Source organism: Solimonas variicoloris DSM 15731, from assembly GCF_000382285.1.
Lineage (GTDB): Bacteria > Pseudomonadota > Gammaproteobacteria > Nevskiales > Nevskiaceae > Solimonas > Solimonas variicoloris.
On the sequence record NZ_KB907930.1, the window covers coordinates 115343 to 170417 of the forward strand.

A 55075-nucleotide genomic window follows, 5' to 3' on the forward strand; every position below is an offset into this window, starting at 1 on the left:
GCCGATCAGCGCGAAGCCGACGACGTCGGTCATGATCGCCATCGTTCCGTAGATCGCCAGACGCCGCCAGGTTTCGAGCGAGGCGTCGAAGCTGTTGCGGCGATTCATCGTGATCTCGCCGACCCAGGCGTTGACGTACTGCACGCCGTGGCTGACCGACACCGCGAGAATCAGGAACGGCACCAGGATCGCGAACGGATCGAGGCCCTTGCCCATCAGGCGCAGCAGGCCGAACTCCCAGATCACGGCCGTGACCGAGCAGATCAGCGGCAGGATCGCCAGCTTGAAGCTGCCGACGTACAGCCACAGCAGGATCAGCGTCATCACCAGCGTCAGCAGGAAGAACAGCACGACCTGCATGGTGGCGTCGATGACGTCGCCGACGACCTTGGCAAAGCCGACGATGTGGACGTCGACATCGGGGTTGTACTGCGGGTTGTCGACGGTCTCCGTCGTCACCTCGTAGCCGTGCACGGTGATCGGCTCGGCGTTCGGATCGCGCGGATCGGCGACCGCGAAGTTCTGCAGCGCCAGCTTCCAGCCGTAGTCGACGAAGCCCTCGCCGACCTGGGTCCCCGCCTTCAGCGGGCCCTTGTCGCCCTTCAGCTTGTAAAGAATCTTCTTCGGATTGACGAAGCGGCCGCGCAGCTTCTCCTCCAGGCCCTGCGCCACCTTCTCGTAGTCGAGTTTCTCGCCGCTGACCGGATCGACTTCGAGCAGCTCGGAGTAGATCATCGCGCCGTTCTGGTCCTTGGCGACGTAGCGGCCGACGTGGCCGCCCTTGCCGACGTTGGCGCGGACGATGTCGAAATACTGCTGGGTCGGCTGGTAGTCGGCGGGGATCACGTTGCCGCCGGCGAAGCCGCCCTCGACGACCTCGATGTAGCGCACGTCCGGCGTGAAGATCGACGACACGCGCGAGCGGTCGACGCCCGGCAGGAAGAAGATCTCGTCGGTCGCCGTCTTCAGCGAGCTCAGGAACTTCTCGTTGTAGATGTCGCCCTTGTCCGGCTTCTGGACCAGCGCGATCAGCACCGTGTTGGCGCCGCCGAACTCGGCCATGTACTGCTTGAGCACCTGCATGTACGGATGCTCGAGCGGAATCGATTTGTCGAAGCCGGCGTCGCGCTTGATCTGCATCATCTGCAAGAACAGGAACACGGTGGCGATGACGAGGATCGCCATCGTCAGGCCGCGCCTGGCGTAGATCAGCGGTTCGATCGCGCGCAGGATGCGCTGCGTGCGGGTCAGTTCGTGGTTGTCGCTCATGGATATCGGGACCCGGTTACTTCAGCGGACGGGACAGCGGAATCGACTGCACGCCGGATTCGCCGACGGCGAGCAGAACGTCGCCGTACGGCAGCACGCCGGACAGCGGCGTGCCGGCCGGTGACTGCAGCGTCTCGACCTTGCCGTCCGCCGCGACCGTCACGATCACGCCGTTGAGCCCGACCAGCACCTCGCCGTCGCCCGGCACCGCGGCGCCGCCGAACATCGATGCGACGGTGCCGGCCTGCACCTGCGTCCACTTGCCCGAGCGCGCGTCGTCGCTGAGATAGACGTTGCCGCGCAGGCCGAACACGAGGGCGCCCTTTTCGCCGTGCGGCAGCACGCCGAAGTACGAGCCGTCGTACGGCGAGGCCTGCTTCTGCCAGCTGGCGCCGGCGTCGGTCGAGATCGCCATCAGGCCCTGCTCGCCGGCGATGAACAAATCGCCGTTGTTGAGCTTGGCGATCGCGTTCAGATGCAGCTCGTCTTCGTTGAAGCCGAGCGTGTCGACCTCGTTCCAGGTCGAGCCGGCGTCCGTGGTCTCCAGCATCAGGCCGTAGGCGCCGACCGCCAGAGCGCGCTGGGTGTCGAGCGCGAGCAGGCTCAGCACCGGCTTTTCGATCTCGGGCTGGAAGTTCTGCAGCTTCCAGGTGCGCCCGCCGTCCTCGGTGTGCAGGATCGCCGCGTCGTGGCCGGCGGCCCAGCCGTGCTGCGGGTCGGCGAACGCGACCGTGGTCAGCGCCGCGCGCACCGGCACCTCGACCTGCGCCCAGTCCTTGCCGTTGTTGGAAACGAGGATCGCGCCGCGGTCACCGACGGCGATCAGGTGCGCGCCGGTGTTCTTGATGTCGAGCAGCAGCGACTGCGGCGTGCGCGGCATGATCTCGGCCGGCATCGGCTTGACCGCGGCCGGCTGCGGCGACGACTCGCCCGCCGCTTCGTCCTGCGCCCATGAGGCGCTGCCGGCCAGCACGCCGAGCGCGGCCGCAGCGGCGAATCTCCAAGCTCTCTTCACGTCCATGAAACCCCCAAAACGCACGCGGCTGGCGCCGCCCGATTCTTACGATTCTTGAGACTGTCCGTTGCGGCGCTCAGCGCTGCGCATCACGGCTCAGTTTTCTGCCGCGCCGCGCGAGAGCGGACGGCCCGAAGTCGCCGGCTTCGATCGCGGGGTACGCGATCTCCGGGCCTTCGTTGTTGAGCGACTGGACAAGATAGCGGCCGCCCGGAAGATCGTACACCGTCTCCGCGACCGGCAGCTCGTACAGCCGGTCGTAGGCCATCACGCTGTGCGTCTCCTGCACCCGCCACAGCGCGTCGCGGTTGTCGTAGTTGTCGACCACGCGGATCTGCCAGCCGTCCTCGTCGAGATAGAAGCGGCGGTGGCGATAGAGGTGGCTGCTGCCGCGCTTGACCGTGGCATCGACCACCCACACGCGGCGCCGCTCGTAGCGCGCCAGATCCGGGTTCAGATGATGGCGGCCGACCAGCTCGCGGTACGGCACGGCATCGCTGTGCAGCGCATAGCTGTTGGCCGGCACCAGCAGCTCCTGCTTGCCGATCAGCTTGAAGTCGTAGCGGTCGAGCGGTCCGGAATAGGCATCGATCTGGTCGTTGGTGCGCAGATCGTCGGTGCCGATGCCGGAGGTGTCGTAGCCGAGGTTCGGCACGCGCTGCGTATGCTCGGCGCCGGTGCCGAACTGCCACAGGTGACGGCCGAAATCGGCGGCGCGGGCGACATCCTCGATCAGCAGACCGGCGCCGGCCAGCCGTTCCGGCGCCTCGAGCCATTGCAGGCGCTGCGACAGCACGCCGCGCGCGGCGCTCAGCTCGTAACCCTCCTCGCCGTAATCGAAACGCAGCTGCTCGCGCAGTTGCACCTGCGAGAAGTCGCCGCTGGCGGCGACCGCGAACTGCGCCGACACGCGCTCGGTGACCAGCGGCCGCCAGCGCAGGCGGTGATTCCACATCGCCTCGACGCCGTTCGCCGGCAGCGGGAACGGCACCGCCGTCGCCGCCTTGTCGAGCGTGCCGTCGACCAGCACCGCGCGCGTCGCGTTGGCGAGCGCGGCGGCGTAGACCGGCGGCGGATTGGCGAAGCTGCGCCGCGTCGCAAACACGCGCATGCGATAGCTGTCCGGGAACGCCGCGAACAGCGCGCGCTGCCCGGGCGTCAGCAGATCCTCGTACTGCGCCAGGTTCTCGGCGGTGACCACGTACAGCGGGCGATCATCCGGATAGGGGTCGCAGTAGCGCCCGCGCGACGTCTCGAAGCACGGCGGCGGCGCCGTCAGGCCGCCGCTCCATGCCGGGATCGTGCCGCTGGCATTGCCGGCGACTTCGGCGCCGAGCGGACTCAGGCGCGCGCCGAGCACGGCGGCGTCCTCCGGCGTGACATAGGCCCAGGCGGCCGACAGCATGCCGCCGAGCACGGCAGCGACGCAGAACCTCACTGTTAGCGGAGCCGTTCTTCTTGCTTTTGTCACGCCCCGGTCCACTTCTCGGATTCGGACCATCTGCCGAGTGTAGGGCGGCATCGGGGCAGCAGCCATAGCCCGAGCGCAGCGGACGGCCGTCAGACCGGCAAAGCGTCGGCATCGCGCGCGCCGAAGCCCAGCGCAGCCGGCCGAACGCTACCCGCCTTCAGTCGCGCCAGATCAGCGTCGCCATGCGGCCGGTCTGCGGCGCGCGGCGGAACGAATAGAAGCGCGCGGCATCGGCGTAGGTGCAGAGGCCGCCGCCGTGCACGCGCGTCAGGCCGAGCGCCGCCAGCCGCAGGCGCGCCAGCTGGTAGAGATCGGCCATCCAGCGATCGCCCGATCGGCGCCGGAACGCCACGTCGGCCTGCGCCTGGCGCTCGACGAACGCCGCCCGCACTTCCGGACCGACCTCGAAATGCGCCGGGCCGATCGCAGCGCCGAGCCAGGCCAGCAGCCGCGACGGCGGACACGGCGCGCAGGCGACGGTCGCCTCGAGCACGCCGCCGGCGAGACCGCGCCAGCCGGCGTGCGCGGCGCCGATCCACGAGCCGTCGTCGGCGCAGAACAGCACCGGCAGGCAATCGGCGGTCAGAATCGCGCAGATCACGCCGGCCCGCGTCGTGGCGCTGGCGTCGGCCTCCGGCGCGGTGCCGTCGAGCGCCGCCGCGTCGACCACGGTCGTGCCATGCACCTGCCGCAGCCAGGCCGGCTCGGCCGGCAGGTCCAGCGCCGCGCGCAGCCGCGCGCGATTGGCGGCGACCCGCTCGGGATCGTCGCCGGTGTTGCTGCCGAGATTGAGCGCCGCGCAGGGACCGCCGGAATCACCGCCGGCGCGCGTCGTCTGCAGCGCGTGCACGCCGGGCGGCGCCGGCCAGTCGGCGTGGACGAAGTCGAGCGGCGCCGGCACGGCGGCGGCTACTTCAGCTCGCCGCGTGCATGCGCGCGCAGCAGCGCCAGCAGGTCCTGCATGTCGGCCGGCGGCTCGGCGACCGCGCCGATGCGCTTGCCGCTGCTCGGATGCGTGACTTCGAGCTCGCGCGCATGCAGCGCCTGGCGCGGGAAAGCCTTGAGCGTGTCGCGCAGCAGCGGCGGCAGGCCCGCGCCGCGCATCGGCCCGCCGTAGAGGAAGTCGCCGACGATCGGTTTGCGGATATGGGCCATGTGCACACGGATCTGGTGCGTGCGCCCGGTTTCGAGGCGCACGCGCACGTGCGTGTGCTGCGCGAAACGCTCGTGCACCCGGTAGTGCGTGACCGCCGGCCGGCCGTCGTCGACGACCGCCATTTTCAAGCGGTCGCGCGGATGGCGGCCGATCGGCGCGTCGATGGTGCCGCCGGCGATCATCTCGCCCTGCACGATGGCGTCGTACTCGCGCGTGAACTCGCGCCGCGCCAGCTCGTCGACCAGCTTGTGATGCGCTTTCAGCGTCAGCGCCACGACCAGCAGGCCCGAGGTGTCCTTGTCGAGGCGATGGACGATGCCGGCACGCGGCACCGCCGCGGTCTGCGGAAAATGGTGCAGCAGCGCGTTCTGCAGGGTACTGGCGCGCTGGCCGGCGCCCGGATGCACGGTCAGGCCGGCCGGCTTGTTGATGATGGCGATCGCCTTGTCGGCGTGCACGACCTCGATCGGGATGTCCTGCGGCTCGACGCCGGTCTCCTGCTCGGGCTCGGCGTCGAGCTCGAGGTGGTCGCCGCCGGCGACCGGATGGCGCGTCTTCTGCTGGGCGACGCCGTTGACGCGCACGCGCCCGGCCTCGATCCAGCCCTGCAGACGGGCCCGCGAATAGGCGTCGAACAGCTTGGCGCAGGCGACGTCGAGCCGGCTGCCGTCAAGCGACTCGGGAACCTCGGCGCTCAGATGCAGGTCTTCTTCGTCCGCGGATGCGGGGCTCAAGCTATACTCCTGGGACATCGCTCGATGTTTGGCCATCAATGAAATTCAGATATTTTGCCGTGGCGCTGGCCGCCGTCGGCCTTGTCGCGTGCAGTTCCAATCCAGACAAGGCGCCGACGCGGAACCCGTTCAAGCCTGATGAGGTGTCGCAGCGCGAACAGCGTCTGCAGGCCGGCCAATTGTACGCGGCGGCGCGCGATGCGCTGGATTCGGCCGACTACAACACCGCGATCCAGCGCTACACGACGCTGGCGACCCGCTTTCCGTTCACCGACTACGCGGTGCAGGGACAGCTCGAGAAAGTCTACGCCGAGTACCGCTCGTACAAGTCGGACGAGGCGCTGACCGACGCCGACCGCTTCCTGCGCGACTACCCGCGCCACCCGAACGCCGACTACATCCAGTACCTCAAGGGCCTGGTCAACTTCGAGCGCGACCGCGGCTTCGAGGCCATGCTCGGCGCCGACATCTCGAAGCGCGACGTCACCAATCTGCGCCGTGCGTTCGACGACTTCCAGCTGCTGGCCCAGAAGTACCCGAGCAGCAAGTACGTCGGCGACGCGCGCCTGCGCATGATCAACCTGCGCAATCGCATCGCCGACCATGAAATGACCGTGGTGCGCTACTACATGCGCCGCGGCGCGTACATCGCCGCCGCCAAGCGTGCCGAGCAGATCGTCGCGCAGTACCCGGGCTCGCCGATCACCGTCGAGGCGCTCGCCGCGCTTGAGAAGGCGTATCGCAGCATCGGCCTCAACGATCAGGCCGACGACGCTCACAAGCTGTATCAGGCGTACATGAACCCGAACTGGGCAGCGCCGGCCGAAGCGCTGCCGCCGGCCCGCCCGGCGCCGGCCACTCCGGCGCCCGCGCCGGAGGCGCCGCAAGCACCGGCTTCGCAGAACCTGCCGTCGTCGTCCTGAAGCCGCCGACCGCCTTCAAAGCGCCAACGAAAATGCCCGCCTGATGGCGGGCATTTTCGTTGGTGGCCGGCGCCGCGGCGGTTCAGATGTCGCCGTAGACGGCCGTGATCGGATAACGGCGCTCGCGACCGAACGCGCAGCGCGTGACCTTCGGCCCCGGCGGCGCCTGACGGCGCTTGTACTCGGAGCGGCGCACGAGGCCGGCGACGCGCTTGACGGTCGCCTCGTCGAACCCGCGCGCGACGATTTCGGGGATCGACAGCTGGTTCTCGACATACAGTTCGAGGAGCGGGTCGAGCACCTCGTACGGCGGCAGCGAGTCCGAATCTTTCTGATCCGGCCGCAGCTCGGCGCTCGGCGGACGCGTGATGACGCGCTCCGGGATCACCGGCCGGCCGGCCGGCGCCAGCGTGTTGCGATACACGGCGAGCCGGTAGACCAGCGTCTTGTAGACGTCTTTGATCGGCGCAAAGCCGCCGCACATGTCGCCGTACAGCGTCGAGTAGCCAACCGCCATCTCGCTCTTGTTGCCGGTGGTCAGCACCACGTGGCCGAACTTGTTCGACAGCGCCATCAGCAGCACGCCGCGCGAGCGCGACTGGATGTTCTCCTCGGTGAGGTCGACCGGCTTGCCGGCGAAGGCTTCGGCCAGCGTGCCGGTGAAGGCCTCGAAGGCCGGCTCGATCGGCAGCAGCGAGTAGCGGATGCCGAGCGCCTCGGCCTCGAGGCGCGCGTCGTCGTTGGACATGCCGGCGGTGTAGCGTGAGGGCAGCGACACGCCCCAGACGCGGTCGGCGCCGAGGGCGTCGGCCGCGATCGTCGCGACCAGCGCCGAGTCGATGCCGCCGGACAGGCCGATCAGCGCGCCCGGAAAACCGTTGCGGTTGACGTAGTCGCGCACCGACTGCACCAGTCCGCGATAAACGATGGCCTCGAGCGGCTGTTCGTCGCGCCGCACTCCGTCCTGCCAGCGACCGTCGGCGAAGCGCAGCGCGAACACGCCCTCCTCGAACAGCGGCGCCGAGAACGCCAGCCCGCCGTCGCCGTCGACGGCCGTCGAGTCGCCGTCGAACAGCACTTCATCCTGACCGCCGACGCAGTTCACGTAGGCGATCGGCAGGCCCGATTCGGCGGCGCGCGAGTCGAACACGCGGCGCCGCGCCGCGGTCTTGCCGATGTCGAACGGCGAGGCGTTGATATTGATCAGCAGCTGGGCGCCGGCCTTGGCGGCCAGCGCCGCCGGATTCGGTCCCCACAGATCCTCGCAGATGCAGAGCCCGACGCGCAGGCCGTTCTGCTCGAACACCAGCGTGCCGCCGCGGCCGGCGCGGAAGTGGCGACGCTCATCGAACACGCCGTAGTTCGGCAGCAGCTGCTTGCGCGTGCGGGCGAGGACGCGGCCGTCGCGGATCACGTAGGCGGCGTTGTAGATGACGCGCTCGCCGGCCTCGTCGGCGTACTCCGGCAGCCCGACGATGACGGTGATGCCGCGCACCTCGTCGAGCAGGCGCTGCACACCTTCGGCGATCACGCGCGGCATCGCCGAACGCAGCAGCAGATCGTCGGGCGGATAGCCGATCAGCGACAGCTCGGGCGTCGCGACCAGATCGGCCTTGAGCACGTCGCGCGCGTGCGTCGCGGCGTCGATGATCTTCTGGACGTTGCCTTCGACGTCGCCGACCCAGAGGTTGAGCTGCGCGAGCGCGAGTTTGAGTGTGTTCGACATGGATGTGACTTTAGCGTGGAAAACGAAACGGCGGCCCGGAGGCCGCCGTTTCTCACACCTGCGATGAAGCGTCGCTTACTTGAGCAGCGACAGCATCGCCGCGCCGAGGTCGGCCGGCGAGCGCACCGTCTTGACGCCGGCCGCTTCGAGCGCCGCGAACTTCTCGTCCGCCGTGCCCTTGCCGCCGGCGATGATCGCGCCGGCATGGCCCATGCGCTTGCCCGGCGGCGCGGTGACGCCGGCGATGTAGGCGACCACCGGCTTCTTGACGTTGCCCTTGATGTAGGCCGCCGCCTCTTCCTCGGAAGAGCCGCCGATTTCGCCGACCATGATGATGCCTTCGGTCTCCGGATCCTTCTCGAACAGCGAGATCACGTCGATGAAGCCCATGCCGCGGACCGGATCGCCGCCGATGCCGACGCAGGTCGACTGGCCGAGACCGTTCTGCGTGGTCTGGTAGACGGTTTCATAGGTCAGCGTGCCCGAGCGCGAGACGACGCCGATCTTGCCCGGCTTGTGGATGTGACCCGGCATGATGCCGATCTTGCACTGTCCCGGCGTGATGACGCCCGGGCAGTTCGGGCCGACCAGCACGGCGTCCGGATACTCGGCGCGCAGCGTGGCCTTGACCTTGATCATGTCGTTGACCGGGATGCCTTCGGTGATGCAGATGATCACCTTGATGCCGGCATCGGCGGCTTCGAGGATCGCGTCCGCGGCGCCCGGCGCCGGCACGTAGATCATCGTCGCATCGGCGCCGGTGGCACTGACCGCGTCGTGCGCAGTGTTGAAGACCGGCAGGTTCAGATGCGTGCCGCCGCCCTTGCCCGGCGAGACGCCGCCGACCATCTTGGTGCCGTAGGCGATCGCCTGTTCGGAGTGGAAGGTGCCCTGCTTGCCGGTGAAGCCCTGGCAGATGACCTTGGTGTTCTTGTCGATGAGGATGGACATGTCTTACTTACCCTGCGCGAGCTTGACGACGGTCTGGGCCGCCTCGGTGAGATCGGAAACCGGCGTGATCGCGAAACCCGATTCGCGCAGCAGGGCCTGACCCTTCTCCATGTTGGTGCCCTGCAGACGGGCGACGACCGGAATCTTCAGGCCGGTCTGCTTGACCGCGGCGATGATGCCTTCGGCGATCAGGTCGCAGCGCACGATGCCGCCGAAGATGTTGATGAAGATCGCCTTCACTTCCGGCGACGAGGTGATCAGCTTGAACGCCTCGGTGACCTTCTCGGCGGTGGTGCCGCCGCCGACGTCGAGGAAGTTCGCCGGCTGGCCACCGTGCAGCTTGACGATGTCCATCGTCGCCATGGCGAGGCCGGCGCCGTTGACCATGCAGCCGATGTTGCCTTCGAGCGTGACGTAGTTGAGGTCGTACTTCGAGGCGAGGCGCTCGCGCTCGTCTTCCTGCGAAGGATCGCGCTGCGCGGCGATCTCCTTCTGGCGGAACAGCGCGTTGTCGTCGAAGTTGAGCTTGCCGTCGAGCGCCATGATGTTGCCTTCGGCGGTGACGATCAGCGGGTTGATCTCGACCAGTGAGGCATCGCACTCGGTGAAGATCTTGTACAGACCGGTCAGGGTCTTGGTGAACTGCTCGACCTGTTCCTTGTTGAGGTCCAGGAAGAAGCCCAGCTCGCGCGCCTGATACGGCTGCAGGCCGGCGGTCGGCGAGACGAACACGTGCTTGATGCGCTCCGGCGTCTCGTGCGCGACCTTTTCGATGTCCATGCCGCCGTCCGGCGAGGCCATGAACACGATCTTTTCCTGCGTGCGGTCGACCAGCGCCGACAGGTACAGCTCGCGGGCGATGTTCGACGGCTTCTCGACGTAGACCGCGTTCACCGGCAGACCCTTGGCGTCGGTCTGGATGGTGGCGAGGTTCTTGCCGAGCATGGCCTTGGCGGCTTCCTCGGCAGCGTCCGGACCGTCGACCAGCTTGACGCCGCCGGCCTTGCCGCGGGCGCCGGCGTGGATCTGCGCCTTGACGACGACTTTCTCGGTGCCGAGCTGCTTGGCTGCAGCGCGCGCCTGCTCCGGGCTGGACGCCAGCAGACCTTGCGGGACCGGGATGCCGTAACGCGCAAACAGTTCTTTTGCTTGATATTCGTGGAGATTCATTGCGTTGTTAACCGATTGGGGCGTGCGTAGCGCGCGGCATTCTCGCCCAGAGCATGGGCGGGACGCAAAAATCATTGGCCGTGCCGGCCGGTGGCTCCCGGCCGGGCGGCCGCCGGCCGCGACGCGGCGGCGATAGAATGCCGCTTCCGCCTGCCGGCTTTAGCGTCGATGAATCTCTTCCGCCTCCTGCTGCTCGGTGCAGCCCTGTACATCGTCTGGCGCCTGGTGTCGGTGGCGCGGCGCGCCGCCACGCAGCAGCGGCCGCCGGCACCGCGCCCGCCGCCGCCGTCCGCGCATTACGAACCGATGGCGCGCTGCGCCCGCTGCAGCACCTACCTGCCGGCCGGCTCGCTGTCACGCGCCGGACTCTGCGGTCGCTGCAGCGAATAAGCGGTGATCCGTACCGAGGCCGCTGCCGGGCGCAGCGAGGACTGGCGCATCCTGGCCATCCTCGGCCCGTACCGGCTGCTGCTGGTCGCGGTGCTGCTGTTCCTGTTCCGGCTCGGCTACGCGCCGGATTATTTCGAATCGGTACCGCCGAAGCTGTTCAGCTTCAGTTGCCTGGCCTACGCCGGACTGGCACTGGTGCTGCAGTTCCTGGCGCTGAACAAGCGCTTCGCGCTGGTCGCGCAGACGCTGCTGCACTTCGGCGTCGATCTGGCGGCGATCGGCCTGCTCGTCTACACCACCGGCGGTGTCGGCGGCGGCCTCGGCGTGCTGCTGGTGCCGCCGCTGGTCGGCTGCAGCCTGGTGCTGGCGCCGCGACTCGCGGCCGTGCTCGCGGCCGCCGCAACGCTGACCATCTTCGGCGAGGAAACCTTCCGCCAGCTGCGCCAGCTGTACTTCGACAGCAGCGATTTCTCGCAGGCCGGCCTGCTCGGCCTGATGTTCTTCGCATCGAGCCTGACCGCGGCGATGGTCGGCCAGCGCGCGCGGCGCAGCGAAGCCGTTGCCGCCCGCGTCGGCAGCGAGTTCGTCAACCTGACGCGGCTCAACGACAACATCATCGCGGCGATGCAGTCGGGCGTGCTGGTGGTCGACGCCGACGGCCGCGTGCGTACCGCCAACGCCGCCGCACTGCGCCTGACCGCGGGCGCGGCCCGTGCCGACGCGCGGCTCACCGAAGCGCTGCCGGCGCTGCAGGTCGCGCTCGACGACTGGCGCTACGGCTTCGACCTCGAACCGCCGAGCGCGGTCGAGGCGCCCGGCGGGCGGGCGCTGCTGCCGCGCTTCACGCGACTCGGCTGGGCGGAACAGTCGCCGGTGCTGATCATGCTCGATGACGCCGCAGCGCTGCGGGCGCAGGCGCAGCAAATGAAACTCGCGGCGCTCGGCCGCCTGTCGGCCAACATCGCGCACGAGATCCGCAATCCGCTGTCGGCGATCTCCCAGGCCGGCCAGCTGCTCGCCGAGCAGCCGGATCTCGATCCGGGCAACCGTCGCCTGCTGGAAATGATCCAGCGGCATGCCGGCCGCATCGAGCAGATCGTGCGCAACGTGCTCGAGATCAGCCGCCGCGACGGCAGCAGCCGGCAGGCCTTCAACCTGCGTGACGCGCTGCGTCGCTACGCCGCGCAGTATCACGAGAGCCACCCGCAGGAGCCGCGTCCGATCGAATTCGGCGAGATTCCGCCGGCGCTGACCGTTGCGTTCGCGCTCGAACAGCTGCAGCAGGTGCTTTGCAATCTGTGGGACAACAGCTTCGCGCACGGGCGTCACGGCGATCCCCTGCGCGTCCGTCTCGATGCCGGCATCGAGGCGTCGAGCGGCCTGCCCTATCTCGACGTTGCCGACGACGGCCCGGGCATACCGGCGGAGCTCGCCGACCGCATCTTCGAACCGTTCTTCACGACGCATCACGCCGGCACCGGCCTGGGCCTTTATCTGTCGCGCGAGCTCTGCGAATACAATCAGGCCCGCCTCAGCTATGTGCGCCGCGCCCGCGGGGCCTGCTTCCGCATCGTCTTCTCCGCACCCGAACCGCGTTCCGACTCGCGATGACCGCCAGCAAAGCCACCGTCCTGATCGTCGACGACGAGCCGGATATCCGCGAACTCGTCGAGATCACGCTGGGCCGCATGAATCTGCAGACAACGGCGGCGGCAACGCTCGCCGAGGCGCGAAGCCGCCTGGCCGAGCGGCACTTCGAGCTGTGCATCACCGACATGCGCCTGCCGGACGGCAGCGGCATCGAGCTGGTCGCGCAGATCAACCGCCAGTACCCGCAGACGCCGGTCGCCGTCATCACCGCGTACGGCAATGCCGAGGCCGCCGTCGACAGCCTGAAAGCCGGCGCCTTCGACTTCGTGTCCAAGCCGGTCGACATCGCCGTGCTGCGCAAGCTCGTCGACACGGCGCTGCGGCTGCGCGCCGAGACGGAGCCGGCCGGCGCCGGCGAGCCGCCGGTGCTGCTCGGCGAGCACGAAAGCATCCGCCAACTGCGCGCGCTGATCGAGCGCCTGGCGCGCAGCCAGGCGCCGGTGCACATCGCCGGCGAATCCGGCACCGGCAAGGAGCTGGTCGCCAAGCTGATCCACCACAAGGGGCCGCGCGCGGCGGGCCCGTTCGTGCCGGTCAACTGCGGCGCGATTCCGTCGGAGCTGATGGAAAGCGAATTCTTCGGCCACCTGAAGGGCAGCTTCACCGGCGCGCATCGCGACAAGGCCGGGCTGTTCCAGGCCGCCGAGAACGGCACCCTTTTTCTCGACGAAGTCGCCGACCTGCCGGCGCATATGCAGGTCAAGCTGCTGCGCGCCCTGCAGGAGCGCGCGGTGCGGCCAGTCGGCAGCGAAGGCGAAGTGCCGGTCAACGTGCGCGTGATCTCGGCGACGCACAAGCATCTCGCCGATCTGGTCGCCGCCGGACAATTCCGCCAGGATCTTTACTACCGACTCAACGTCATCGAGGTTCACACGCCGCCGCTGCGCGCCCGCGCCAGCGACATTCCGATGCTGGCGCACCACGTGCTCGGCAAGCTGGCGCGTGACCTCGGCCTGCGGCGCCTGCCGGCGCTCGACGCTTCGGCGCTCGCGGCACTTCAGGCCTATCCGTTCCCCGGCAACGTCCGCGAGCTCGAGAACATCCTTGAACGCGCGGCCACCCTGTCCGACGGCGAACGGATCTCCGCCGCCGATCTGCAACTGCGCGACGCGGCACCGATCGCGGCGGTCGCCGCGCCCGCCGCTGCGGCGCTCGGCGACCAGATCGAAGAAATCGAAAAACGGGCGATCCGCGAGGCGCTGCAGAAGACGCGCTACAACAAGACGCGCGCCGCCGAGTTGCTCGGCATGTCGTTCCGGGCCCTGCGCTACCGCATCAAGAAACTCGGCCTCGACGCCGAATAAGCACATCGCCCGCAATTCTTGGACGAAGGCCGCGACGGATCGCGATACTGTCGGGCCCGACGAACGGCGGAGCCGTTTACGAAGCTTCTGTTACACTCGCGCCATAACGGGGCGTAGATGACCCCGTAGGACGAAGAAGCTGCGGAAGAGGAGTCGCAAGCAGTGGCATGGAGCTTGCGAAGACGCAGGCCTCCAGGAGAGTAATCATTGTCCAACCGACATCCGAGGGTCGCGCATCTGCGCGGCGTACGTGCGTTCCCGCGGTCTGCTCTGCGCCGTCGGCGCAGCGCACCGCTCGAACAGGCCCCGGCGGGAATCGCCTGGGCCGCGACATCGGCAGATGACACGGTTCAGCAGATTCTCGACAACACGCTGCGTTCCGCCTGCGCCGTGATCGGCGCGCGAGGCGGCTTCGTCGTGCAGCTGCGCGACGATACGGTCCTCGAAATCGCCTGCGCGCATGCCCTGCCCGGTCAGGACGTGTTCGACGCCGTGCTCGGCACGGCGTCCCGCGCGCTGCATTGCGCGCTGCTCGAAGGCCGGCGCGGACTGGCCTGCCCTGGCGGCAAGCTGCTCGAGGCGCGGCAGCAGGCCGCACCGGCGGTGATCAGCCTGCCGCTCGAGCTCGGCGCGCGCCGGCAGGGCGCGTTCTGCCTGCTGCGCGAGGACAGCGACCGCGCGCTCAACGAACTCGACTTCGAAATCCTCGACGCGCTCGCCGGTCAGGCGGCGCTGGCGCTCGCTGCCGCCTGCCAGCGCAGCGCCCTGAATCGCCTCGAAGCCAGCCTGAACGCGATCGGGCCGCAGACGCACTGAAAATGGATGTGCTGCGGCCATCGGCGGCAGGCGCGGACGAACGCGCGGATGCGCGCGCCGATGATCCGGAGACCTTCCGTCTCGCGGTCCTGCGCCAGGTCCAGGAGCTGACCGCCGACAACCAGCGCCTGCTGCAGTCGGTGGTCCGCAGCGAGAAACGCTTTCGCACCCTCGCCAAGTCGGTCTGGCACGTCCAGGAAGAGGAGCGCCGCCGCCTCGCCCGCGACCTGCATGACGGCATCGGTCAGACGCTGACCGCGCTCGCCAACCAGCTGCAGCGCATCTACGACGACGCCCGCGGCGCCGGCAATCTCGGCCTCGAACACCGCCTCGCCGACGCCCTCGACATCACCCGCGGTGCGCTGCACGACACGCGCGAACTGTCGCGCCTGCTGCGACCGACGCTACTCGACGATCTCGGCCTCGACGCCGCGCTTGCCTGGCTCGCGCGCACGCTTTCCGAACGCGCCGGTCTGCACATCGGCTTCCATTCGGAACTCGACGAGCAGCGTCTGCACCCGGACGTCGAAACCCTCCTGTTCCGCATCACGCAGGAAGCCCTGACCAACGTCATCCGCCACAGCGACGCGCGTGCGGCGCGCGTGCTGATCAAGCACACGCCGATGCTGCTGATCCTGCGCGTCGAGGATGACGGCCACGGCTTCGATACGGCCCAGGTCGCACACGCCGAGCGCAACGCGTCCAGCTCCGGCCTGCGCGGCATGCGCGACCGCGCCGAGCTGTTCGGTGGCCGCGTCGAGATCCGTTCGGCGCCCGGCCAAGGTACCGTGGTACAACTGACGCTCACTCTCGACGGTCCGGATACGGACGCCACGACGACGCTATGAATCCGATTCGCCTGCTGGTCGCCGACGACCACACCATCGTTCGCGAGGGCCTGGTCTCGATGCTCGAGGAAACCGGGGAGTGCCAGGTCGTCGCGCAGGCCGCCGATGGCTACGAAGCGGTATCGCTGGCCGGCAAGACCAAGCCCGACATCGTCGTCACCGACATTTCGATGCCACGCATGTCGGGCCTCGAAGTCGTCAAGCGGGTGCGCGCCGAGTTGCCGGGCACGCGCACGCTGGTGCTGACCGTGCACGAGGAAGACGAATACATCCTGCCGATCCTGCGCGCCGGCGCCAACGGCTTTCTCAACAAGGACACCTCGGTGTCCGAGCTGATGACGGCGATCAAGTCGATCCACGCCGGCAAGCCTTACTTCGGACCGCGCGCGACCAAGGCGCTGGCCGAACGCCAGCACCGCTCGCGCGATCATGGCGACGATCCCTATGCGAGCCTGACCGCGCGCGAGCGCGAGGCCTTCCATCTCGTCATCCAGGGCAAGACGACGAAGGAGATCGCGCAGATCCTCGACATCGGCGTGAAGACGGCCGAGAACCATCGCGCGCGCATGATGGAAAAGCTGGGCCTGCGCAACACCGCCGAGGTCGTCCGTTTCGCCGCGCTGCGCGGCCTGCTGACCTGAACGCCGCGCACCGCAAGCGCGCAATCGCTGCACTCCGAATGCCCGTCGCCGCCGCACCCGGCGCCATCCAATGCTCATACGTTCGGAGCTTGCCCGGCGCCGATTTTCCGACCGCACGGAAGTCGCCCCGGATTGGGGCGCGGCCATGCTTACGTTCCGTGACAAACGACCGCTATACTGCGATGGTTTGGCGGGCGCCGTGTCTCGCGCGGGCCCGGCCAACGCCTGCGGCTATTGACTAGAACACGTAGAGAGAGGCCCTAAGGAATGAGCAATCAAGGCGTGGATCCCGGCCGGCGCCGGTTCCTGACGCTCTCCACCGCCGTCGTCGGTGGCGCAGGCGTCGTGGCAGCCGCCGTGCCGTTTCTCGCATCGTGGAAACCGAGCGAGCGAGCCAAGTCGCTGGGCGCGCCGGTCGAGGTCGACATCAGCACGCTCGAAGCCGGGCAGCGGGTCACCGTCGCCTGGCGCGGCAAGCCGGTCTGGGTCGTGCGTCGCACGCCCGAAATGCTCGACGGGCTCACCAAGGTCGACAGCAGCCTGCTCGACCCTGAATCCAAGCAGAAGCAGCAGCCCGACTACGTCAAGGGCGAAGCCCGCGCGATCAAGCCCGAAGTGCTGGTGCTGATCGGCTCGTGCACGCACCTCGGCTGCTCGCCGACCTTCCGCCCGGACCACCCGGCGCCGGAAATCGATTCTAACTGGCAGGGCGGCTTCTACTGCCCGTGCCACGGCTCCAAGTTCGATCTCTCGGGCCGCGTCTACAAGGGCGTGCCCGCGCCGCTGAACCTCGTCGTGCCGCCCTACCGCTTCGAGAGCGACACCCAGATCGTCATTGGCGAAGACCCGAAGGGAGTGGCGTAAATGGCGATTACACCGAACCCGTACAAGACGACCGGCCTGCTCGGCTGGATCGACGATCGCTTCCCGCTGACCAAGCTGTGGAAGGATCACCTCTCCGAGTACTACGCGCCGAAGAACTTCAACTTCTGGTACTTCTTCGGCTCGCTGGCGCTGCTGGTACTGGTCAACCAGCTGCTGACCGGCATCTGGCTGGCGATGCACTACAAGCCGGACGCGGCGCAGGCCTGGGACTCGGTCGAGTACATCATGCGCGACGTGCCGTGGGGCAACGTCCTGCGCTATCTGCATTCGACGGGCGCCTCGGCGTTCTTCATCGTCGTCTATATGCACATGTACCGCGGCATCCTCTACGGCTCGCACCGCAAGCCGCGTGAGCTGATCTGGATCTTCGGCAGCCTGATCTTCCTGGTGCTGATGGCCGAAGCCTTCTGCGGCTACGTGCTGCCGTGGGGCAACATGAGCTACTGGGGCGCGCAGGTCATCATCAACCTGTTCGGCACGGTGCCGTTCGTCGGCCCTGACCTCGTGATCTGGATCCAGGGCGACTACATCCCCTCGGACGCGACGCTCAACCGCCTGTTCTCGCTGCACGTCGTCGCGCTGCCGTTCGTTCTCGTCGGCCTGGTCGTCGCGCACCTGATCGCGCTGCACGAAGTCGGCTCGAACAATCCGGACGGCGTCGAGATCAAGAAGCACAAGGATCCGAACACCGGCATTCCGCTCGACGGCATTCCGTTCCATCCGTACTACACGGTGAAGGACATCGTCGGCGTCGGCGTGTTCCTGATCATCTTCCTCGGCGTCGTCTTCTTCGCGCCGGACGGCGGCGGCTATCTGCTGGAGAAGCCGAACTTCACGCCGGCCAACCCGATGTCGACGCCGGACCACATCACGCCGGCTTGGTACTTCGGCGCGTTCTACGCGATGTTGCGCGCGACGCCGTCGTTCGCCGGCACGCAGATCTGGGGCGTGCTGGTGATGTTCGGCGCGGTGGCGCTGATCTTCTTCCTGCCCTGGCTCGACCGTTCGCCAGTGAAGTCGATTCGCTACAAGGGCCCGATCTTCAAGATCGCCCTGGCGCTGTTCACGGTCAGCTTCGTCCTGCTGAACTACTTCGGCATGCAACCGCCGAGCGCGCTCGGCACGACGATCTCGCAGATCGGCACCGTCGTGTACTTCCTGTTCTTCCTGCTGATGCCGTTCTACACGAAGATCGACAAGACCAAGCCCGTCCCGGAGCGCGTGACCTATGAAGCCCACTAAGGCCATGCTGAAGAACTGCCTGCATACGCTGCTGGCCGCCGCCACGCTCGCGATCGCGAGCCCGGCCCTGGCCGCCGGCGGCCACGCCCTGCCGTACGCCTTCGAGCCCGACACCGGCAACACGGCTTCGGTGCGGCGCGGCGCCGCCAACTTCATGAACTACTGCTCCGGCTGCCACTCGATGCGGCACCTGCGCTACGGCCGCCTCGGCCAGGATCTCGGCATTCCCGAGAATCTGCTCAAGGCGAATCTGATGTTCACCTCGGACAAGGTCGGCGACCATATTCTCTCGGCGATGCCGGGCGAAGCCTCGAAGACCTGGTTCGGCCAGCAGCCACCGGACCTGACGCTCGAATCGCGCTACCGCGGCCCGGACTGGGTTTACAGCTACCTGATGACGTTCTACGTCGATCCGACGCGTCCGCTCGGCACCAACAACCTCGTGCTGCCCGGCGCCTCGATGCCGCATGTGCTCTGGGAGCTGCAGGGCCTGCAGGTGCAGTCCGAGGCGCATGCGGCCGACGGCGAGGCCGCGGCGCACGGCGAGGCCCACGGCCCGCAGTTCGAGCTCGTCAGCAAGGGCAAGCTGACGCCGAAGGAGTACGAGAAGTTCGTCGCCGACACGGTGAACTTCATGACCTATGCCGCCGAGCCCGGGCGCGAGCATCGCGTCAGCGTCGGTATCAAGGTGGTGCTGTTCCTGATCCTGTTCTCGGTGCTCGCGTATTTCATGAAACGCGAGTGGTGGAAGGACGTGCACTGAGCTGTCGCCAGCGTTGCATCGCGGCGCCGCCCGGAAGCCCCTCCGCGCGGCGCCGCTTCGTTTCATGGGCCGACATTTGGGGCGCACGGGCTTTAGCGGTTAATCTTTGTCCATGAACCCGAAGCCCCGGCGCTGATGGCCATTCCCGGCAAGAGTCGCTACGTCATGGACGCACGTCCGGCCCCACGGGCCGGGCTGACGCTGTTCTGCTCCCGCGAGCAGCTGCACAGTCGCTGGACACGCATCGTGCTGGCCGAGAAGGATGTCGACGGCGCGCGTATCGAGTGGATCGAGGCCGGCAAGCCGCACCATGATCTGCTGGTGCTCAACCCTTCCGGCCAGCTGCCGACGCTGGTCGACCGCGACGCCGTGCTGTATCCGGCCAGCATCGTCGTCGAGTACCTCGACGAGCGCTATCCGCACCCGCGCCTGCTGCCGCCCGACCCGTCGGCGCGCGCGCTCGTGCGCATGCTGCTGCTGCGTCTCGACCACGAGCTGCTGCCGCTCGCCGAGTCGATTCGCATCGCGCCGAAGGCCGCCGAGTCGAAGGCGGCGCGCAAAGAGCTGCAGGAAGCGCTGGCCGGAGCGTCGCGGCTGTTCTCGGCGCGTGGCTGGTGCCTCGGTCTCGACTACAACCTCGCCGACTGCGCCTGGGCGGCGCTGCTCGGCACCCTGCCGGCGCTGGGCCTCAAGCTGCCGGCCGACGCCGGATTCCAGCGCTACGCGGAACGACTGTTGTCGCGTCCCGCCGTACAATCCGCGTTTCGCTAAACCACGGTGCACGGTTCGCCACGATGTCCAAGTCCCGCCGCCCTTACCTGATCCGCGCCATCCATGAATGGGCGAGCGACAACGGCTACACGCCGCATCTGCTTGTCGCCGCCGATTATCCGGGTGTTGTCGTGCCGCGCGAATACGTGCAGGACGGCCGCATCACGCTGAACATCAGCCCGATCGCCGTGCAGAGTCTCGACCTCAGCAGCGAACCGCTGTGGTTCTCGGCCCGCTTCGGCGGGCGTCCGTTCGACGTGCAGGTTCCGAGCGGCGCCGTGCTCGCGATCTTCGCGCGCGAGAACGGCGAGGGCGTGATCTTCGGCGAGACGGAAGCCGGCGATACGAAGGACGCGGCCTCCGGCGCAGCGCAGAATCCGGAGCCGGAGCCGCCGAAACCGCCGAAGCCGGGACGGCCGAATCTTCGTGTCGTGAAGTAGACCGCTCCCCGTCCGCCCTGCGGCGGACAGGGACGCGGCAAGGCGACCGCTAATTCGCGCCGCGCGCGTACTCGGACTGGCTCACCCGGCCATCGCCGTCGGCATCGAACTTCGACCAGGTGCTGCGCACCCTGCCCGTCGCTTCCGCACGGCTGATGTATCCATCGCCGTCCTGGTCCATCCTGACGAACGGGTCGCTGGCGACCGTTGCGGCCGCATCGCCCGGCGATGGCGAATGGCCGGAGGCGGAGCCGGCGCGACGCCGGATGCCTCGGTCGCCGTCTGCGCGATTGCGGGCAGCGGACCGAGCGTCAGCATCGTGGCCACGAACAGCGGGCTGATCGTCTTCATCTTCGGGCTCCATCTGCGGCCCGCGCATCCGCTCGGGCCTACCGAATTTCACGACAGCATGGCGGTCGTGAATCGGCCCTTAGCGGGGCAGTCTCGGTGCCCGGCTCAGAGCGCCGGCGCAGCCCCAGGTGCACGGCTGTGTTCCAGTGCACTGCGATTGGCCTCGGCCTGCGCCTCGCGCTCTGCGCGCGTCATGCAGATGCGCTTGGTGATGTTCGATCCGGTCGCCCGTTCGATCGTGCAAATCTTCTCGTTTGGATCCTTGGCCGGCTTGGCCGGGGCTTCCGCCGCGGCGGCGGCTGGCGCTGCGGGCATGGCTTCTTCGGCAAACGCTGTGGTGCCGCTCGCCAGCGCGAGCGCTGCGGAAAGAAGGAATCGACGAATCATGGAACGCACCGGCTTGCATGAAGAGGAAAGCCAATTCTAGCGGCCCTCTTCGCGCAAACCGCCCTCATCTGCGCTTCTGGGTAAAAGTCCGGAGCCAGCAACTGTCCATACAGCGGCTCGCGGTCCACGGCCGCGCCGGTCGCTTCAAATGCCTGGCAGTGCCTTGCCCGGATTGAGAATGCCGTTCGGGTCGAGCGTGCGCTTCAGCGCCCGCATGACATCGAGCGTGTCGGCCGCGATCTCCCAGCCGACGAAGTCACGCTTCTCGATGCCGACGCCATGCTCGCCGGACAGCGTGCCTTCGAGGTCGAGCACGAGACGGAAGACGTCGTGCAGACAGGCCTGCACCGCCTGCATCTGCTGCGGATCTTCCGGATCGGCGAGCAGGTTGGTGTGCATGTTGCCGTTGCCGGCGTGGCCGAAGTTGACGATGCGGATGCCGTGCCTCGATGACAGCGCCGCGAGCCCCGTGACCAGTTCGGGAATGCGCGTCACCGGCACGACGACATCCTCGTTGACCTTCTTCGGCGCGATCTTGCGCAAGCTCGGCGACAGCGCCTTGCGGCAGGCCCACAGCGCCTCGGTCTCGGCCTCGTTCGCGGCCGTCTTCAGCTCGACGAGGCCGGGCCCTTGAGCCGCGGCGACGACGGCGCGCAGCGCCACGTCGATCGACTCCGGATTGCCGTCGACTTCCATCAGCAGCAGCGCGCCGGTGCCGGCCGGTACGCCGGTACTCTGGTAAGCCTCGGCGAGCCGCACCGCATCGCCGTCCATGAACTCCAGCGCGCTCGGCGTCTCCGGCTGGTTCATCACGCGCGCCACCGCCTCGGCGGCGGCCTTCACGTCGGCATAGCAGGCACGCAAGGTCTTGCTGTCCCGCGGCTTCGGCAGCAGCTTGAGCGTCGCCTCGGTGATGATCGCCAGCGTGCCCTCGCTGCCGACCAGCAGACGCGTGAGGTCGTAGCCGACGACGCCCTTGGTCGTCGTGCAGCCGGTCTTGATCGAGGTGCCGGCGCCGGTCACCGCGCGCAGCCCGAGCACGTTGTCGCGGGCGGTCCCGTACTTCACCGCGCGCGGTCCGCCGGCGCAGCAACCGAGATTGCCGCCGACCGTCGCGTACGCGAGGCTGGTCGGATCGGGCGCCCAGAACAGGCCATGCTCGCCGGCCGCCTTTTGCACCTCGCCGTTGAGCGCGCCGGCCTCGCATTCGAGCAGGCGATCGCCGGGCGACACGCGCAGGATGCGGTTCATGCGCTCCAGCGACAGCACGACGCCGCCGGCGATCGGCACCGTCGCGCCGGTGGTGTTGGTGCCGCGGCCGCGCACGACCAGCGGCAACGCGAACGCATTGCAGGTCTGCACGACGGCGAGAACTTCGTCATGCGTCAGCGCGAACGCCACCGCCTGCGGCAGCGCGACGCGCTTGGAGTTGTCGTAGCCGTACGCCAGGCATTCGCCCGGATCGGTCAGCAGCCGCTCGGGCGACAGCGCCGCGCGCAGGCGCTCGATCGCCGCCGCCGGCAGCGCGGGCGGCGCAACGGGAACTGCGGCGGCCGTGCTCATGGCCGCTCAGCGCTTCGGAAACAGCAGTTCGTCGATCGCATCGCACAGGCAGTGCAGCAGCACGATGTGCACCTCCTGAATGCGCGCCGTGACGTTCGCGGCTGCACGCAGCTCGACGTCGCCGGCCTTGAGCATCTGCGCCATCGCGCCGCCGTCCTTGCCGGTCATCGCCAGCACATGCAGCCCCTGCGCGTGCGCGGCCTCGATCGCGCGCACCACGTTCGGCGAATGGCCGGAGGTCGAAATCGCGAGCAGCCAGTCGCCTTCGCGGCCCAGCGCCTCGACCTGCTTGGCAAACACGCGCTCGAAACCGTAGTCGTTGCCGATCGCGGTCAGCGCCGAGGTATCGACCGTCAGCGAGATGCCGGGCAGGCCGCGGCGCTCGCGCTCGAAGCGGCCGGTCAGCTCGGCGGCGAAATGCTGGGCGTCGGCCGCCGACCCGCCGTTGCCGCAGGCCAGGATCTTGCGGTCCGCACGCAGCGCGTCGGCCAGCGCCGCGGCGGCACGCAGCAGCGCCGGCAGCTCGCGCGCCAGCGTCGCCTGCTGGGCCGCGATGCTGGCCTCGAAATGTCCGCGCAGGCGCTGCTCGATAGCCGATTCGGTCATGGTCGTTCCGATGGTGAAGGCGCGTATTGTGGCGCGCCGGCGCGCCGGCTCCAATCCGAGGCAAGCCCCCAGGGCTGCGCGGCCGGGAACATCAGGCGTCGAAGGCGCCGGCGAGCCACTGCGGCCGGCCGTCGTCGAACGTGACCACGTCGAAGCGCACCGCGCGCTCGGCATGTTCGGGGTGGGCGGCCAGAAACAGCTGGGTGGCTAGCACGATCTTCGCGCGCTTGCGCGCATCGACCGACTCGGCGGCGCTCGCGTAGCGGCTCGCCGAGCGCGCCCGGACCTCGACGATGACCAGCGTCTCGTCCTCGCGCATCACCAGATCGAGCTCGCCGCCGCGAAAGCGAGCGTTGCGCGCGATCAGCGTCAGGCCTCGCCGTTCGAGCAGCCGCAGCGCGGCATCCTCGGCGGCGGCGCCGTTCACGGCGCCAGCGGACGCAGGCCGTCGCCGCTGATCTGCACGCAGGCGAGCTCGCGACCGATCACGCTCGCGCCGCGCCATTCGAGTCGGCCACTGACGCCGTCGACGGCGTCGCCGACATGCAGGCTGCTGCGCGCCAGACCCGACGACAGCGCATAGGCGTCACGGCCGAGGGCGAACAGCCGCGTGCCGCCGGACGGCAAGGCGGCCGCTGCGGCCTTCTGTGCGGCCAGCGTCTCGCCTTCGCCGATCGACCACGGCGTGTCGCAGAAGCGCAGGCCGTTGAGATCGGCGGCCGGCTTGCCGTCGTAGACCAGCGCGGTCGCGTAGACCGGCAGGTCGCCGGCGCGGTTGAAGCGCAACTGCGGAATCAGCAGCCGCGCGTCCTGGCTGCGCGCGCCGAGGAAGATCAGGTCGACGTCGCCACGCCGCTGCGGTTCGAACTCGCTCTTCCTGCCGAGCACTGCGCTCAGCGCGCGATGGCGTTCCTCGCTGGCGCTGACGCCCATCAGCTCGGCAATTGCCTTCGACTGGTCGATGGTGCCCTGCGCATAGCGCTGCGCGCGCACGACCTGCCCGCCGCCGGCGCGCAGCGTCTCGTCGAGCGCGTCGAGCGCGCGCGCGCCCCAGTCCGCGTCCGGCACCAGCGCCAGCGCCCGGCGCTGGCCGAGCGCCAGGGCCTGCCGAGCGACGGCACGTGCCTCGTCTTCCGGCGCAAGACCAAGCTGGAAGAAATTGAACGGCGCGCTGACGCCGGCGTCGAGATAGTTGAGGCCGAGCACCGGCACCGGCGGCACGAAGCCGGCGACGGCGGCGACGTCTTCCTTGCGCAGCGGCCCGACCAGGAAGGTCGCACCGTCGGCGAGCGCTTTCTGGTAGGCGGCGCGCAGGCTGTCGGGCGTCGCGCCGATGTCGTAGATCCGCACGCGCGGATGCGCGGCGTCATCGAACGAGGCGCTCAGGAAACCGTCTCGTACCGCCTCGGCGGTCACCGAAAAATTGCCGCTGAGCGGCAGCAGCAGGGCCAGACCCGGCTCGCCACGCGATGCCAGCGGCGCCGGCGCGGCACTGGCCGCGGGCAGGCGCGGCGCGGACGGCGGTGGCACAGAGACCTGCGCGCGCGGCGCGGGGCTCGGCGGCCGCTCCGGGATCTCCGAACAGGCGAACATCAGCGCCGGCAACAGCGCCGCGAGGGTTTTGGGCAGGAGAGCTTTCAGCACCATAATGCGAAGTATGACACGCCCCTACGCTGCCACCGCATGAGCGCTCCCGCGAGGATCGCCGCCGGCCATCTCTACGTGGTCGCCACGCCGATCGGCAATCTCGACGACTTCTCGCCGCGCGCCCAGGAAGTGCTCGGCGGCGTTGCCGCGATCTGCGCCGAGGACACGCGCAACACCGCCAATCTGCTCACGCACTTCGGCATCAAGAAGCCGCTGATCGCCGTGCACGAGCACAACGAGGACGAGGTCTGTGCCCGGCTGGTCGCGCGCCTGCAGGCCGGCGACGCGCTGGCGCTGGTGTCCGACGCCGGCACCCCGCTGATTTCGGATCCCGGCTTTGCCGTCGTGCGTGCGGCGCGCAACGCGAACCTGCCGGTGCTGGCCGTGCCCGGCCCGTGCGCCGCGATCGCGGCGCTGTCGGTGTCGGGCATAGCCAGCGACCGCTTCGTGTTCGAGGGCTTTTTGCCGGCCAAGGCCGGCGCGCGCCGCGAGCGCCTCGCCGAGCTGGCCACCGAGACGCGCACGCTGATCGTCTACGAATCGAGCCACCGCATCGCCGAAGCGCTCGCCGACATCGTCGCCGTGCTCGGCGCCGAACGCCCGCTGTGCCTGGCGCGCGAACTGACCAAGCTCTACGAGGAAAGCCGTCGCGACAGTGCGGCCGGCATCGCCGCCTGGCTCGCGGCCGACGCCAACCGCACGCGCGGCGAATTCGTGCTCGTCATCGGCGGCGCCGTCGAAGCGCCCGACCGTCGCCAGAGCGAAGGCGAACGCGTGCTGAAACTGCTGCTCGGCGAGCTGCCGGCCTCGCGCGCCGCCCGCCTGGCCGCCGAGATCAGCGGCGCGCGGCGCAAGGATCTCTACGCCCTGGCGCTGCAGCTCGGCGGCGGTCAGACGCGCGACGACGACGCCTGATCGCGGCGCGCTGACGGCCGTCGCCGCCCCCGCCCCGCGTTCGCCGCGGTGCCGGCGGGAAGCACCCGTCGCGTAAGCTAGGGAATGGCACCGGTCAGGCGCGCGAACTCGGCGCGCGCCGCGTGCGCGGGCAGCAGTTCGCGCTCGACCGGCACGCGGATCTTCTCGAGCAGCGCGCGCGCCTCGGCGCCGCGGCCGGCGCCGGCGAGCGCGGACGCCAGATCGATCTTGGCGACCAGCACCGCCGGCGACTCCGGATGCTCGTCGCGCTCGTAGGCCGGCACCACCTTCTGCAGCAGCGCCACCGCCTCGGCGTAGCGATGCTGCGCGAGCCGCAGGCGCGCGCGGCTGGCGGCGAGCACGTCGAAGATCCAGTGCTCGGCCGGCAGGTAGCTGTGGAACTGCGTCTCGGCCTGCGCCAGCGCGGCTTCGGCGCGCGCAAAGTCGCGGGCCGCGACATAGGCGTCGGCGAGCTGCTTGAGGCGCCGGCCGCGCGTGAACTGCACCTGCTCGCCCTGCAGGCCGGCCGGGATCTCGCGCCGCAGCAGGGCGATCGCTTCCGCGCTCTGGCCGGCATAGCTCAGCGTGCGGGCGAGGTTGATGCGCTGCAGGTGGGTCTGCAGGTGGTCCTCGCCGTAATGCGCCAGCACCAGGCGATAGGCTTCGCGGCTGTTGGCGAGCGCGGCGGCATAGTCGCCGGACTGCTCCTGGATCTGCGCCAGATTACCGAGCGCGACCGCGAAGTCCGGGCTGTCGTCGTCGCCGCGTGCACGCACCGCGGCCACCGCCTCGCCCATCCAGCGCGCCGCTTCGCGCACGCGGCCCATCGAGTTCAGCGTCGCGCCGAGATTGTTCTTGGCGCTGATGACCGCCTGGCTGTCGTCGCCGTAGTAGCGCCGGTAGGCGCCGAGCACCTGGCGCTGCGCGGCCTCGGCCTCGGCGTTGCGCCCGGCCTGCCAGAGCAGGCTCGCGTAGCCGTCGAGCGCCTCGACGCTGCGCAGATCGTCGGCGCCGTAGGCCTGGTGCAGCAACTGCAGCTGCTGCGCGGCGAGCGCCAGCGCCTCGTCCTGAGCGCCGGCGTCGAACAGGCTCGTCGCCAGCGCGCCGAGCACCGCGGCCGATTCGACGCCGTCGCGCCCCTGGGCGTCGCGCAGCGCGTCGCGCGCGGCGCTCAGCACGGCGACGCTCTCGGTCGGCTTCTGCTGCCAGTACAGCGCCTGACCGAGCGAGCGCCGCGCGTCGGCGAGCTGCGCGTCACGCGCCGGCAGTCCGGCCGCCAGCAGCGCGACCGCCTCGCGCAGGCTGCCCTCGGCCTCGGCATAGAGTCCCTGGTCGATCTGCGCCTGTGCGAGCTGGCGCAGCAGCTGCGCCGTCACCAGCGGATCGGCGCCCGGCGTCTGCCGCTGCAGCGCCAGCGCCTGTTCGGCCTGCTGCCGGCAATCGAGCGGCAGGCCGAGCTTGCAGTAGAGGTCGCCGAGCGCCGCCTGCACGCGGGCCCGCACCAGCGGTTGCTCGGCGAAGCGCGCGCCGAGCCGGTCGCGGCCGCGGTCGACCAGCGCGCGCGGCGCGATCGGCCGGCCGCCGTTCTCGCCCGGCGTGGCGGCATCGAACAGCGAGGCGATGTAGCCGGTCACCTGCTGCGCGACCTGGGCCTCGCGCTCGGCCCGGTCGCGCGCCTGCTCGCGTGCGGCGTTGGCGCCGAGCAGCTTGAAGTAGAGGAGCAGCGTCGAGGCCAGACCGAGCACCAGCACGGCGGCCAGCGCGACCATCCAGCGGCGGTGGATCTCGACGCGCGCCAGGCGCTGCTGCAGCGCCGCTCCGCGCGCCGCGGCGGCCCGCTCGGCCTGGCGCTGCGCGCGCCGGCCGGGCAGCTGGCGCAGGCGCCGCGCCAGCTCGGCGGCGTCGGCCAGGCGCCGCGCCGGATCGCCGTCGACCGCCGCGGCGATGTCCTCGCGCAGCACCTCGTCGTCGATCTCGCGCTCCCAGCCCGGCGCCAGCGGCCGGCGCCAGTCGCCGACCGCGGCCTGATAGAGCATCACGCCGAGCGCGTAGAGGTCGCCCTGCACGGTCGCCGGCTGGCCGGCCTGCACCTCCGGCGCGAGGTACAGCGGCGTGCCGCTGGTGCTGTCGAACGCCGCCACCGTCGCGGTGAAGCCGAGACGAGTGATGCCGATCGCCGCCAGCCGCGCGGCATCGACGACCCCGCCGCTGCCGAAATCGACCAGCTTGATCTGCGGCCGGCCCTCGCCTTCGGCGATCAGCACGTTCGACGGCTTGAGGTCCTTGTGCAGCACGCCGACGCCGTGTGCGGCGGCGAGCGCGTCGGCGCATTGCGCGATCAGCGCCAGGCGCTGTGCGATCGGCACCGCCGTCAGGCCGCCGCCGGCCTCGGTCCACTGCACAAGACTGCCGGCCGGCACGTATTCGAGTTCGAGGAAGAACGGCGCCTGCTCGAGGTTCCAGTCGAGCAGGCGGGCCAGGTCCGGCCGCTCGCCGAGGCCTTCCTTCAGGACCCGGAACAGGGTGATCTCGCGCTTGATCGCGCGCAGCGCGGCGCCGTCGAGCGCGAACTTGCAGACGCGCTCCTCGCCGGTCTTGTCGTGCCGCGTCCGCCAGACCTCGCCACTGCCGCCGGCACCGAGGCGTTCGACCAGCGTCCAGTTCGGTCGCAGCGGCGGGTGGCCGCCCGGCTCGAACGCAAAGGCCGACGGCAGCTCGTCACCGACCCATTCGACCGTCACGTTCGCCGTCAGCCGGTAGCCGAAGCCGTGGACGGTCCTGACCAGCTCGCCGCCGTCGCCGAGCACGGCGCGCAGGCGGTTGATGGTGGTGGTCAGGACCGTGTCGGAGAGGATGCGGCCGGGCCAGCAGGCGGCCGCCAGTTCGTCCTTGGTGACGACTTCGCCCGCGTGCTGCAGCAGATGCATCAGGACCTGCATCGGCTTGCGGTGCAGGCGCACCGGTTCACCGCCGTGACGCAGTTCCAGGCTGCGCTCGTCGAGCAGCCAGTCAGCGAAACGCCAGCGGCGCAGCGCGCCGCGCTCGACCATCGGCTTTTCCAGCTCCGTCACCGTCTCCATCCCCCGTTCGCGGGCCGCGAGTATGGCAGCCCCCCGGCGCCGGTCCGCCCGCCGCACTGCGATCCCGATCACGCGAAATCGGCCCGATCGCCCTGAAAACCGCGACTTGTTTCGCACTGTGAGCGCCGCGTGAGGATTTTGTCAGGACTTCCGCGACCCCGCCCGTCAACCTCGCGGCCCTGTTTGGGGAGGCCTTCCGGACCCGCCGCGTTCCCCGCGAACGCGGCGCTTCGGGAGGGCTTCACGGCCTCGTTAGGAGAATGATGCAAATGTTCACGGTAGTCTTGCGCCAGTTCTGGCGATTCTGTGTTTTCGGCCTGCTGGCCTCGCTCGCGCTCGGCGCGCGCGCGGCCGCCCCGCAGGTCACGACGATCAACGGCAACCCGCTGACGATCCACGTCGGCGACGACGCCTCGTTCCAGATCATGAACGCCGAAGTTCCCGGCGTCGGGCAGTTCTATCCGAGCGACAGCGAGGAAACGAATGCCCATACCGCCGACTTCGGCTGGTTCCTGGCCACCGGCGGCGAGCTGTATGCGCCGAACTTCGGCGAGCATCCGAACGGCACGGCGACCAGCAGCCTCGCCGGCGGCCTCGGCAAGCCGTACCAGGTGCTGACGCCGGTCTCGATCAGCGGCGTCACCGGCACCGGCAGCGCCAACGATCCCTACCGCGTCACCGTCGTCAACGACGTCGGCGCCACCGGCCTGCGCGCGACCGTACAGCTCAGCTACGTCAACGGCCGCAACTACTATTCGATGACCTGGACGGTCCGCAACACCGGCACCGTCAGCCGCGACTTCAAGGTCTTCCTCGGCGGCGACATCTATCTCGCCAATGACGACAGCGGCATCCCGTACTTCGACACCAACTCGTCGAGCCCGGGCGGCAAGAACTGCCCGCCCGCGCAGACGCTTAGCGCCGCGGCGGCCGCCGCTTCGGACTATTACATCCTGCTGATCCCGCAGACGCCGGCCGACGCCTACTCGGCCAAGGCCTACGGCGAGGTCTGGCAGCTGATCGGCCGGGGCCAGCTCGACAACGTCGTCAGCAACGAGTGCATCGACAACGGCGCGGCGCTGCAGTGGAACCGCACGCTGGCGCCGGGCGCCAGCACGGTGCTGCAGACCGGCACCTCGTTCGGCGAGGTGCCCGACATCGCCCAGTTCAACGTCACCGACATCCAGCCGAACAGCGGCCGCCAGGGCGAGAGCTTCGACGTCACCCTGACCGGCATCGGCTTCGAGAACGGCTCCCGCTTCGAGATCGGCAATGGCGTGACGCTGTCGAACATCCAGGTCACCAGCGCCACCAGCGCCACCGCGCACGTGACGATCGACGCGACAGCGACGCCGGGCGCGCGCGACGTCAGCGGCGGCCAGACCGCCGAAGGTCCGTTCGCGACGCTGCAGAACGGCTTCACCGTGCTCGCGTCGGAAACCCCGCAGAGCGGCAGCCTGCAGCTCAACGCCGCCACCTACACCGTCAACGAAGGCGCCGGCACCGTGACGATCAGCGTCGCCCGCAACGGCGGCAGCAGCGGTGCGGTCAGCGTCCACTACGCGACGGCCAACGGCACGGCGCAGGCCGGCAACGACTACGCCGCCACCAGCGGCACGCTCACCTGGGCCGACGGCGACGCCGCGGTCAAGACCTTCACGGTCGCGATCACCGACGACAGCCTCGACGAGAGCAACGAGACCTTCTCGGTCCAGCTCAGCGCCGCGACCGGCGGCGCCACGCTCGGCGAGCGCACGACCGCCACGGTGACGATCGTCGACAACGACGGCCAGCCGCTGCCGGGAGAGGAAGGCAAGGTGCAGCGCGGCGGTGGCGCGCTCGGCCTGCCGCTGCTCGCCGTGCTCGGGCTGTTCGCGACGCTGCGCCGCAAGGCGCAGCGTTGCGCCGCGTGGCTGGCCGCGCTCGGCCTCACCGCCGCGATGCTGCCGGGCGCCGCCATGGCCGGCGACTGGTACTTCGGCACCCGCGTCGGTCTCAGCGACGCCGGCGTCGGCAGCGCCAGCCTGACGCGTGCGCTGCGTAACGACGGCCACGCCGTCACCGCCCATGTCGACGACCGCCGCGATCTCGGCGGCGTGCTCTACGGCGGCTATCACTGGACGCCGAACGTCGACCTCGAACTCGGCTACCTGCGCATGGGCCAGACCGAAGCGCACGTCAGCGGCGACCTCGGCAACGGCCACGCGCTCGTCGACGACCTCGCCGACGAGCTGCCGGCCGGCGGCGACGCCCTGCTCGCCGCGCTGCGCCTGCGCTTCCCGATCGCCGGACCGCTGTCGTTCACGCCACGCCTCGGCGGCTACTGGTGGACGAGCGAGACCGAGCTGCACACCGCAGAGCGCACCTATCGCTCGCGCGACAGCGGCTTCGGCGTCGACGCCGGGCTCGGCTTCGACCTGCGTTTTGCCGAGCGTTTCCGCGTCGGCCTCAACGGCGAGCTGCTGCGTTCGAGCGGCGCCGGCGTGCTGAAGCTCTACACGCTGCAGTTCGAATACGACTTCTGAAGGCCCGATCCGAGCCGGACATGAAGAGCCTGATCGCGTTCGCCCTGCTCGCCGCCGTCGGCCGCCCGGCGGCGACGCCGCCGCAGGACTGCGGCCTGGCGGCACCGTCCCACTACGTCGCCATGCCGCGTCCGCCATCGCCGTCGGCAAGCGGCGGCGCCGAGATTCGCATCGGCCAGGACGGCGGCTGGCAGGACGTCCGCGTCAGCGGCGCCGTCTGCCGCCAGACCTGGATGCCGTCGCGCGCGAACGCTTCGCGTCCGGTCACTGAAATCCACTGGTTCTACCGCCGCGGCCTGCAGGCGCTCGGCGCCGAGATGGTCTATCTCGACTGGCGTTATACCGTCGCGCGCCTGCCGGCCGGCAACAGCACGCGCTGGATCCAGGTGCATTCGCCGCCGGGCGAGATCAACGTCACCATCGTCGACGTCGGCGCCTGGCCGGCACTCGCGTACTAGGCTCCGGGTTCCGCCCCCGGATCAAGCCGCGGCGCCGCGATCCGGCCCGCGGCTTTTTGCGGCGTCGGCCTTCAGCCGCCGCCGGCCGCCAGCAGGCGGCGCACCGGCACGTTGCCGATGAACAGCTCTTCAAGCACCGCGTGACCGTCGCGCACGCGCACGGACACGTAGGCGTCGCCGCGTTCCGCGCCGGCGCGATGGGCGTCGCGATAGGCGCGCTCGGCCGCCGGCGCGGCGCGCTCCTCGAGGTAGTAACGGTCGAACGGCAGGCGCAGCGTCGCGACCTGCGCGGCATCGATCCAGGCGATGCGCGCGATCAGGTAGTCGCCCTGCGTCGGCGGCTCGCGCTGCGGCGCACCGAAGCGGACGAAGCGGTCGGGACCGGTCGTCAACAGCACGCAGACGCGATCGCCGGCCTGCAGGCCGGCGCCGGCCGGCACGGCGACGCGCAAACCTTCGAACGACAGCGCCACGTAGCGGCCGCGGAACGCGTCGACCGGATCGACCGGCGCGGTGCGCAGGTAGTAGCGCGTGCCCTCGCGCAGCGTGCGCTCGCTCTGCACGGCGAGCGAGACCGGCAACGCCCACTGCAGCACGGCGGCCAGCGCCAGCAGCGCGAACGCGAATGCCGGGCGCTTCACGGACGCACCTTGCGGCGCAGCCAGGCGTGCGCCGCCAGAAAGCCGAGGCCGGTGGCGACGAAGGCGACGCCGCGCGCCACGAACGACCACTCGCCGCCGAAGAAGCGCAGCAGCACCAGCACCGCGATCAGCGTCAGACCGCTGCTGACCAGGCGCAGCAGGCGCGCGTGCAGACCGGCCTGGATCACGGCGACGCCGATCGCCAGCACATAGGCGTTGAAGAACACCGCGAGCGGCACCGCCCGCGGCGCGTGCCCCTGGGTCAGCGCCAGCGCTGCGACCGGTATCGCCAGCGCCGCCAGCAGCCATTGCCGCCGCCACAGCGCATGCAGCGCGAGCAGGCCCGCCGCCGCGAGCACCAGGCCGAGCACGACGCCGGCCTGCATCAGCGCGCCGTCGGCGTAGCGCGCGAGCCAGTGCTCGCGCCAGAACTCCGGGAACGTCGTGGCCAGCGCCACCAATGCCCAGCCGAGTTCGCCGTAGGCGCGCAGCGGCCGGCGCACCAGCGACAGTTCGCCGCCGAGGCCGGCGTCGAGCAGGATCAGCAGCAGCGCGCAGGCGCCGATCCACAGCCAGCCGTAGTGGCGGACCCAGGGCATCGCCACCGTCAGCGCCGCGAACAATAGCGGCACCAGCCAGCCGATCAGCAGCACACTGCGCAGCGAGCCGCGGTCGCGACGCCACACCGATATCGCGTGCGGCAGCAGCGTCGCGTAGGCGAGCAGTACCAGCAGCGGCGCGCGCGCGGCGCCGTCCTGCGCACCGACCCAGCCGAGCAGCGCGGAGCCGACCAGCACCGCGAGCAGGCTGGCGTCGAGCGCGTAGACCAGCGGCAGCGCAACCAGCGCACAGCTCAGCAGGTAGCGGTCGAGATCGCCGCCGAACTGGAAGATCTGCGCCACCAGCGCCAGCGCCGCCGCGAAGGCCAGCGCCGTGAACGCGGCCGCGCCTTCGCGCCAGGCCTGCGACAGCGGCCGCCGCCACAGCGCGTGGACGCAGGCCGCCTGCCCGGCGGCGAGCGGCAGCGCGGTGACGAACAGGCGCAGGCCGCGGCTCCACTGATCCCAGTTGTGCGCGACCAGCAGGATCAGGCCGAGCCCGACCAGCAGCGCGCCGAGGATCGCCGACAGGCCCAGCGCGCCGCCGCCCTGCGCCGCGTCGGCATAGCGCGCGCGCAGGCGGGCCGCGGTCGGCGCGTCGATGACGCCGGCGCGCTCGAGCTCCGGCAGTTCGCCGAGCAGCCAGGCCGCGTGCTTCGCCATGCTGCTTTCGCGCTCCTCTTTCATGCTGGTGATTCTGAACAGCCTAACAAACGCGCGCGGGCGACCGATATGCTGTCGCATCGCAGACAAGGATAACGGGGAGTATCGATGCCGGCATCGGACCATCATGGTTCGCAGTTCGCGCTGCTCGGCAGGCGGCGCTACGCGCCGCTGTTCATCACCCAGGCGCTCGGTGCATTCAACGACAACGTCTACAAGAATGCGCTGGTGATCCTGATCGGCTTCGGCATCGCCGGCCTGTCGCCGGCGCAGATCGACTTCTACGTCAATCTCGCCGCCGGACTGTTCATCCTGCCGTTCTTCCTGTTCTCGGCGAGCGCCGGCCAGATTGCCGAGAAGTACGACAAGGCGCGCCTGATCCGCTTCACCAAGCTGTTCGAGATCGTCGTCATGCTGTTCGCCGCGGCCGGCTTCGCGCTGCAGTCCCTGCCCTTCCTGCTCACCGTGCTGTTCCTGATGGGCACGCAGTCGGCGCTGTTCGGACCGGTCAAGTACTCGATCCTGCCGCAGCATCTGCGCGACGAGGAGCTGGTCGGTGGCAACGCCATGATCGAGGCGGCGACCTTTCTCGCGATCCTGCTCGGCACCATGGCCGGCGGCTGGCTGATCGCGCGACACGGCGGCGCCTGGGTCAGCGCGACGATCCTCGCGATCGCGCTCGCCGGCTACCTCGCCGCGCGCGCGATCCCGCCGGCGCCGCCGGCCGCGCCGGGGCTGCGCCTCAACTGGAATCCGTACACCGAGACGCGCGACAACCTGCGCTTCCTGCGCGGCAACCGCGTCGTGCTGCTGTCGGTGCTCGGCATCTCGTGGTTCTGGTTCTACGGCGCGATGTTCCTGTCGCAGCTGCCGAACTACAGCAAGCAATATCTCGGTGGCGACGAATCGGTCGTCACCCTGCTGCTGACGATCTTCTCGCTCGGCGTCGGCATCGGCTCGCTGCTCTGCGAGCGCCTGTCCGGGCGCAAGGTCGAGATCGGCCTGGTGCCGCTCGGCTCGATCGGCCTGACGATCTTCGGCATCGACCTGTTCTTCGCGGCGCCGGGCCCGGCGGCGGTCGCGGGCCAGAGCGCGATGCAGTTCCTGTCGTCCGCCGCCAACCACCGCGTCGCCTGGGACCTGCTGCTGACCGGCGTGTTCGGCGGTTTCTACATCGTGCCGCTGTATGCGCTGATCCAGCTGCGCACCGAGGCCTCGCACCGCTCGCGCGTGATCGCCGGCAACAACATCCTCAACGCGCTGTTCATGGTCATCGCCGCGCTGCTCGCGATCGTCTACCTCAAGCTCGGCCTGACGATCCCGCAGCTGCTGCTGACCACGGCGCTGATGAACGCCGCCGTCGCCGTCTTCATCTACACGCTGGCGCCCGAGTTCCTGATGCGGCTGCTGGTGTGGCTGCTGATCAACACGCTCTACCGCATCCGCAAGACCGGCCTCGAGCACATCCCCGACGAAGGGCCGGCGATCGTCGTCGCCAACCACGTCAGCTACGTCGACGCGCTGATCATCGGCGGCAACGTGCGCCGGCCGATCCGCTTCGTGATGTACCACAAGATCTTCAGGATCCCGGTGCTCAGCTTCATCTTCCGCACCGCGCGCGCGATCCCGATCGCACCGGCCCGCGAAGACGAGGCGCTGATGCACCAGGCCTTCGACGAAATCGCCGCGGCGCTGCAGGCCGGCGAGGTGATCGGCATCTTTCCGGAGGGCCAGCTGACGCGCGACGGCGCGATCGGCGAATTCCGCAGCGGCATCGAAAGGATCGTCGCGCGCACGCCGGCGCCGGTCGTGCCGATGGCCTTGCGCGGGCTCTGGGGCAGCTTCTTCAGCCGCAACAATTTCCTCGCCCGCATGCGCCTGCCGAGCCGCTTCTGGTCGCGCGTCGAGCTGGTCGCCGAGGCGCCGGTCGCGCCGGAGCAGGTCAGCGCCGCCGATCTGGAGCGGCGCGTGCGCGCCTTGCGCGGCGACTGGGCTTGAGCTTCGGCTTGAAACTGGGCGTGAGACCGGGCGCGAGCGGGGCCGCGCCGAGACTTCAGCCGCGGTGATACGGGTGGTTGGCGAGCAGGCTCCAGGCCCGGAACAGCTGCTCGGCGACGAACACGCGGACCAGCGCATGCGGCAGCGTCAGCTTCGACAGGCCCCACTTGCGGTCGGCGCGCGCCAGCACCTCCGGGGCGTGGCCGTCGGGCCCGCCGATCAGCAGCGCGGTGTCGCGGCCGGACTGCATCCACTGCTGGAGCTCGCGCGACCAGTCGGTGCTGCTCAGCTGCTGGCCGTGCTCGTCGAGCGCGACCACCAGCGCGTCGCGCGGCAGGGCCTTGAGGATCTTCTCGCCTTCCTGCTGCTTGGCGCGGGCGATGTCGGCGTTCTTGCCGCGCTGCGCCGGGGCGATCTCGACCAGCTCCAGCCGGCACTCGTGCGGCAGGCGCGCCGCGTAGTCGGCGTAGGCGGTCTGCACCCAGTCCGGCATGCGCGTGCCGACCGCGATCAGCCAGATGCGCATCGGCGCGCCGGCGGCGTCCGGCCTACTTGCGCGTCGCCTTGCGGGCCGGCGCCTTCTTCGCGGCCGGCTTGGCGGCCTTCTTGACCGCCGCCTTCCTCACGGCCGGCTTCTTCGCCGCCTTCCTGGCCGGCGCCTTCTTCGTCGCCGGCTTGGCCGCCGGCTTCGACTTCCCGGCCGGCGCCTTCTTCGCAGCCGGCTTCTTCTTCGGCTTGGCCTCGACCGGGGCCTCGGCCTCGTCGGCGACCGCCCAGAGCTTTTCGAGCTGGTAGAACGCCCGCGCCTGCGCCTGCATCACGTGCACGACCACGCCGCCGAGATCGACGAGCACCCACTCGCCCTGCTCGGTGCCTTCGAGCCCGAGCGGCTGGTAGCCGGCGTGCTTGGCTTCCTCGGCGACGTTCTGCGCCAGCGATTTCACGTGCCGGTTCGAGGTGCCGGTGCAGATGATCATGGTGTCGGTGACCGTCGTCAGCTTGGTCACGTCGAGTACGGTGATGTCCTGGCCCTTGAGGTCGTCGAGCGCCTCGTAGGCGAGGCGGGCCAGCGGGTCGAGTTTCTTAATGTTGGGTCGCATCGTTGTCCTGCGTCAGCGCCTTGAGATCGGCGGCGGTCATGGCGTTCAGTATCGCATCCGGGACCAGGCCGCGCACGGAGCGGTGCTGCGCCAGCAGGCGCCGGATGCGGGTCGACGAAATATCGAGCGGCGGCATTTCGAGCGGCAGCCACAGGCCCGCCTCGCGCGCGTGCAGCGCCTCGGCGCCGTCGGCGCGTCGCGCGCCGAGCAGCGCCGCGCATTCGATGCTCGGCTGCGGCTCGCTGCCGGGGCGCGTGATGACGGCGACGTGGGCGAGCTCGACGATGCGCTGCCAGTGCCGCCACAGATGGAAGTGCTGGAAGGCATCGCCGCCCATCAGCAGGACCAGCGAGGCGCGCGGGAAATCGCGGTGCAGCTCCTCGAGCGTGTCGACCGTGTACGACGGCCCGGCGCGCATGATCTCGCGCTCGTCCGGGATCAGCCCTTTTTCGCGGCGCACGGCGGCGCGGACCCATTCGAGCCGGCGCTGCGGCGAGACGCGCGAATCCGGGCGATGCGGCGCGTGCGCGGTCGGGATCAGCCGCACCTGGCTCAGATCAAGCCGCTCGCGCGCCTCGATCGCGACGCGCAGGTGGCCGTTGTGGAACGGCGCGAAGGCACCGCCGAAGACGCCGATCGCCTTCACGCGCAACGCTCAGGCCGGAGCATGGCAGACCGCCTCGATGTTGTGCCCGTCGGGATCGAGCACGAAGGCGCCGTAGTAGTTCGGGTGATAGTGCGGGCGCAGGCCCGGCGCGCCATTGTCGCGGCCGCCGGCGGCGAGCGCCGCGCGATGGAAGGCGTCGACCTCGGCGCGCGTGCGCGCGCGCAAGGCGATGTGCACCGGCGGCGTGTTCGGTCGCGCGGCGCCGCCGCTGGCGCTGATCCAGAATTCCGGCTTCGGCGCTGCACCGAAGCCGCCGTGCGCGTGATCGACCACTGGCGGCGCCAGCTCCATCAGCAGCTCGAAGCCGAGCGGCGCCAGCGCCGCGCGGTAGAACGCCTTGCTGCGTTCGTAGTCCGCGACGACCAGGCCGACGTGATCGAGCACTAGCGGACCGAACCGTCGCCGAGCACGATCCACTTCAGCGAGGTCAGGCCTTCGAGGCCGACCGGACCGCGGGCGTGGAACTTGTCGGTGCTGATGCCGATCTCGGCGCCGAGGCCGTACTCGTAGCCGTCGGCGAAGCGCGTCGAGGCATTGACCATCACCGAGCTCGAATCGACTTCGCGCAGGAAGCGGCGCGCCTTGCTCAGGTTCTCGGTGACGATGCTGTCGGTGTGCTGCGAGCCGTAGGTGTTGATGTGCTCGATCGCGGCGTCGAGGCCGTCGACGACGCGGATCGCCAGGATCGGCGCCAGATACTCGGTGCGCCAGTCCTCCTCGGTCGCCGCCTTGGCTTCGGCCAGGATGCCGCGCGTGCGCTCGCAGCCGCGCAGCTCGACGCCGGCCTCGACGTAGATCTCGGCGAGCGTCGGCAGCACGCGCGCGGCGAGCGGCGCGTCGACCAGCAGCGTTTCCATCGTGTTGCAGGTGCCGTAGCGCTGCGTCTTGGCGTTGACGGCGACGGCGACCGCTTTCTCGAGATCGGCGTCGGCGTCGAGGTAGACGTGGCAGATGCCGTCGAGGTGCTTGATGACCGGCACGCGCGCCGACTCCGACACCGCTGCGACCAGGCCCTTGCCGCCGCGCGGAATGATGACGTCGACGTACTGCGGCATCGCCACCATCTCGCCGACCGCACGGCGGTCGGTGATGTCGAGGATCTGCACCGCGTCCTTCGGCAGGCCGGCCTCGATCATCGCGCGCTCGATGCAGCGGCCGATCGCGAGGTTCGAGCGCAGCGCTTCCGAGCCGCCGCGCAGGATCGCGGCGTTGCCCGACTTCAGGCACAGCGCCGCGGCATCGGCCGTCACGTTCGGCCGCGATTCGTAAATGATGCCGACCACACCGAGCGGCACGCGCATGTGGCCGACCTGGATGCCGGACGGGCGCAGCTTCATGTCGCTGATCTCGCCGATCGGATCGGGCAGCGCGGCGACCTGGCGCACGCCGTCGGCCATCGCCTCGATGCGCTTCGGGTTCAGTTCGAGACGGTCGAGCAGCGCCGCGTCGAGCTTGGCGTTGCGGCCTTCGCGCATGTCCTGCGCGTTGGCTTCGAGGATGCGCTCGGCGTCGTCGAGCAGGGCCTGCGCGAGCGCGAACAGCGCCGCGTTCTTGGTGCCGGTGTCGGCACGCGCCAGCAGGCGCGCGGCGGCGCGCGCCTTGGCGCCGCGCTCGTGCATGTAGTCGGCGATGTTGTCGGCCTTCGCCCGAACCGGTTTTGCAGCGGAAGTCATGAACGTTGTGGACGCGGGGCCGCCCCACTGGCGGCGAGGATCAATGTTAGCAATTCTTCCCAGGCCGCCGCCTCCTGACCGGACTTGACCATCTGGTCGACGTTGGCGGCGCGGCGCATCCAGGTCAGCGCCTCGGCCGGCCGCACGCGCGGCAGCGCGCGCAGGTACTTGGCCTGCTGCGCGCGGAAGATGCCGGCCGCCTCGCAGGCGGCGCCGGCATCGCGCAGGCGCGCGTACTGGATCGAAGCCTTGGCCAGCGAGCGCAGGCACCAGGACAGCGCGCCGAGGATCTCCAGCGGCCCGAGGCCTTCCTCGCGCAGGCGCTGCAGGCTGCGCACGCTGCCGACGGCGTCGCCGTCGAGGATGCGGTCGTTGAGATCGAAGGCTTCGAAGCGCGCGCTGTCGGCGACCGCCTGCGCCAGCGCCTCGACGCCGATCCGCTCGCCCGGGAACAGCAGCTTGAGCTTTTCGACGTCCTGCGCGGCGGCCAGCAGATTGCCCTCGGTGCGCTCGGCGAGCAGCTTCACCGCTTCGGCGTCGGCCTGCACGCCCGCCGCCTTGAGGCGCGCGTCGAGCCAGGGCACGAATTCCTCGGGCTTGACCGGCCACAGGTAGAGACTGGCGCCGGCGGAGTCGAGCGCCCGCGCCCACGGCGCCTCGCGCTGGCGCTTGTCGAGCGCGCCGCAGACGACGATCAGCAGCACGTCCTGCGGCGGCCGCTGGGCCAGCGCCTGCAGGGTCTTGCGCCCCTCGTCGTCGGGCCCCGCCGCCATGCGCACCTCGACGATGCGCCTTGAGGCGAACAGCGACAGGCTGGCGCCGGCCTCGATGACCCGCTGCCAGGCGAAGCCGCGCTCGACGTCGAACACCTCGCGCTCGCTGTAGCCGGCCTTGCGCGCCGCGGCGCGGATCGCGTCGAGCGCCTCCTGCATCAGCAGCGGCTCCTCGCCGGCGACGAAGTAGATCGGCGCGAGGCCCTTGGCGAGATGCGAGGCGAGCTGGCTGGCTTTGAGCTGCACGGCGTGGAAGGACGAGGCGTCCTGCGTCGGAAAGCGCCCATTCTACGAGACCGGCGCCGCCGCCGGCCGCGCGCCGGTCCGGCCGGCTTGCGCAGGCGCCGCACGCAGGCCCTAGAATCGCCGCCATGAAACCGAGCGCCGCAGCCCCTGCCGTTCACGCCGACCGCGAGTTACGCCCTGTCGATCCGCTGCTGTCGCTGCTCGGCCGCGGCCTGGCGCTGCTCGCCGAGCGCGAGCGCGGCGCCGGCCGCGCCAACCCGGCGGCGCGCCAGCGCGACGCCGAACTGCCGGAAGCCGAGCGCCGCCACGTCGCCGGCCTGATGCGCGTCAATCACGCCGGCGAGATTGCCGCGCAGGCGCTGTACCACGGCCAGGCGCTGACCGCGCGCAATCCGCAAACCCGCCGCCACCTGCTCGAAGCGGCGCGCGAGGAACACGATCATCTGCGCTGGTGCGAGGAACGCCTCGACGAGCTCGGCGACGCGCCGAGCAAGCTGCAACCGCTGTGGTACGCCGGCTCGTTCGCGATCGGCGCGCTCGCCGGCCTGCGCGGCGACGCCTGGAGCCTCGGCTTCGTCCACGAAACCGAGCGCCAGGTGTCCGAGCACCTCGGCGAGCATCTGCGGCAGCTGCCGGAAACCGACGCGCGCGGCCGCGCGATCCTCGAAACCATGCGCCGCGACGAGGAGCGCCACGGCCAGGAAGCGGAACAGGCCGGCGGCCAGCCGCTGCCGGCGCCGGTGCGCGGCCTGATGCGCCAGGTCGCCAAGCTGATGAAGTTCGGCGCGTATCGCGTCTGAGCGAGCGCGCCAGAGGAACGCCCACGCCCTCGCCGCCAGAATTTCGCTCCCGGCCCGAAGCGGGCCGAACACGGGGCGACATCGTGAAACTGAAGCGCAGAAAACGGCTTTCCGGAGCGGCCAGACTGGCGCTTGCCGCACGGCATGACAGCTGTCCCGCGCCGGCCATGTTCCCGGGAACCTGCCCGCCCGGGTGCGGCCAGCGCCTTCGCGGCCGTGCGGCGCAAGCCGCCGTTGCGCCAGAGTCGCGCCGCGCTGCGGCCGCTCAGCCGGCGGCGAGCCGGCTGTTATGCTCGGTCCATCACAACAACGTCGGGGGAAACCGAAGATGACGATCGCCCTGTGGTGCGTGCTGGCCGCGGCCCTGCTGCCGTTTCCGTTCGCGCTGGCCGCCAAGTGGAGCCGCCGCTTCGACAATGCCACGCCGCGCGAGTATCTCGAGCAGGCGGCCGGATGGCGCAAGCGCGCGCACTGGGCGCAGCTCAACAGCTTCGAAGCGTTCCCGCCGTTCGCCGCCGCGGTGCTCATCGCCCACGTCGTCGCCGGCCCGAACGCCACCGCCAACCTGCTGGCGCTGGCCTTCGTCGTGCTGCGCATCGTCTACGGCCTGTGCTACATCGCCAACCGCGCGACGCTGCGCTCGCTGGTCTGGCTCGGCGGCATCGCCTGCGTGATCGGCCTCTTCGTCGTCGCCGCGCGCGCGTCGTAAAGGAGCCGCCAGATGCAGATCAAGATCGAGATCGACGTCCGCCCCGAGGAACTGCGCCGCTTCCTCGGCCTGCCCGACGTGTCCGGCCTGCAGGAGGACATCGTCGCCTTCCTGCGCGACAAGATCGGCGCCGCCAGCGGCTTCGACGCCTCGCAGTTCGTGCGCAGCAATTTCGACACGCTGCGGCGCACGCCGGCCTGGCAGAAGTTCGCGGCGCGCCTGCGCATCAACGAGGACGGCGAACCGGAAGTCGACGAAGTCGCGCCCGAGCCGCCGCGTCCGCCACGCAAGCGCAAGCCGCGCGCCCGCAAGCGCGCCGCGGCCAAGCCGGCGGCCGCGGCGGCAACGGATAGCGGCGGCGAAGACTGACCGCCGCGGCCGCGCCGCTCAGGCGCGGCTCACCACAGCGGCCCGCCGCGGTTGTCGCGCACCTCGGCGCCGCCGATCGGCCGCGCGTCGTTGCCCCAGGCACTGCGCACATAGCTCAGCACCTCGGCGATCTGTTCGTCGCCAAGCGTGGTCGCGAACGGCGGCATGCCGTACGGGCGCGGATTGCCGGCGGTGGCCGGCGCGTAGCCGCCGAACAGCACGATGCGGATCGGATCGACCGCCGAGTTCATCAGCACCGCGCGATTGCCGGCCAGCGCCGGCGCCGCCGGCGCGCGGCCTTCGCCGTTGTCGCCGTGGCACTGCGCGCAGTGCTCGCGATACAGGCGCTCGCCGCGCGGCTTCATCGCCGCGACGACCTTCGGCGGCGGCGGCGGCCGGCCGGACGCCGGCGGTACGCCGCTGTCGTGCAGCGACTTCAGATAAATGGCGATCGCGCGCAGCTCGGCCGGATCGACGTGCTGCAGGCTTTCGTAGACGACCTCGGCCATCGGCCCCATCGCCGTGGCGCGGGCGCTGACACCGTTCTTCAGCAGCGCGACGATCTCGTCCTCGGACCAGTCCTGCACGCCGGCCTCGGCACGGCTCGCCAGCGCCGGCGCGTACCAGTTCAGCACCAGACCGCCGGACGGGTTGTCCTGTGCGCGAATCGCACCGAGCGCGTTGCGCGCCTCGTGGCAGGCGCTGCAATGGCCGAGGCCCTGCACCAGATAGGCGCCGCGATTCCATTCGGCGCTCTGCGCCGGATCCGGCTGGTAGACGCCGGGCCGGAAGAACAGCAGGCGCCAGCCGCGCAGCAGCGGCCGGAAGCGGTACGGGAACTTCAGCTCGTGCGCGCGGTTCGCCTGGCGCACCGCCGGCTGCTCGCGCAGATAGGCGTACATCGCGTCGGCGTCAGCGCGGCTGACGCGCGTGAAGTTGGTGTACGGGAAGGTCGGATACAGCGGCCGGCCGTCGCGGCCCTTGCCCTCGTGCAGCGCGCGCCAGAAGTCGTCGGCGCTCCACTGGCCGATGCCGGTCTCGGCGTCGGGCGTGATGTTCGGCGCATAGAAGGTGCCGAACGGCGTCGGCACGGCGCGACCGCCGGCGTAGGCGGCGCCGCCGCGCGCGGTATGGCAGGCCCGGCAGTCGCCGAGCCGCACGAGCTGCTCGCCGCGGGCGCGCGTATCGGTCGTCAGCGTTCCCGCCGGCAGCGGCGGCGCGTCGCCGTCCTGGCGATCGACCGGGCCGAACAGCCACAGGCCCACCGCCGCCAGCAGCGCCAGCGCGCCGAGCCCGAACAGCGCGCCGAGCGCGCGGCGCTTCATGATCGCGGTGCTCATCGCTTCGCCTCCGTCGGCGCCAGCGCGCTGCCGCATTCGAGCGGCAGTTCGGCGAGCGGCGCGGCCGGCGACGCGTCGTCCGGCACCGGCTGCGTCGCCAGCCAGGCGCTCGCGGCGTACAGGTCGGCCGGCGTCAGGCGGCGCGCGACTTCGGCCATGCAGTCCGGGGCGTGCGCGCGGCGGTTGCCCTCGCGCCAGGCGCCGAGCTGCGCCATCAGATAATCGTGCGACAGGCCGAGCAGGCCCGGCGTCGCCGGCAGGGCGCCGGTCAGGCGCGCGCCGTGGCAGGCGACGCAGGCCGGGATGCGCTGCGGCGCGTCGCCGTCGTTGACGAGCCGGCGGCCGCGTTCGAGCACTGCGGTGCCGACCGCCGGCGCCTGCGGCGGCGGATACGGCAGATGCTGATCGGCGAAGTACTGCGCCATTTCGGCGAGGTAGGCGTCGCCCTGCCGCTCGACCATGTAGGTCATCATCGCGTAGTCGCGGCGGCCGTCGCGGAAGTTCAGCAGCTGGTTGTAGAGATAGCCGGCCGGCTTGCCGGCGATGCGCGGGTAGTAGCCGTCGCTGGTCGCCCGCCCCTCGCGGCCGTGACAGGCCATGCACGGCTGCACGCGCTGGTCGATCGAGTCGAGCGGCGGCGCTTCATTCGCGGGCACGGCCCATGCCGGCCACGCCAGCAGCAGCGGCAGCAGGCCGCGCAGCCAGACCACGGCGCGCACGCTCAAAGCCCCGCGTTGCGCAGCAGCAGGCGCACGATCAGCACCAGCGTGACAATGAAGGCGATCGTCAGCAGCACGCCGATGGCGATGAACGCCGCCGGACTGCCGCGTGCGAAATCGCGCTCGCGCGCCTTCGAGCTCTGCACGCCGAGCATCGCCATCAGCACGCTGCTGATGGTGGCGAACAGGCCGAGCTTGTGCGGCTTCCCGTCATCGTTGGCGGCGGACGGCACCTTGAGCGTACGGTTTTGCATCGACGGTTCTCCTCGTGTCTACATCACGCGCGATGCGAGCGCCGGCAGCTGCTCGATCGCGTCCTCGATCATTTCCAGCGTATGGCCGCATTCGTCGCGGCTCGCGGCGCCGCCGAGACAGACGCGCACCGCTTCCGGCGCCGGCCCGCTGACGGTGAAGGTATCGGCGACCACCACGCCGACGCCGTGCGCGCGCAGATGGGTCGCGAACTCGATGCGCGTCCACGGTTCCGGCGTCTTCAGCCAGAGATGGAACGCGTCCGGATCGGTGACGAACTCGGCGCGGCGCAGGATGCCGGCGGCAAGCTTCTGACGCGCGCGCGACTCCTCGCGCACCGCCTGCGCGGCGAGCGCGGCGGTGCCATCGTCGATCCAGCGCGTGGCCAGCGCCGTAAGGATCGGCGAGGCCATCACCGCCGTCGTGCGCAGCACCGCCGACAGGCGCGCGGTGTAGCGCACGTTCGGCGTCGTCAGGTAGGCGACGCGCAAGCCGGCACCGAGGCATTTCGAGAAGCCGGACAGGTAGAACGTCAGCTCCGGCGCCAGCGTCGCGATCGCCGGCGGCGGCCGCTCCGGCAGGCAGGCGTAGGCATCGTCCTCGATGATCGGCACGCCGTAGCGGCGCGCGATCTCGGCGATCGCCTCGCGGCGCGCCAGCGGCAGCGTCGCCGTGGTCGGATTGAGCAGCGTCGGATTCACGTACAGGGCCTTCGGCAGGTCGGCGGCGCACAGCGCGCCGAAGGCGTCGGGATCGAGCCCCTGGCCGTCGGCCGGCAGGCCGACGAGGCGGATGCCGAGCTGCGCGGCGAGGCCCTTGATGCCCGGATAGGTGACGGCTTCGCAGGCGATCGCATCGCCCGGCCGCGCCAGCACCGTGAACAGCGCCAGCAGCGCCCCCTGGATGCCGGGGCAGACCAGCACGCGCTGGCCGCCGACGCCCGGCAGCTTCAGCCAGCGCGCGCCGGCCTCGCGGTCCTCCGGCGTGCCGCCGAATTCCTGATAGCGCAGCAGTGCGTACGGATCGTGCTCGCGCAGGCTCGCGTAAGCCTCGGCGAAGCGCGCCAGCAGCGCCGGATCGCGCGGCTCCGGCGGCATGTTCATGGTCATGTCGATGAGATGACCGGGCGTCACCGGGCGGCGCACCGGACCGCTGCCGACCATCTCGCGCACCACCGTGCCGTGACCGGGCCGCGCGTCGATCAGGCCGCGCCGCTGCGCTTCGGCGTAGCCGCGCGCCACGGTCGTGAAGTTCAGCTTCAGGTCCTGCGCCAGCTGGCGCAGCGTCGGCAGGCGCTGGTGCGCGGTCAGGTGTCCGGCCTGGATGTCGTCGGCGATGGCGTCGGCAATGGCGAGGTACGCCGGCCGGCTGCTGGCATTGATTGCATGAGCCCAGCGACTTGATTGGTTTTTCGAGCCCATCATCCGATCCACAAAGAGGCGTGATGCACCATGTCGCGCCACATCGAGCGCCATCATAAGTCACGCAGCCTTGTCGCGGAAAGTTCTGCGCTCCGCGGCCCGGCCAGCAGCGTCGGACGATGGCCGGGAAAATTTCGCGGCGCCACAAAAATGTCTCACATTGATTGCATCGTGATTGTCGATCAATGTCGCTTTCTGGCACGTCGGTTGCGCTAAGCCCGGTACGCCCCGCCGAGCCGGCGCGGCGCCACGAACCGTTCCAACCGCCGCTTCAGGAGATCCGCTATGCCCGCAGTCACGTCGCCCGCGCACAAGAAAGGCGACTTCTTCGTCGACTACGAAGAAAAGGTATTCGAGGACGTCAAAGCCAAGCCCGGCGAGAAGGCGCTGGTCACCTTCCACACCGTCGCCTTCGAGGGCTCGATCGGTCTGGTCAACCTGCTGCAGGCCAAGCGTCTGCTGCGCAAGGGCTTCGAGACTTCGATCCTGCTCTACGGTCCGGGCGTCACGCTCGGCATCCAGCGCGGCTTCCCGACACTCGGCGACGAGGCCTTTCCGGGCCACCAGAACTTCAACGGCCAGCTCAAGGCCTTCATGGACGAAGGCGGCAAGGTCTACGCCTGCCGCTTCGCGCTGCAGGCGCTGTACGGCCACGGCGAACCCTCGCTGCAGCCGGGCATCCGGCCGATCAATCCGCTCGACGTGCTCGATCTGATCCTGATCCACCGCAACGAGAACGCCTTCATGATCCACACCTGGACGGTCTGAGCGATTCGCCGAGAGACCCGCGCGCTCCAGCGCGGGATCGACGATCCGGATAACAGAGCGCTCCATGACCCAGACCCCAGTGAAAGTCGCCGCCGCCCAGCTCTCGCCGGTGCTGGGCAGCCGCGACGGCACGATCGCCAAGGTGATCGACGCGATCGCCGCCGCCGCGCGAGAGGGCGCGCGGCTGATCGTCTTCCCCGAGACGGTGGTGCCGTACTACCCGTACTTCTCGTTCATCACGCCGGCGGTGGCGATGGGCCCGGCGCATCTGGCGCTGTACGAGCAGGCGGTGACGGTGCCGGGCGCGGCGACCGACGCGGTCGCCGCCGCCGCGCGCCGGCACGCGATCGTGGTCGTGCTCGGCGTCAACGAGCGCGACCACGGCACGCTCTACAACGCGCAGCTGATCTTCGACGCCGACGGCACGCTGCTGCTCAAGCGCCGCAAGATCACGCCGACGTATCACGAGCGCATGGTCTGGGGTCAGGGCGACGGCAGCGGCCTGAAGGCCGTCGACTCCGCCGTCGGCCGCATCGGCGCGCTGGCCTGCTGGGAGCATTACAACCCGCTGGCCCGCTACAGCCTGATGGCGCAGCACGAACAGATCCACTGCAGCCAGTTTCCCGGCTCGCTGGTCGGGCCGATCTTCGCCGAGCAGATGGAGCTGACGGTGCGCCACCACGCGCTCGAATCCGGCTGCTTCGGCATCAATGCCACGGCCTGGCTCAGCGAGGAACAGGTGGCGTCGATCACCTCCGATCCGGCGCTGCAGAAGGCCCTGCGCGGCGGCTGCTACACGGCCATCGTCTCGCCGGAAGGCAAGCACCTGTGCGAGCCGCTGCGCGACGGCGAGGGGCTGGTCTACGCCGATCTCGATTTCGCGCTGATCACCAAGCGCAAACGCATGATGGATTCGGTCGGCCACTACGCGCGACCAGAACTGCTGTCGCTGCAACTCGACGACCGCGCCGCACAGCCGCTGCACGTGCGCGGCGACGCACCGTCCCTCTTCCCGCCCCTGTCCCGGAGTGCCTGCGATGACGCCCGCCCAGACCCAGCAGCAGCTGATCACCGACCTGCAGTCGCGCGGTTTGCGGCTGGTTGACGAATCGGCCGGCGCGCCGAGCCGCCGCGGCGGCGCCGGTCCGTCGGACCACAAGGCGCTGACGATCGACGGCCGGACCTTCATGGTGCCGGTGCACACCGGCGGCGTCGCCGCCTCGCCGTACGTCGCCGATGCCCCGTCCGGCGACGGCGGCGCCGCGCTGCGCCGCGACGGCGTCGCCGTGGCCACGATCAGCTTCCCGAAGCCGCCGCGCTTCTACCAGCAGCAGACCGCCGACGGCACGCCGTACTGGAAGATCGCGCAGCTGCACGGCAGCGACGTGCTGGCGACGACCGTCCTGCAGACCTGCATCCGCTACGGCCGGCGCGAGACCTCGTGCCAGTTCTGCGCGATCGGCGAATCGCTGGCGCATGGCCGCACGATCAACCGCAAGACGCCGGAGCAGCTCGCCGAAGTGGCGCGCGCCGCGGTCGCGCTCGACGGCGTCCGCCACATGGTGATGACGACCGGCACGCCGAACTTCACCGACCGCGGCGCCGCGCTGCTGGTCGACAGCGCGCGCGCCGTCAAGGCCGCCGTGCCGACGCTGCCGATCCAGGCGCAGTGCGAGCCGCCGGACGATCCGGCGTGGTTCGCGCGGCTGCGCGACGCCGGCGTCGACAGCCTCGGCATGCATCTCGAAGCGGTCACGCCGGCAGTGCGCGCGCGCATCATGCCGGGCAAGGCCGAAGTCAGCGTCGAGCAGTATCTCGACGCCTTCGCCGCCGCCGTGCGCGTGTTCGGCCGCGGCCAGGTCAGCACCTACATCCTCGCCGGCCTCGGCGACACGCGCGACGCGATCCTGGCGATGTGCGAGACGCTGGTCGGCCTCGGCGTCTATCCGTTCGTGGTGCCGTTCGTGCCGATCTCCGGCACGCCGCTCGAAGCGCACCCGGCGCCGGAGCCGGCGTTCATGCGCGAGCTGCTGGCGCCGCTCGGCCGCCTGCTGGTCGACGCCGGCCTGCGCTCGCGCGACATCAAGGCCGGCTGCGGCAAATGCGGCGCCTGCTCCTCGCTCGCCGCTTACGAAACGGACGCGGCGCCGGCCGCGCGCGCCGCGTGAGCCGCGCCGTGCGCACCGCCTTGGAGAGCGGCGAAGCCGGCGCCGTCGCCAGCGCCTTCGTGCCCGGCGAGTTCCGCCTCAAGCACGCGCGGGCGCCGTGGGAGCAGCAGGCCTGCGCGGCGCTGCGCCGCCAGGTGTTCTGCGCCGAGCAGGGTCTCTTCGACGGCGACGACCGCGACGCGATCGACGCGCGCGCGCTGCCGATCGCGGCGATCACCTGCATCGCCGGCATCGGCGAGCGCGTGGTCGGCACGGTGCGCATCCACCGCCCGGCGCCGCAGACCGAACCCGGCCTCTGGCAGGGCTCGCGGCTGGCGGTGCTGCCCGAGTACCGGCGCAGCGCCTGGCTCGGCAGCGAGCTGATCGCGCATGCCGTCGGCACCGCGCACGCACGCGGCTGCACGCGCTTTCTCGCCCAGGTGCAGGTGCAGAACGTCAGGCTGTTCGAACGCCTGCACTGGACGGCGCTGGCAGCGATCACGGTGCAGGGCCGGCCGCACGTGCTGATGCAGGCCCAGCTCGCGCACTATCCGCCGCGCCACGCCGACGAGCTGGCGTTCTACACGGCGACGAGGGCGGCGGCATGATCGACGACGCCCGTGCGCAAGACACGCTCGACGCGCTGGTCGCCGGCCTGCAGGCGAGCCGCGGCGTCGCCGCCAAGCGCGACATCGCCGCCGCGGTCGCCGCGCTCGGCATCGCCGATCCGCGCGCCGCGGTGCCGGTCGGCGACGACTGCGCGGCGCTGGCCGATGGCGACGGCCACCTGCTGTTCGCGATCGAAGGCTTCCTCAACGATTTCGTCGCCCGCGATCCGTGGTTCGCCGGCTGGTGCGGCGTGATGGTCAACGTCTCCGACATCGCCGCGATGGGCGGCCGCCCGCTCGCCGTCGTCGATGACATCTGGGGCCGCGACAGCGGCCATCTGCGCGCGATCCTCGACGGCATGGCCGCCGCATCGCGCGCCTTCGGCGTGCCGGTGGTCGGCGGCCACAGCAGCGCGAGCGCCGCGCAGGAGCAGCTGTCGGTCGCCATCATCGGTCGCGCGAACCGGCTGCTGACCAGCTTCGACGCGCGCCCCGGCGACGCCCTGCTGGTCGCCGTCGACCTGCGCGGCGCGTACCGCGAGCCGTTCCCGCACTGGAACGCGGCCACCACCGCGCCGCCGGCGCGGCTGCGCGCCGATCTCGAACTGCTGCCGGCGCTCGCCGAGGACGGCCTGTGCCGCGCCGCCAAGGACATTAGCCAGGCCGGCGTGATCGGCACACTGCTGATGCTGCTCGAATGCTCCGGCGTCGGCGCGACGCTCGACGTACGCCGCGTACCGCGTCCGCCGCAGGCGCCGCTCGCGCGCTGGCTGCTGCAGACCTTCCCCAGCTACGGCTACGTGCTCGCGGTCGCGCCCGAACACGTCGCCGCGGTGAGCGCGCGCTTTCACGCGCGCGACCTGGCCTGCGCCGTCGTCGGCAGCTGCGACGACACGCGCCGCCTGCAGCTGCGCGCGTACGGCGAGACGCGCCTGGCCTGGGACTTCGCCACGCAGCCGCTGACCGGCTGCGGCCCGGTCGCCGCCGCATCCCCCGTTCCGGAGACCGTCCATGCCTGAAATGCAGTTCCGCGTGCGCTGGCCCGATGCCTCGTCGACGCTCTGCTACTCGCCGTCGAGCACGATCCGCGAAGCCTTCGTGCTCGGCCACGCCTATCCGCTGCAGGAGTTCGTCGCGCGCAGCCGCGCCGCGCTCGAACACGCCAGCCTGCGCGTCGCGCAGAAGTACGGCTTCGGCTGCGCGCACGCCGCGCTGCAGATCCGCGAAATCGAACAGGCCGCCGCGCGCTACGCCGGCGATCCGCACGCCACCGTCACCGTCGAGTCCTACGAATGATCCCGAGCAAGACCACCCCGCTGCATCCCGTCACCGCCCGCCGCGTGCCGGTCGCCATCGTCGGCGGCGGCCAGGCCGGCCTCGCCATGAGCTGGCTGCTGAAGCAGCGCGGCATCGAGCACATCGTCTTCGAGCGCCATCGCGTCGCGCACGAATGGCGCGAGGCGCGCTGGGATTCGTTCTGTCTGGTGACGCCGAACTGGCAGTGCCGCCTGCCCGGCTGGCCGTACGCCGGCCGCGATCCGCACGGCTTCATGCTCAAGGACGAGATCGTCGCCTATCTCGAAGGCTACGCCGCCTCGTTCGCGCCGCCGCTGTGCGAGGGCACCAGCGTCACGCGGCTGCGGCCGCTCGACGACGGCGGCTTCGAGCTAAAGACCACGGGCGGCGACTGGATCGCCGGCCAGGTCGTGATCGCGACCGGCGGCTATCACACGCCGATCGTGCCGCGTAGCGCCGAGCGCCTGCCGGCCTCGGTGCTGCAGCTGCACTCGTCGAACTACCGCAATCCGCATTCGCTGCCCGCGGGCGCGGTGCTGGTCGTCGGCACCGGGCAGTCGGGCTGCCAGATCGCCGAGGACCTGCACCTCGCCGGCCGCCAGGTGCATCTGGCGGTCGGCACCGCGCCGCGCTCACCGCGCGTCTACCGCGGCAAGGAAGTCACCGACTGGCTGACCGAGTCCGGCTACTACGACATCGCCTACGAGCAGCACCCGCAGAAGGAAACGGTGCGCGAGAAGACCAATCACTATCTCACCGGCCGCGACGGCGGCCGCGAGATCGACCTGCGCCGCTTCGCGCGCGAAGGCATGCAGCTGTACGGCCGCTTCGACGAGAGCCGCCGCGACGGCGAGCAGATCGAGGTCCGCTTCATCGCCGACCTCAAGCACAACCTCGACCAGGCCGACGCCAGCTACCTGGCGATCCGCGCCAGCATCGACCAGTACATCGCCGCGCGCGGCATCGAGGCGCCGCCCGAAGCGCCGTACGTGCCGGTCTGGGAGCCGGACGCGGAGCCCACATCGCTGGACCTGCAGGCCGCCGGCATCACGACGGTGATCTGGGCGATCGGCTTCGCCGCCGACTATCGCTGGGTCGAGGCACCGCTGTTCGACGGCCGCGGCCGGCCGGTGCAACGGCGCGGCGTGACCGGGGTCGACGGCCTCTATTTCCTCGGCCTGCCGTGGCAGAACACCTGGGGCTCGGGCCGCTTCGCCGACGTCGGCCGCGACGCCGAATACCTGCTGGAGCACATCGCGCCGGCGCAGCGCGATCGCCGCGCGGCATCCTGAGGGCTTAGCGGCGACGGCGCGGCTGCAGATCGCGCAGCAGGCCCTGCCACAGCTCGATGCGGATCGCGTGATCGTCGCGCAGGCGCCGGCGCGTGCGGGCCTGCAGCGCGCGCTGCTCGCGCAGCAGCTGCCGCCAGCTGCGCGCCTGCCGGGCGACGATCAGGCGATCGCGCAGCGCGCTGGCGTGGCCGTGCAGCGCGTCGGTCTCGTGCAGCGCCAGCAGCGCGACGCCGCCGAGCACGCGGTCGAGATCAAGGAAGGCACGCATGCTCGATCTCCGTGCGGTTGGATGAGCGGCCGGCCCGGCGCCGGCCGGAAACGCAAAAGGGGCCGGGTTGCCCCGACCCCTCCGTGGCCCGCCGCCGCGGATCGCGACGGTCGTGGCGGCGGCGCCCGCAGGCGCCGCCCATGCATCAGGCCGAAGCGGCCTTCTTGGTCGCCTTCTTGGCCTTGGCGACCGTCTTGGTCGCCGTCTTCCTGGCCTTGGCGACGACCGGCGCCTGGCCCTGGATCTTGGCGCTGATCGTCTCGACGCCGCTCTTCAGCGTCTTGGCCAGCTCGTCGCCGGTCTTGCTGACGATCTTCAGCGACTCGCTATAGGCGCCGAGCACCGTGGCCTTGCCTTCCGGCAGATACGCGACGGGGTTGCTGGCGACGGCCTTGAGCCCGTCGGTCTTGGCCTTGGTCACGCTGGCCTGCACGAGCGTCGACAGCTCCTTGCCGGCGCTGACGTTGGTCTGCACCAGCTCCTGCACGCCCTCGACGACGATGCCATTCGCGGTCTTCAGCGTCTTCACGCCGACTTCCAGCGCTTCCTGGCCACGGGTGACGACGACGTCGGCACGGGTCTTCACATCGTTCACGATCGCTTCAACGCTCATTGCTGCTGCACTCCATCTGTTCACTAAAGAAAACGGCCCCGGGCACTCCGCCCCCGCTCTTGTTGCAACGCAACAAATGCTGCAGCACAGCATATCGGCCGCGGTTTTGATGTCAATGGCCTGACATCGTCAGCCGACCAACGGCAGGCCGCGCTGACCCGCCCCCGCACGCGGCCGTACCCGCGCCCGCCCCGGGCGCCCGAAGCGGCGCAAACCTTATGTGTATCCTCCGCCCATGAAACGCTATCTCCAGCAGCTGCGCGACCGCCTCTGGCATGCGCGGCACGGCGAGCGGCCCCGGCACTCGATCCGCATCGGCCGCTACGCCTTCGTGCTCGTCCGCGACATCGCCGAAGGCCAGCTGACGATGCGGGCGATGAGCCTGGTCTACACCACGCTGCTGTCGATCGTGCCACTGCTGGCGCTGGCGTTCTCGGTGCTCAAGGCCTTCGGCGCGCGCGACGCGATCGAACCGCTGCTCGCGCAGTTTCTCGCGCCGCTCGGCCCGCAGGCTGCGCAACTGACGCAGCAGGTCCTCGAATTCATCGAGCACGTCAAAGTCGGCGTGCTCGGTTTCGTCGGCGTGCTCGCGCTGCTGTGGTCGGCGCTGTCGCTGATCCAGAAAGTGGAAAGCAGCTTCAACTACGTCTGGCGCATCGAGCGACCGCGGCCGCTGGCGCAAAGGCTCGGCGACTACTTCGCGGTGCTGATGGTCGGCCCGCTGTTCGTGTTTCTGGCGCTCGGCATCACCGCGTCGATCTTCAACTCCTCGGTGATCGCCCTGCTCGGCGAGTACGAGCCGTTCGGCTATCTGATCTACCTGCTCGGCAAACTGGTGCCGTACCTGCTGATCATCGGCCTGTTCACCTTCGTCTACAGCTTCGTGCCGAACACGCGCGTCAAGCCGCTCGCGGCGCTGGTCGGCGGCACCTTCGCCGGCGTGCTGTGGCAAACCGGCAGCGTCGTGTTCGCCTCGTTCGTCGCCGGCGCAACCAACTACAACGCCATCTATTCGAGCTTCGCGATCCTGATCTTCCTGCTGATCTGGATCTACGTCGGCTGGATGATCCTGCTGCTCGGCTGCCAGCTGGCGTTCTACGTCCAGCATCCGGAGCACCTCAAACCGCGACGCATGCCGCCGCTGCTGAGCGGCCGGCAGATGGAATACCTGGCGCTGATGATCATGGGTGTCAGCGGCCGCCGCTTCGCCGCCGGCGAACCCGGCTACACCCAGGAAGAACTGGCGCTGGAACTCGGCGCCGAACCCGAACACGTGGCCCGCGTCGTCGAACAGCTGATCTACAAGGGCTTGCTGATCGAAAGCGGCCGGACGCGCACGCTGCTGACGCCGGCCATCGACCTCGACGCGGTGCCGCTGGCGCGACTCTGGGCGCTGTCGCGCACCGGCGACGGCCTGCCGCTGTCCAGCGATCCGCTGGCCATCGCAGCGCGCAAGCTGCTCGACGAAGCCGAAGCCGACTTCGCCGAACGCCACGCCGGAACCTCGGTCAAGGGCTGGCTGAAGAGCCAAAGCCGGAATTGAACGCCCTGCCTATAATTTGTGCGGCTTCGCCGCGACCGTACGCGGCGGCCTGACAAGCACATACACAAGGCGGCCCCGAGCCGCACGAACACAACTTCAGAGGACGACCCATGGCGACGTCGACAGCGGCGGGCGAATTTGTCTGGTTTCAGGAATATCCGCCGAGCGTGCCGCGCACGATCGACACCGGCGCGGTCCCGTCGCTGGTCGCCATGTTCGAACAGAGCTGCGCGCGTTTCGGCGACCAGATCGCCTACGAGTGCATGGGCCAGACGCTGAGCTTTGCCGAGCTCGACCGCCTGACGCAGGACTTCGCGTCGTACCTGCAGAACGTGCTCGGCCTGCAGCGCGGCGACCGCGTCGCGCTGATGATGCCGAATCTGCTGCAGTACCCGGTCTCGCTGTTCGGCGTGCTGCGCGCCGGCCTGGTCGTCGTCAACGTCAACCCGCTCTATACCCCGCGCGAGCTCGAGCACCAGCTGCGCGACAGCGGCGCCAAGGCGATCGTCATCGTCGAGAACTTCTGCACGACGCTGCAGCAGGTCATCGCCAACACGCCGATCCAGCACGTCATCACCACGCAGATCGGCGACCTGGCGCCGTTTCCGAAGCGCGCGATCGTCAATTTCGTCGTCAAGCGCGTCAAGAAGATGGTGCCGGCCTGGAGCCTCCCCGGCACCACGGGCTTCCGCGCCGCGCTGGCCAAGGGCCGCGCCCAGCCCTACGCGCGCGTCCAGCTCGGCCCCGACGACATCGCCTTCCTGCAGTACACCGGCGGCACCACCGGCCTTTCGAAGGGCGCGGTGCTGACGCACGGCAACGTCACCGCCAACGTGCAGCAGGTCAGCGCCTGGATCGGGCCGTTCCTCGATG

The 55075-nt window shown here is 70.1% G+C and carries 57 protein-coding genes (2 of these 57 cut by a window edge); 28 read left to right on the forward strand and 29 right to left on the reverse strand.

Annotated features, from left to right (window positions below):
* From H149_RS0109565 to rluD, 5 genes are all read right to left on the reverse strand, one after another.
* A protein-coding gene (locus H149_RS0109565; protein ID WP_020649531.1) for an efflux RND transporter permease subunit crosses the window boundary here: on the reverse strand, positions 1-1269 show its 5' portion. The gene continues 1557 nt to the left of window position 1, outside the view; the window shows 1269 of its 2826 coding nt (coding positions 1-1269); its start codon is at positions 1267-1269; its stop codon lies beyond the left edge, outside the window.
* 16 nt (positions 1270-1285) lie between these two features.
* Positions 1286-2290, reverse strand: coding sequence for a WD40/YVTN/BNR-like repeat-containing protein (locus H149_RS0109570; RefSeq protein WP_026353041.1), 1005 nt, complete (start codon positions 2288-2290; stop codon positions 1286-1288).
* A 70-nt stretch (positions 2291-2360) separates the two neighbouring features.
* Positions 2361-3722: a DUF1329 domain-containing protein gene (locus H149_RS0109575; RefSeq protein ID WP_026353042.1), complete on the reverse strand. Its 1362-nt coding sequence runs from the start codon at positions 3720-3722 to the stop codon at positions 2361-2363.
* A 190-nt stretch (positions 3723-3912) separates the two neighbouring features.
* Positions 3913-4656 (reverse strand): peptidoglycan editing factor PgeF, encoded by a 744-nt coding sequence (gene pgeF, locus H149_RS0109580; RefSeq protein ID WP_020649534.1) that lies wholly within the window; start codon positions 4654-4656, stop codon positions 3913-3915.
* Positions 4657-4664: 8 nt separating this feature from the next.
* Positions 4665-5645 (reverse strand): 23S rRNA pseudouridine(1911/1915/1917) synthase RluD, encoded by a 981-nt coding sequence (gene rluD / locus H149_RS0109585; RefSeq protein ID WP_020649535.1) that lies wholly within the window; start codon positions 5643-5645, stop codon positions 4665-4667.
* A gap of 38 nt (positions 5646-5683) precedes the next feature.
* Here rluD and H149_RS20455 point away from each other — a divergent pair, with 38 nt between their 5' ends.
* On the forward strand, positions 5684-6568 hold the full coding sequence (locus tag H149_RS20455; protein ID WP_169518331.1) for an outer membrane protein assembly factor BamD: 885 nt from the start codon (positions 5684-5686) through the stop codon (positions 6566-6568).
* An 82-nt stretch (positions 6569-6650) separates the two neighbouring features.
* Here H149_RS20455 and H149_RS0109600 read toward each other — a convergent pair whose 3' ends face one another.
* From H149_RS0109600 to sucC, 3 genes are all read right to left on the reverse strand, one after another.
* Positions 6651-8294, reverse strand: a complete 1644-nt coding sequence (locus H149_RS0109600; RefSeq protein ID WP_020649537.1) for an NAD+ synthase — start codon at positions 8292-8294, stop codon at positions 6651-6653.
* A gap of 75 nt (positions 8295-8369) precedes the next feature.
* Positions 8370-9245, reverse strand: coding sequence for a succinate--CoA ligase subunit alpha (sucD, locus tag H149_RS0109605; protein ID WP_020649538.1), 876 nt, complete (start codon positions 9243-9245; stop codon positions 8370-8372).
* A gap of 3 nt (positions 9246-9248) precedes the next feature.
* Positions 9249-10415 (reverse strand): ADP-forming succinate--CoA ligase subunit beta, encoded by a 1167-nt coding sequence (gene sucC / locus H149_RS0109610; protein ID WP_020649539.1) that lies wholly within the window; start codon positions 10413-10415, stop codon positions 9249-9251.
* A 168-nt stretch (positions 10416-10583) separates the two neighbouring features.
* Here sucC and H149_RS20460 point away from each other — a divergent pair, with 168 nt between their 5' ends.
* From H149_RS20460 to H149_RS0109665, 11 genes are all read left to right on the forward strand, one after another.
* Positions 10584-10805: a hypothetical protein gene (locus H149_RS20460; protein WP_020649540.1), complete on the forward strand. Its 222-nt coding sequence runs from the start codon at positions 10584-10586 to the stop codon at positions 10803-10805.
* Positions 10806-10808: 3 nt separating this feature from the next.
* On the forward strand, positions 10809-12416 hold the full coding sequence (locus H149_RS20465) for a sensor histidine kinase (protein WP_020649541.1): 1608 nt from the start codon (positions 10809-10811) through the stop codon (positions 12414-12416).
* A complete protein-coding gene (locus tag H149_RS0109625) occupies positions 12413-13759 on the forward strand; it encodes a sigma-54-dependent transcriptional regulator (RefSeq protein WP_020649542.1) in 1347 nt (448 codons plus the stop codon). Before H149_RS20465 ends, H149_RS0109625 begins: the two co-directional genes overlap by 4 nt.
* Positions 13760-13966: 207 nt before the next feature.
* Positions 13967-14575, forward strand: a complete 609-nt coding sequence (locus H149_RS0109630) for a GAF domain-containing protein (RefSeq protein ID WP_083930907.1) — start codon at positions 13967-13969, stop codon at positions 14573-14575.
* Between the two features lie 2 nt (positions 14576-14577).
* Positions 14578-15423 (forward strand): sensor histidine kinase, encoded by an 846-nt coding sequence (locus H149_RS0109635; RefSeq protein WP_020649544.1) that lies wholly within the window; start codon positions 14578-14580, stop codon positions 15421-15423.
* A complete protein-coding gene (locus H149_RS0109640) occupies positions 15420-16064 on the forward strand; it encodes a response regulator (protein WP_020649545.1) in 645 nt (214 codons plus the stop codon). Before H149_RS0109635 ends, H149_RS0109640 begins: the two co-directional genes overlap by 4 nt.
* 267 nt (positions 16065-16331) lie before the next feature.
* A complete protein-coding gene (gene petA / locus H149_RS0109645) occupies positions 16332-16928 on the forward strand; it encodes a ubiquinol-cytochrome c reductase iron-sulfur subunit (protein ID WP_020649546.1) in 597 nt (198 codons plus the stop codon).
* The gene (locus H149_RS0109650) at positions 16929-18191 is read left to right on the forward strand and encodes a cytochrome b (RefSeq protein WP_020649547.1); all 1263 of its coding nucleotides are present in this window, start codon (positions 16929-16931) and stop codon (positions 18189-18191) included.
* 4 nt (positions 18192-18195) lie between these two features.
* Positions 18196-18954, forward strand: a complete 759-nt coding sequence (locus H149_RS0109655; RefSeq protein WP_020649548.1) for a cytochrome c1 — start codon at positions 18196-18198, stop codon at positions 18952-18954.
* Positions 18955-19119: 165 nt separating this feature from the next.
* Complete coding sequence (locus H149_RS0109660) at positions 19120-19725, forward strand: glutathione S-transferase N-terminal domain-containing protein (protein WP_026353045.1); 606 nt, start codon at positions 19120-19122, stop codon at positions 19723-19725.
* Between the two features lie 23 nt (positions 19726-19748).
* Positions 19749-20165, forward strand: a complete 417-nt coding sequence (locus H149_RS0109665) for a ClpXP protease specificity-enhancing factor (protein ID WP_020649550.1) — start codon at positions 19749-19751, stop codon at positions 20163-20165.
* Positions 20166-20214: 49 nt separating this feature from the next.
* On the opposite strand, the gene H149_RS22715 is transcribed toward H149_RS0109665, so the two are convergent.
* The 6 genes from H149_RS22715 to H149_RS20475 form a co-directional block, all read right to left on the reverse strand.
* Complete coding sequence (locus tag H149_RS22715) at positions 20215-20529, reverse strand: EF-hand domain-containing protein (RefSeq protein WP_169518332.1); 315 nt, start codon at positions 20527-20529, stop codon at positions 20215-20217.
* Between the two features lie 92 nt (positions 20530-20621).
* A complete protein-coding gene (locus H149_RS23165) occupies positions 20622-20903 on the reverse strand; it encodes a hypothetical protein (RefSeq protein ID WP_154654726.1) in 282 nt (93 codons plus the stop codon).
* Between the two features lie 144 nt (positions 20904-21047).
* A complete protein-coding gene (locus H149_RS0109680; protein WP_020649553.1) occupies positions 21048-22466 on the reverse strand; it encodes an FAD-binding oxidoreductase in 1419 nt (472 codons plus the stop codon).
* Positions 22467-22472: 6 nt separating this feature from the next.
* Positions 22473-23072, reverse strand: a complete 600-nt coding sequence (locus H149_RS0109685; RefSeq protein ID WP_020649554.1) for a phosphoheptose isomerase — start codon at positions 23070-23072, stop codon at positions 22473-22475.
* Between the two features lie 91 nt (positions 23073-23163).
* A complete protein-coding gene (locus H149_RS20470; protein WP_020649555.1) occupies positions 23164-23499 on the reverse strand; it encodes a YraN family protein in 336 nt (111 codons plus the stop codon).
* Positions 23496-24716 carry a penicillin-binding protein activator gene (locus H149_RS20475; protein ID WP_169518333.1) on the reverse strand — a complete coding sequence of 407 codons (1221 nt, stop codon included), beginning with the start codon at positions 24714-24716 and terminating at the stop codon, positions 23496-23498. Before H149_RS20475 ends, H149_RS20470 begins: the two co-directional genes overlap by 4 nt.
* A 39-nt stretch (positions 24717-24755) precedes the next feature.
* Here H149_RS20475 and rsmI point away from each other — a divergent pair, with 39 nt between their 5' ends.
* A complete protein-coding gene (gene rsmI / locus H149_RS0109700) occupies positions 24756-25634 on the forward strand; it encodes a 16S rRNA (cytidine(1402)-2'-O)-methyltransferase (protein WP_020649557.1) in 879 nt (292 codons plus the stop codon).
* A 77-nt stretch (positions 25635-25711) separates the two neighbouring features.
* Here rsmI and H149_RS22125 read toward each other — a convergent pair whose 3' ends face one another.
* Positions 25712-28705 (reverse strand): tetratricopeptide repeat protein, encoded by a 2994-nt coding sequence (locus H149_RS22125; protein WP_169518334.1) that lies wholly within the window; start codon positions 28703-28705, stop codon positions 25712-25714.
* Positions 28706-28983: 278 nt separating this feature from the next.
* Between H149_RS22125 and H149_RS0109710 the strand changes: the two genes are divergently transcribed.
* Together H149_RS0109710 and H149_RS22130 are read left to right on the forward strand one after the other, a co-directional pair.
* Positions 28984-31239 (forward strand): Calx-beta domain-containing protein, encoded by a 2256-nt coding sequence (locus H149_RS0109710; RefSeq protein WP_169518335.1) that lies wholly within the window; start codon positions 28984-28986, stop codon positions 31237-31239.
* Between the two features lie 20 nt (positions 31240-31259).
* On the forward strand, positions 31260-31697 hold the full coding sequence (locus H149_RS22130) for a hypothetical protein (protein ID WP_020649559.1): 438 nt from the start codon (positions 31260-31262) through the stop codon (positions 31695-31697).
* Between the two features lie 71 nt (positions 31698-31768).
* On the opposite strand, the gene H149_RS23610 is transcribed toward H149_RS22130, so the two are convergent.
* Positions 31769-32338: a GDYXXLXY domain-containing protein gene (locus H149_RS23610; RefSeq protein WP_020649560.1), complete on the reverse strand. Its 570-nt coding sequence runs from the start codon at positions 32336-32338 to the stop codon at positions 31769-31771.
* Positions 32335-33600, reverse strand: coding sequence for a DUF2157 domain-containing protein (locus tag H149_RS0109730; protein ID WP_169518336.1), 1266 nt, complete (start codon positions 33598-33600; stop codon positions 32335-32337). Before H149_RS0109730 ends, H149_RS23610 begins: the two co-directional genes overlap by 4 nt.
* Positions 33601-33708: 108 nt before the next feature.
* Between H149_RS0109730 and H149_RS0109735 the strand changes: the two genes are divergently transcribed.
* A complete protein-coding gene (locus H149_RS0109735) occupies positions 33709-35598 on the forward strand; it encodes an MFS transporter (protein ID WP_020649562.1) in 1890 nt (629 codons plus the stop codon).
* Positions 35599-35653: 55 nt separating this feature from the next.
* Here the strand turns inward: H149_RS0109735 and rlmH are convergent, their stop codons facing one another.
* Genes rlmH through holA form a run of 6 tightly spaced genes read right to left on the reverse strand, consistent with a single transcriptional unit; the run spans position 35654 to position 40057 of the window.
* Positions 35654-36124, reverse strand: coding sequence for a 23S rRNA (pseudouridine(1915)-N(3))-methyltransferase RlmH (gene rlmH, locus H149_RS0109740; RefSeq protein ID WP_020649563.1), 471 nt, complete (start codon positions 36122-36124; stop codon positions 35654-35656).
* A gap of 22 nt (positions 36125-36146) precedes the next feature.
* Positions 36147-36698, reverse strand: a complete 552-nt coding sequence (gene rsfS, locus H149_RS24365) for a ribosome silencing factor (RefSeq protein ID WP_020649564.1) — start codon at positions 36696-36698, stop codon at positions 36147-36149.
* Entirely contained in the window at positions 36682-37344 is a 663-nt protein-coding gene (gene nadD / locus H149_RS0109750; protein WP_245540493.1) for a nicotinate (nicotinamide) nucleotide adenylyltransferase, read from the reverse strand. The genes rsfS and nadD overlap by 17 nt, the downstream gene beginning before the upstream one ends.
* Before the next feature lie 9 nt (positions 37345-37353).
* Complete coding sequence (locus H149_RS0109755; protein ID WP_020649566.1) at positions 37354-37749, reverse strand: VOC family protein; 396 nt, start codon at positions 37747-37749, stop codon at positions 37354-37356.
* Complete coding sequence (locus H149_RS0109760) at positions 37749-39038, reverse strand: glutamate-5-semialdehyde dehydrogenase (RefSeq protein WP_051101833.1); 1290 nt, start codon at positions 39036-39038, stop codon at positions 37749-37751. The genes H149_RS0109755 and H149_RS0109760 overlap by 1 nt, the downstream gene beginning before the upstream one ends.
* On the reverse strand, positions 39035-40057 hold the full coding sequence (gene holA / locus H149_RS0109765; protein WP_020649568.1) for a DNA polymerase III subunit delta: 1023 nt from the start codon (positions 40055-40057) through the stop codon (positions 39035-39037). The genes H149_RS0109760 and holA overlap by 4 nt, the downstream gene beginning before the upstream one ends.
* A gap of 125 nt (positions 40058-40182) precedes the next feature.
* Between holA and coq7 the strand changes: the two genes are divergently transcribed.
* The 3 genes from coq7 (at position 40183) to H149_RS20500 (ending at position 41935) form a co-directional block, all read left to right on the forward strand.
* Positions 40183-40857 carry a 2-polyprenyl-3-methyl-6-methoxy-1,4-benzoquinone monooxygenase gene (gene coq7 / locus H149_RS0109770; RefSeq protein ID WP_020649569.1) on the forward strand — a complete coding sequence of 225 codons (675 nt, stop codon included), beginning with the start codon at positions 40183-40185 and terminating at the stop codon, positions 40855-40857.
* A 328-nt stretch (positions 40858-41185) separates the two neighbouring features.
* Complete coding sequence (locus H149_RS0109775; protein WP_020649570.1) at positions 41186-41566, forward strand: MAPEG family protein; 381 nt, start codon at positions 41186-41188, stop codon at positions 41564-41566.
* A gap of 12 nt (positions 41567-41578) precedes the next feature.
* Complete coding sequence (locus tag H149_RS20500) at positions 41579-41935, forward strand: DUF6489 family protein (RefSeq protein ID WP_020649571.1); 357 nt, start codon at positions 41579-41581, stop codon at positions 41933-41935.
* Between the two features lie 29 nt (positions 41936-41964).
* Here the strand turns inward: H149_RS20500 and H149_RS0109785 are convergent, their stop codons facing one another.
* Genes H149_RS0109785 through H149_RS0109800 form a run of 4 tightly spaced genes read right to left on the reverse strand, consistent with a single transcriptional unit; the run spans position 41965 to position 45667 of the window.
* The gene (locus H149_RS0109785) at positions 41965-43275 is read right to left on the reverse strand and encodes a c-type cytochrome (protein ID WP_245540494.1); all 1311 of its coding nucleotides are present in this window, start codon (positions 43273-43275) and stop codon (positions 41965-41967) included.
* Positions 43272-44000 (reverse strand): c-type cytochrome, encoded by a 729-nt coding sequence (locus H149_RS0109790; protein ID WP_020649573.1) that lies wholly within the window; start codon positions 43998-44000, stop codon positions 43272-43274. The genes H149_RS0109785 and H149_RS0109790 overlap by 4 nt, the downstream gene beginning before the upstream one ends.
* On the reverse strand, positions 43997-44248 hold the full coding sequence (locus H149_RS0109795) for a DUF2970 domain-containing protein (RefSeq protein WP_020649574.1): 252 nt from the start codon (positions 44246-44248) through the stop codon (positions 43997-43999). The genes H149_RS0109790 and H149_RS0109795 overlap by 4 nt, the downstream gene beginning before the upstream one ends.
* An 18-nt stretch (positions 44249-44266) precedes the next feature.
* The gene (locus tag H149_RS0109800) at positions 44267-45667 is read right to left on the reverse strand and encodes an aminotransferase-like domain-containing protein (RefSeq protein WP_020649575.1); all 1401 of its coding nucleotides are present in this window, start codon (positions 45665-45667) and stop codon (positions 44267-44269) included.
* A 285-nt stretch (positions 45668-45952) separates the two neighbouring features.
* Between H149_RS0109800 and H149_RS0109805 the strand changes: the two genes are divergently transcribed.
* The 7 genes from H149_RS0109805 to H149_RS0109835 all read left to right on the forward strand — a co-directional run bounded on the left by H149_RS0109805 (position 45953) and on the right by H149_RS0109835 (position 51778).
* Positions 45953-46435 carry an MSMEG_0572/Sll0783 family nitrogen starvation response protein gene (locus tag H149_RS0109805; protein WP_020649576.1) on the forward strand — a complete coding sequence of 161 codons (483 nt, stop codon included), beginning with the start codon at positions 45953-45955 and terminating at the stop codon, positions 46433-46435.
* Between the two features lie 64 nt (positions 46436-46499).
* Entirely contained in the window at positions 46500-47540 is a 1041-nt protein-coding gene (locus H149_RS20505; RefSeq protein WP_039748630.1) for a Nit6803 family nitrilase, read from the forward strand.
* Complete coding sequence (locus tag H149_RS0109815; RefSeq protein WP_020649578.1) at positions 47473-48603, forward strand: MSMEG_0568 family radical SAM protein; 1131 nt, start codon at positions 47473-47475, stop codon at positions 48601-48603. The genes H149_RS20505 and H149_RS0109815 overlap by 68 nt, the downstream gene beginning before the upstream one ends.
* The gene (locus H149_RS0109820) at positions 48537-49190 is read left to right on the forward strand and encodes an MSMEG_0567/Sll0786 family nitrogen starvation N-acetyltransferase (RefSeq protein WP_020649579.1); all 654 of its coding nucleotides are present in this window, start codon (positions 48537-48539) and stop codon (positions 49188-49190) included. Before H149_RS0109815 ends, H149_RS0109820 begins: the two co-directional genes overlap by 67 nt.
* Positions 49187-50209, forward strand: a complete 1023-nt coding sequence (locus tag H149_RS0109825) for a sll0787 family AIR synthase-like protein (RefSeq protein WP_020649580.1) — start codon at positions 49187-49189, stop codon at positions 50207-50209. The genes H149_RS0109820 and H149_RS0109825 overlap by 4 nt, the downstream gene beginning before the upstream one ends.
* On the forward strand, positions 50202-50486 hold the full coding sequence (locus tag H149_RS0109830; RefSeq protein WP_026353052.1) for an MSMEG_0570 family nitrogen starvation response protein: 285 nt from the start codon (positions 50202-50204) through the stop codon (positions 50484-50486). Before H149_RS0109825 ends, H149_RS0109830 begins: the two co-directional genes overlap by 8 nt.
* Entirely contained in the window at positions 50483-51778 is a 1296-nt protein-coding gene (locus H149_RS0109835) for an MSMEG_0569 family flavin-dependent oxidoreductase (protein WP_020649582.1), read from the forward strand. The genes H149_RS0109830 and H149_RS0109835 overlap by 4 nt, the downstream gene beginning before the upstream one ends.
* A gap of 4 nt (positions 51779-51782) precedes the next feature.
* On the opposite strand, the gene H149_RS0109840 is transcribed toward H149_RS0109835, so the two are convergent.
* Both H149_RS0109840 and H149_RS0109845 read right to left on the reverse strand, forming a co-directional pair.
* The gene (locus tag H149_RS0109840; protein WP_020649583.1) at positions 51783-52046 is read right to left on the reverse strand and encodes a hypothetical protein; all 264 of its coding nucleotides are present in this window, start codon (positions 52044-52046) and stop codon (positions 51783-51785) included.
* Between the two features lie 145 nt (positions 52047-52191).
* Entirely contained in the window at positions 52192-52659 is a 468-nt protein-coding gene (locus H149_RS0109845; RefSeq protein WP_020649584.1) for a hypothetical protein, read from the reverse strand.
* 235 nt (positions 52660-52894) lie between these two features.
* Between H149_RS0109845 and H149_RS0109850 the strand changes: the two genes are divergently transcribed.
* A complete protein-coding gene (locus H149_RS0109850) occupies positions 52895-54202 on the forward strand; it encodes a YihY/virulence factor BrkB family protein (protein ID WP_020649585.1) in 1308 nt (435 codons plus the stop codon).
* Between the two features lie 110 nt (positions 54203-54312).
* Positions 54313-55075 carry the 5' portion of a long-chain-fatty-acid--CoA ligase gene (locus H149_RS0109855; RefSeq protein WP_020649586.1) on the forward strand. Its footprint extends 920 nt past the window's final position, so only the first 763 of its 1683 coding nucleotides appear in the window; it begins with the start codon at positions 54313-54315; the stop codon falls past the right edge of the window.

Coding starts and splice junctions, on each gene's coding strand:
- H149_RS0109710 (WP_169518335.1), top strand. CDS start 28,984: ATGTTCACGGTAGTCTTGCGCCAGTTCTGGCGATTCTGTGTTTTCGGC.
- H149_RS0109685 (WP_020649554.1), bottom strand. CDS start 23,072: ATGACCGAATCGGCTATCGAGCAGCGCCTGCGCGGACATTTCGAGGCC.
- rlmH (WP_020649563.1), bottom strand. CDS start 36,124: ATGCGCATCTGGCTGATCGCGGTCGGCACGCGCATGCCGGACTGGGTG.
- H149_RS0109650 (WP_020649547.1), top strand. CDS start 16,929: ATGGCGATTACACCGAACCCGTACAAGACGACCGGCCTGCTCGGCTGG.
- H149_RS0109635 (WP_020649544.1), top strand. CDS start 14,578: ATGGATGTGCTGCGGCCATCGGCGGCAGGCGCGGACGAACGCGCGGAT.
- H149_RS20460 (WP_020649540.1), top strand. CDS start 10,584: ATGAATCTCTTCCGCCTCCTGCTGCTCGGTGCAGCCCTGTACATCGTC.
- H149_RS0109730 (WP_169518336.1), bottom strand. CDS start 33,600: ATGGCGAAGCACGCGGCCTGGCTGCTCGGCGAACTGCCGGAGCTCGAG.
- H149_RS0109815 (WP_020649578.1), top strand. CDS start 47,473: ATGACGCCCGCCCAGACCCAGCAGCAGCTGATCACCGACCTGCAGTCG.
- rsmI (WP_020649557.1), top strand. CDS start 24,756: ATGAGCGCTCCCGCGAGGATCGCCGCCGGCCATCTCTACGTGGTCGCC.
- sucC (WP_020649539.1), bottom strand. CDS start 10,415: ATGAATCTCCACGAATATCAAGCAAAAGAACTGTTTGCGCGTTACGGC.
- H149_RS0109795 (WP_020649574.1), bottom strand. CDS start 44,248: ATGCAAAACCGTACGCTCAAGGTGCCGTCCGCCGCCAACGATGACGGG.
- coq7 (WP_020649569.1), top strand. CDS start 40,183: ATGAAACCGAGCGCCGCAGCCCCTGCCGTTCACGCCGACCGCGAGTTA.
- H149_RS0109665 (WP_020649550.1), top strand. CDS start 19,749: ATGTCCAAGTCCCGCCGCCCTTACCTGATCCGCGCCATCCATGAATGG.
- H149_RS0109850 (WP_020649585.1), top strand. CDS start 52,895: ATGAAACGCTATCTCCAGCAGCTGCGCGACCGCCTCTGGCATGCGCGG.
- H149_RS0109820 (WP_020649579.1), top strand. CDS start 48,537: ATGCGGCGCCTGCTCCTCGCTCGCCGCTTACGAAACGGACGCGGCGCC.
- H149_RS0109640 (WP_020649545.1), top strand. CDS start 15,420: ATGAATCCGATTCGCCTGCTGGTCGCCGACGACCACACCATCGTTCGC.
- H149_RS0109625 (WP_020649542.1), top strand. CDS start 12,413: ATGACCGCCAGCAAAGCCACCGTCCTGATCGTCGACGACGAGCCGGAT.
- sucD (WP_020649538.1), bottom strand. CDS start 9,245: ATGTCCATCCTCATCGACAAGAACACCAAGGTCATCTGCCAGGGCTTC.
- H149_RS0109830 (WP_026353052.1), top strand. CDS start 50,202: ATGCCTGAAATGCAGTTCCGCGTGCGCTGGCCCGATGCCTCGTCGACG.
- H149_RS0109835 (WP_020649582.1), top strand. CDS start 50,483: ATGATCCCGAGCAAGACCACCCCGCTGCATCCCGTCACCGCCCGCCGC.
- H149_RS0109840 (WP_020649583.1), bottom strand. CDS start 52,046: ATGCGTGCCTTCCTTGATCTCGACCGCGTGCTCGGCGGCGTCGCGCTG.
- H149_RS20455 (WP_169518331.1), top strand. CDS start 5,684: ATGAAATTCAGATATTTTGCCGTGGCGCTGGCCGCCGTCGGCCTTGTC.
- H149_RS0109775 (WP_020649570.1), top strand. CDS start 41,186: ATGACGATCGCCCTGTGGTGCGTGCTGGCCGCGGCCCTGCTGCCGTTT.
- H149_RS0109825 (WP_020649580.1), top strand. CDS start 49,187: ATGATCGACGACGCCCGTGCGCAAGACACGCTCGACGCGCTGGTCGCC.
- H149_RS20500 (WP_020649571.1), top strand. CDS start 41,579: ATGCAGATCAAGATCGAGATCGACGTCCGCCCCGAGGAACTGCGCCGC.
- H149_RS0109805 (WP_020649576.1), top strand. CDS start 45,953: ATGCCCGCAGTCACGTCGCCCGCGCACAAGAAAGGCGACTTCTTCGTC.
- H149_RS20505 (WP_039748630.1), top strand. CDS start 46,500: ATGACCCAGACCCCAGTGAAAGTCGCCGCCGCCCAGCTCTCGCCGGTG.
- H149_RS22130 (WP_020649559.1), top strand. CDS start 31,260: ATGAAGAGCCTGATCGCGTTCGCCCTGCTCGCCGCCGTCGGCCGCCCG.
- petA (WP_020649546.1), top strand. CDS start 16,332: ATGAGCAATCAAGGCGTGGATCCCGGCCGGCGCCGGTTCCTGACGCTC.
- H149_RS0109600 (WP_020649537.1), bottom strand. CDS start 8,294: ATGTCGAACACACTCAAACTCGCGCTCGCGCAGCTCAACCTCTGGGTC.
- H149_RS0109760 (WP_051101833.1), bottom strand. CDS start 39,038: ATGACTTCCGCTGCAAAACCGGTTCGGGCGAAGGCCGACAACATCGCC.
- H149_RS22715 (WP_169518332.1), bottom strand. CDS start 20,529: ATGGAGCCCGAAGATGAAGACGATCAGCCCGCTGTTCGTGGCCACGAT.
- H149_RS0109785 (WP_245540494.1), bottom strand. CDS start 43,275: ATGAGCACCGCGATCATGAAGCGCCGCGCGCTCGGCGCGCTGTTCGGG.
- H149_RS0109800 (WP_020649575.1), bottom strand. CDS start 45,667: ATGGGCTCGAAAAACCAATCAAGTCGCTGGGCTCATGCAATCAATGCC.
- H149_RS0109680 (WP_020649553.1), bottom strand. CDS start 22,466: ATGAGCACGGCCGCCGCAGTTCCCGTTGCGCCGCCCGCGCTGCCGGCG.
- H149_RS23165 (WP_154654726.1), bottom strand. CDS start 20,903: ATGATTCGTCGATTCCTTCTTTCCGCAGCGCTCGCGCTGGCGAGCGGC.
- H149_RS0109735 (WP_020649562.1), top strand. CDS start 33,709: ATGCCGGCATCGGACCATCATGGTTCGCAGTTCGCGCTGCTCGGCAGG.
- H149_RS0109570 (WP_026353041.1), bottom strand. CDS start 2,290: ATGGACGTGAAGAGAGCTTGGAGATTCGCCGCTGCGGCCGCGCTCGGC.
- rsfS (WP_020649564.1), bottom strand. CDS start 36,698: ATGCGACCCAACATTAAGAAACTCGACCCGCTGGCCCGCCTCGCCTAC.
- H149_RS0109660 (WP_026353045.1), top strand. CDS start 19,120: ATGGACGCACGTCCGGCCCCACGGGCCGGGCTGACGCTGTTCTGCTCC.
- H149_RS0109845 (WP_020649584.1), bottom strand. CDS start 52,659: ATGAGCGTTGAAGCGATCGTGAACGATGTGAAGACCCGTGCCGACGTC.
- H149_RS0109655 (WP_020649548.1), top strand. CDS start 18,196: ATGCTGAAGAACTGCCTGCATACGCTGCTGGCCGCCGCCACGCTCGCG.